General features: G+C 73.3%; 46 protein-coding genes. 23 read left to right on the top strand and 23 right to left on the bottom strand.

Going from position 1 to position 48,568, the window contains the following annotated elements; all coding sequences use genetic code 11:
* The first annotated feature begins 539 nt into the window (after positions 1 to 539).
* From AC07DU_RS01715 to AC07DU_RS01695, 5 genes are all read left to right on the top strand, one after another.
* Positions 540 to 1,766 carry a glycosyltransferase gene (locus tag AC07DU_RS01715; RefSeq protein ID WP_479109039.1) on the top strand — a complete coding sequence of 409 codons (1,227 nt, stop codon included), beginning with the start codon at positions 540 to 542 and terminating at the stop codon, positions 1,764 to 1,766.
* Between the two features lie 246 nt (positions 1,767 to 2,012).
* On the top strand, positions 2,013 to 2,519 hold the full coding sequence (locus tag AC07DU_RS01710) for a DUF6643 family protein (RefSeq protein ID WP_479034730.1): 507 nt from the start codon (positions 2,013 to 2,015) through the stop codon (positions 2,517 to 2,519).
* Positions 2,520 to 2,568: 49 nt separating this feature from the next.
* On the top strand, positions 2,569 to 3,393 hold the full coding sequence (locus AC07DU_RS01705; RefSeq protein WP_360899340.1) for an MOSC domain-containing protein: 825 nt from the start codon (positions 2,569 to 2,571) through the stop codon (positions 3,391 to 3,393).
* A 169-nt stretch (positions 3,394 to 3,562) separates the two neighbouring features.
* The gene (locus tag AC07DU_RS01700; RefSeq protein ID WP_479109036.1) at positions 3,563 to 4,162 is read left to right on the top strand and encodes an Rv1733c family protein; all 600 of its coding nucleotides are present in this window, start codon (positions 3,563 to 3,565) and stop codon (positions 4,160 to 4,162) included.
* Positions 4,163 to 4,325: 163 nt separating this feature from the next.
* Entirely contained in the window at positions 4,326 to 6,770 is a 2,445-nt protein-coding gene (locus tag AC07DU_RS01695) for a right-handed parallel beta-helix repeat-containing protein (RefSeq protein ID WP_479109034.1), read from the top strand.
* On the opposite strand, the gene AC07DU_RS01690 is transcribed toward AC07DU_RS01695, so the two are convergent.
* On the bottom strand, positions 6,721 to 9,111 hold the full coding sequence (locus AC07DU_RS01690) for a hypothetical protein (protein WP_479109032.1): 2,391 nt from the start codon (positions 9,109 to 9,111) through the stop codon (positions 6,721 to 6,723). The two genes, AC07DU_RS01695 and AC07DU_RS01690, sit on opposite strands and share 50 nt — an antisense overlap.
* 308 nt (positions 9,112 to 9,419) lie before the next feature.
* Here AC07DU_RS01690 and AC07DU_RS01685 point away from each other — a divergent pair, with 308 nt between their 5' ends.
* A complete protein-coding gene (locus tag AC07DU_RS01685) occupies positions 9,420 to 9,908 on the top strand; it encodes an SRPBCC family protein (protein WP_479109030.1) in 489 nt (162 codons plus the stop codon).
* A 53-nt stretch (positions 9,909 to 9,961) separates the two neighbouring features.
* Here the strand turns inward: AC07DU_RS01685 and AC07DU_RS01680 are convergent, their stop codons facing one another.
* Positions 9,962 to 11,128 carry a PLP-dependent cysteine synthase family protein gene (locus AC07DU_RS01680; RefSeq protein ID WP_479109028.1) on the bottom strand — a complete coding sequence of 389 codons (1,167 nt, stop codon included), beginning with the start codon at positions 11,126 to 11,128 and terminating at the stop codon, positions 9,962 to 9,964.
* 199 nt (positions 11,129 to 11,327) lie between these two features.
* Between AC07DU_RS01680 and AC07DU_RS01675 the strand changes: the two genes are divergently transcribed.
* Positions 11,328 to 11,876 (top strand): ATP-binding protein, encoded by a 549-nt coding sequence (locus AC07DU_RS01675; protein ID WP_479109026.1) that lies wholly within the window; start codon positions 11,328 to 11,330, stop codon positions 11,874 to 11,876.
* 72 nt (positions 11,877 to 11,948) lie between these two features.
* Here the strand turns inward: AC07DU_RS01675 and AC07DU_RS01670 are convergent, their stop codons facing one another.
* Both AC07DU_RS01670 and AC07DU_RS01665 read right to left on the bottom strand, forming a co-directional pair.
* Positions 11,949 to 13,214: an ROK family protein gene (locus AC07DU_RS01670; protein WP_453285056.1), complete on the bottom strand. Its 1,266-nt coding sequence runs from the start codon at positions 13,212 to 13,214 to the stop codon at positions 11,949 to 11,951.
* 43 nt (positions 13,215 to 13,257) lie between these two features.
* Positions 13,258 to 13,935: an alpha-ketoglutarate-dependent dioxygenase AlkB family protein gene (locus AC07DU_RS01665; protein WP_479109024.1), complete on the bottom strand. Its 678-nt coding sequence runs from the start codon at positions 13,933 to 13,935 to the stop codon at positions 13,258 to 13,260.
* A gap of 124 nt (positions 13,936 to 14,059) precedes the next feature.
* Here AC07DU_RS01665 and AC07DU_RS01660 point away from each other — a divergent pair, with 124 nt between their 5' ends.
* Positions 14,060 to 14,803, top strand: a complete 744-nt coding sequence (locus tag AC07DU_RS01660; protein WP_479109022.1) for a maleylpyruvate isomerase family mycothiol-dependent enzyme — start codon at positions 14,060 to 14,062, stop codon at positions 14,801 to 14,803.
* 41 nt (positions 14,804 to 14,844) lie between these two features.
* Here the strand turns inward: AC07DU_RS01660 and AC07DU_RS01655 are convergent, their stop codons facing one another.
* Positions 14,845 to 15,816 (bottom strand): spherulation-specific family 4 protein, encoded by a 972-nt coding sequence (locus AC07DU_RS01655; protein WP_479109020.1) that lies wholly within the window; start codon positions 15,814 to 15,816, stop codon positions 14,845 to 14,847.
* A 192-nt stretch (positions 15,817 to 16,008) separates the two neighbouring features.
* Positions 16,009 to 16,707 carry a TetR/AcrR family transcriptional regulator gene (locus tag AC07DU_RS01650; RefSeq protein ID WP_479034761.1) on the bottom strand — a complete coding sequence of 233 codons (699 nt, stop codon included), beginning with the start codon at positions 16,705 to 16,707 and terminating at the stop codon, positions 16,009 to 16,011.
* Positions 16,708 to 16,863: 156 nt separating this feature from the next.
* Here AC07DU_RS01650 and AC07DU_RS01645 point away from each other — a divergent pair, with 156 nt between their 5' ends.
* Positions 16,864 to 17,322: a nitroreductase/quinone reductase family protein gene (locus AC07DU_RS01645; protein WP_479034764.1), complete on the top strand. Its 459-nt coding sequence runs from the start codon at positions 16,864 to 16,866 to the stop codon at positions 17,320 to 17,322.
* A gap of 123 nt (positions 17,323 to 17,445) precedes the next feature.
* On the opposite strand, the gene AC07DU_RS01640 is transcribed toward AC07DU_RS01645, so the two are convergent.
* Positions 17,446 to 18,642 carry a geranylgeranyl reductase family protein gene (locus tag AC07DU_RS01640; RefSeq protein ID WP_479109361.1) on the bottom strand — a complete coding sequence of 399 codons (1,197 nt, stop codon included), beginning with the start codon at positions 18,640 to 18,642 and terminating at the stop codon, positions 17,446 to 17,448.
* A gap of 376 nt (positions 18,643 to 19,018) precedes the next feature.
* On the opposite strand from AC07DU_RS01640, the gene AC07DU_RS01635 reads away from it, so the two are divergent.
* Entirely contained in the window at positions 19,019 to 20,383 is a 1,365-nt protein-coding gene (locus tag AC07DU_RS01635; RefSeq protein WP_360899376.1) for a dipeptidase, read from the top strand.
* A gap of 126 nt (positions 20,384 to 20,509) precedes the next feature.
* Entirely contained in the window at positions 20,510 to 21,208 is a 699-nt protein-coding gene (locus tag AC07DU_RS01630) for an MBL fold metallo-hydrolase (protein WP_360899379.1), read from the top strand.
* Positions 21,209 to 21,214: 6 nt separating this feature from the next.
* Here AC07DU_RS01630 and AC07DU_RS01625 read toward each other — a convergent pair whose 3' ends face one another.
* Positions 21,215 to 22,252, bottom strand: coding sequence for an NUDIX hydrolase (locus AC07DU_RS01625; protein ID WP_479109017.1), 1,038 nt, complete (start codon positions 22,250 to 22,252; stop codon positions 21,215 to 21,217).
* A gap of 186 nt (positions 22,253 to 22,438) precedes the next feature.
* On the opposite strand from AC07DU_RS01625, the gene AC07DU_RS01620 reads away from it, so the two are divergent.
* Positions 22,439 to 23,428, top strand: a complete 990-nt coding sequence (locus AC07DU_RS01620) for a LacI family DNA-binding transcriptional regulator (RefSeq protein WP_479109359.1) — start codon at positions 22,439 to 22,441, stop codon at positions 23,426 to 23,428.
* A gap of 81 nt (positions 23,429 to 23,509) precedes the next feature.
* Here the strand turns inward: AC07DU_RS01620 and AC07DU_RS01615 are convergent, their stop codons facing one another.
* The 5 genes from AC07DU_RS01615 to AC07DU_RS01595 all read right to left on the bottom strand — a co-directional run bounded on the left by AC07DU_RS01615 (position 23,510) and on the right by AC07DU_RS01595 (position 28,245).
* Positions 23,510 to 24,808 carry a DUF6986 family protein gene (locus tag AC07DU_RS01615; protein ID WP_479109015.1) on the bottom strand — a complete coding sequence of 433 codons (1,299 nt, stop codon included), beginning with the start codon at positions 24,806 to 24,808 and terminating at the stop codon, positions 23,510 to 23,512.
* A gap of 176 nt (positions 24,809 to 24,984) precedes the next feature.
* Complete coding sequence (locus AC07DU_RS01610; protein ID WP_360899388.1) at positions 24,985 to 25,959, bottom strand: electron transfer flavoprotein subunit alpha/FixB family protein; 975 nt, start codon at positions 25,957 to 25,959, stop codon at positions 24,985 to 24,987.
* 59 nt (positions 25,960 to 26,018) lie between these two features.
* Entirely contained in the window at positions 26,019 to 26,804 is a 786-nt protein-coding gene (locus AC07DU_RS01605; RefSeq protein WP_360899391.1) for an electron transfer flavoprotein subunit beta/FixA family protein, read from the bottom strand.
* 200 nt (positions 26,805 to 27,004) lie between these two features.
* The gene (locus AC07DU_RS01600) at positions 27,005 to 27,544 is read right to left on the bottom strand and encodes a flavin reductase family protein (RefSeq protein ID WP_453371174.1); all 540 of its coding nucleotides are present in this window, start codon (positions 27,542 to 27,544) and stop codon (positions 27,005 to 27,007) included.
* 335 nt (positions 27,545 to 27,879) lie between these two features.
* The gene (locus tag AC07DU_RS01595) at positions 27,880 to 28,245 is read right to left on the bottom strand and encodes a TlpA family protein disulfide reductase (RefSeq protein ID WP_360899397.1); all 366 of its coding nucleotides are present in this window, start codon (positions 28,243 to 28,245) and stop codon (positions 27,880 to 27,882) included.
* A gap of 233 nt (positions 28,246 to 28,478) precedes the next feature.
* Between AC07DU_RS01595 and AC07DU_RS01590 the strand changes: the two genes are divergently transcribed.
* On the top strand, positions 28,479 to 29,201 hold the full coding sequence (locus tag AC07DU_RS01590; protein ID WP_479034778.1) for a lysophospholipid acyltransferase family protein: 723 nt from the start codon (positions 28,479 to 28,481) through the stop codon (positions 29,199 to 29,201).
* Positions 29,202 to 29,228: 27 nt separating this feature from the next.
* Here the strand turns inward: AC07DU_RS01590 and AC07DU_RS01585 are convergent, their stop codons facing one another.
* A complete protein-coding gene (locus tag AC07DU_RS01585) occupies positions 29,229 to 30,452 on the bottom strand; it encodes an alginate lyase family protein (protein ID WP_479109012.1) in 1,224 nt (407 codons plus the stop codon).
* Positions 30,453 to 30,557: 105 nt separating this feature from the next.
* Entirely contained in the window at positions 30,558 to 31,109 is a 552-nt protein-coding gene (locus AC07DU_RS01580) for a CGNR zinc finger domain-containing protein (protein WP_479109010.1), read from the bottom strand.
* A gap of 77 nt (positions 31,110 to 31,186) precedes the next feature.
* Here AC07DU_RS01580 and AC07DU_RS01575 point away from each other — a divergent pair, with 77 nt between their 5' ends.
* Positions 31,187 to 32,425, top strand: coding sequence for an MFS transporter (locus AC07DU_RS01575; protein ID WP_479109008.1), 1,239 nt, complete (start codon positions 31,187 to 31,189; stop codon positions 32,423 to 32,425).
* On the opposite strand, the gene AC07DU_RS01570 is transcribed toward AC07DU_RS01575, so the two are convergent.
* The 4 genes from AC07DU_RS01570 to AC07DU_RS01555 form a co-directional block, all read right to left on the bottom strand.
* Positions 32,361 to 32,960: a transglutaminase-like domain-containing protein gene (locus tag AC07DU_RS01570; RefSeq protein ID WP_479109006.1), complete on the bottom strand. Its 600-nt coding sequence runs from the start codon at positions 32,958 to 32,960 to the stop codon at positions 32,361 to 32,363. The genes AC07DU_RS01575 and AC07DU_RS01570 overlap by 65 nt on opposite strands.
* A 76-nt stretch (positions 32,961 to 33,036) precedes the next feature.
* Entirely contained in the window at positions 33,037 to 34,098 is a 1,062-nt protein-coding gene (locus AC07DU_RS01565) for a threonine aldolase family protein (RefSeq protein WP_360899414.1), read from the bottom strand.
* Between the two features lie 11 nt (positions 34,099 to 34,109).
* Complete coding sequence (locus tag AC07DU_RS01560) at positions 34,110 to 34,871, bottom strand: SDR family oxidoreductase (RefSeq protein ID WP_360899417.1); 762 nt, start codon at positions 34,869 to 34,871, stop codon at positions 34,110 to 34,112.
* A gap of 26 nt (positions 34,872 to 34,897) precedes the next feature.
* The gene (locus AC07DU_RS01555) at positions 34,898 to 36,304 is read right to left on the bottom strand and encodes a DUF6421 family protein (protein WP_360899420.1); all 1,407 of its coding nucleotides are present in this window, start codon (positions 36,302 to 36,304) and stop codon (positions 34,898 to 34,900) included.
* 512 nt (positions 36,305 to 36,816) lie between these two features.
* Here AC07DU_RS01555 and AC07DU_RS01550 point away from each other — a divergent pair.
* Positions 36,817 to 37,509 (top strand): glycerophosphodiester phosphodiesterase, encoded by a 693-nt coding sequence (locus AC07DU_RS01550; protein WP_479109004.1) that lies wholly within the window; start codon positions 36,817 to 36,819, stop codon positions 37,507 to 37,509.
* A gap of 13 nt (positions 37,510 to 37,522) precedes the next feature.
* Here AC07DU_RS01550 and AC07DU_RS01545 read toward each other — a convergent pair whose 3' ends face one another.
* Positions 37,523 to 38,062 carry a GNAT family N-acetyltransferase gene (locus tag AC07DU_RS01545; RefSeq protein WP_479034794.1) on the bottom strand — a complete coding sequence of 180 codons (540 nt, stop codon included), beginning with the start codon at positions 38,060 to 38,062 and terminating at the stop codon, positions 37,523 to 37,525.
* A gap of 130 nt (positions 38,063 to 38,192) precedes the next feature.
* On the opposite strand from AC07DU_RS01545, the gene AC07DU_RS01540 reads away from it, so the two are divergent.
* From AC07DU_RS01540 to AC07DU_RS01525, 4 genes are all read left to right on the top strand, one after another.
* Positions 38,193 to 38,750 carry a DUF5134 domain-containing protein gene (locus AC07DU_RS01540; RefSeq protein WP_360899429.1) on the top strand — a complete coding sequence of 186 codons (558 nt, stop codon included), beginning with the start codon at positions 38,193 to 38,195 and terminating at the stop codon, positions 38,748 to 38,750.
* An 81-nt stretch (positions 38,751 to 38,831) separates the two neighbouring features.
* A complete protein-coding gene (locus AC07DU_RS01535; RefSeq protein WP_360899432.1) occupies positions 38,832 to 39,770 on the top strand; it encodes a M56 family metallopeptidase in 939 nt (312 codons plus the stop codon).
* Positions 39,771 to 39,839: 69 nt separating this feature from the next.
* The gene (locus AC07DU_RS01530; protein ID WP_479109002.1) at positions 39,840 to 40,481 is read left to right on the top strand and encodes a phosphatase PAP2 family protein; all 642 of its coding nucleotides are present in this window, start codon (positions 39,840 to 39,842) and stop codon (positions 40,479 to 40,481) included.
* A 100-nt stretch (positions 40,482 to 40,581) separates the two neighbouring features.
* Positions 40,582 to 41,211, top strand: a complete 630-nt coding sequence (locus AC07DU_RS01525) for a TetR/AcrR family transcriptional regulator (RefSeq protein ID WP_360899438.1) — start codon at positions 40,582 to 40,584, stop codon at positions 41,209 to 41,211.
* An 11-nt stretch (positions 41,212 to 41,222) separates the two neighbouring features.
* On the opposite strand, the gene AC07DU_RS01520 is transcribed toward AC07DU_RS01525, so the two are convergent.
* A complete protein-coding gene (locus AC07DU_RS01520; RefSeq protein WP_360899441.1) occupies positions 41,223 to 42,710 on the bottom strand; it encodes an LVIVD repeat-containing protein in 1,488 nt (495 codons plus the stop codon).
* Positions 42,711 to 42,787: 77 nt separating this feature from the next.
* Here AC07DU_RS01520 and AC07DU_RS01515 point away from each other — a divergent pair, with 77 nt between their 5' ends.
* Positions 42,788 to 43,474: a DUF305 domain-containing protein gene (locus AC07DU_RS01515; protein WP_479108999.1), complete on the top strand. Its 687-nt coding sequence runs from the start codon at positions 42,788 to 42,790 to the stop codon at positions 43,472 to 43,474.
* 52 nt (positions 43,475 to 43,526) lie between these two features.
* Positions 43,527 to 44,903, top strand: a complete 1,377-nt coding sequence (locus AC07DU_RS01510) for an FAD-dependent oxidoreductase (RefSeq protein ID WP_479108997.1) — start codon at positions 43,527 to 43,529, stop codon at positions 44,901 to 44,903.
* Between the two features lie 41 nt (positions 44,904 to 44,944).
* Here AC07DU_RS01510 and AC07DU_RS01505 read toward each other — a convergent pair whose 3' ends face one another.
* A complete protein-coding gene (locus tag AC07DU_RS01505; RefSeq protein ID WP_360895629.1) occupies positions 44,945 to 45,289 on the bottom strand; it encodes an ArsR/SmtB family transcription factor in 345 nt (114 codons plus the stop codon).
* 76 nt (positions 45,290 to 45,365) lie between these two features.
* Entirely contained in the window at positions 45,366 to 46,475 is a 1,110-nt protein-coding gene (locus tag AC07DU_RS01500; RefSeq protein ID WP_479108995.1) for an NADH:flavin oxidoreductase/NADH oxidase, read from the bottom strand.
* Positions 46,476 to 46,687: 212 nt separating this feature from the next.
* Here AC07DU_RS01500 and AC07DU_RS01495 point away from each other — a divergent pair, with 212 nt between their 5' ends.
* Positions 46,688 to 47,779, top strand: coding sequence for a WD40/YVTN/BNR-like repeat-containing protein (locus tag AC07DU_RS01495; RefSeq protein ID WP_479034811.1), 1,092 nt, complete (start codon positions 46,688 to 46,690; stop codon positions 47,777 to 47,779).
* Positions 47,780 to 47,790: 11 nt separating this feature from the next.
* Complete coding sequence (locus tag AC07DU_RS01490) at positions 47,791 to 48,477, top strand: uracil-DNA glycosylase (protein WP_360895638.1); 687 nt, start codon at positions 47,791 to 47,793, stop codon at positions 48,475 to 48,477.
* Positions 48,478 to 48,568 lie beyond the last annotated feature (91 nt).

The raw sequence follows: 48,568 nt of genomic DNA, 5'->3' as shown, positions 1-48,568 counted from the left end.
GTCAGAGCCGCGCGCCAGGAACCCTGCGGGACTCCCCCCGGGCACCTCCCACCAGGCCGCAGGCCGGGAACCCTGCCGAGCTCCCCAAAGGCACCTCCGACCAGAGCCGCGCGCCAGGAACCCTGCGGGACTCCCCCCGGGCACCTCCCACCAGGCCGCAGGCCGGGAACCCTGCCGAGCTCCCCAAAGGCACCTCGGACCAGAGCCGCGCGCCAGGAACCCTGCGGGGCTCCCCGCAGGCGCCTCCCACCAGGGCCGTGGGGTGGGGACACTGTGGGGGCTCCCCGCAGGCGCGGCGAACCAGCCACCGCCGCAGTCTCCGACCCCGCCAGGGTTCGCAAGCCGAGGAGAGCCCCCACAGGGGCACCGCCCCACCCGAAGCCACGCCCAGCCCCGCCGGCGTTTGAGGCGCGGCCACCGGGCCGCACCCGACCACCACGGGACGGGTCCGCCCCGCACACACCGCCACCCCGCCACCCCGCCACCCCGCCGGGAGGCAGATGCGCGACACACCCCACCCACCCCGGCACACTGCCGCCATGGGCCCCCTCACCGCCGCCTGCGCGGCCTACGCCTCCCTCGCCGCCTGGCTCTGGCTCACCTTCGCCCAGGGCATGTTCTGGCGGACCGACGTCCGCCTCCCCCCGCGCACCGCCCCCACCCACTGGCCGTCCGTGGCGATCGTCGTCCCGGCCCGGGACGAGGCCGAGGTACTGCCGCGCAGCCTGCCCTCGCTCCTCGCCCAGGACTACCCCGGCGAGGCCGCGATCGTCCTCGTCGACGACGGCAGCACGGACGGCACCGGAGAGCTCGCGCTCCGCCTCGCCCGGGAACACCCCGGGCTGCCCCTCACCGTGACCTCCCCCGGCGAGCCCCCCGCAGGCTGGACCGGCAAGCTCTGGGCACTCCGGCACGGAATCGCACTCGCCCGCGGCGCGCAGCCCACCCAGCCCGACCACCTCAGCCAAGCCCACCCCCACCCCCACCTCCACCCCCGACCCGACTACCTCCTCCTCACCGACGCCGACATCGCGCACGAACCCGACAGCCTGCGCGAGCTGGTCGCCGCCGCCACCTCCGCCGACCTCGACCTCGTCTCCCAGATGGCCCGCCTGCGCGTAGCCGGCCTCTGGGAGCGGCTCGTCGTACCGGCCTTCGTCTACTTCTTCGCCCAGCTCTACCCCTTCCGCCGGATCAACCGCCCCGGCGGCCGTACCGCGGCGGCGGCCGGCGGCTGCGTCCTGCTGCGCACCGAGGCGGCGGTGCGGGCCGGGGTGCCCGACTCCATCCGCCAGGCCGTCATCGACGACGTCTCCCTCGCCCGCGCGGTCCGCCGCTCGGGCGGGCGGATCTGGCTAGGGCTGGCCGAGCGGGTGGACAGCGTCCGCCCGTACCCCGCCCTCACCGACCTGTGGCGGATGGTCTCGCGCAGCGCCTACGCGCAACTGCGCCACCAGCCCCTCCTGCTGGCCGGGACGGTCGCCGGGCTGGTGCTCGTCTACCTCGTGCCCCCGTCCGCCCTCCTGGCGGGCCTCGTGACCGGGCACCCCGCCGTCGCGTGGGCCGGCGGCCTCGCCTGGCTGCTGATGTCCGGCACGTACGCGCCGATGCTGCGCTACTACCGGCTGCCGATCGCGCTCGCGCCGCTGCTTCCGTTCACGGCGCTGCTGTACCTCCTGATGACCGTCGACTCGGCCGTCCAGCACTACCGGGGCCGGGGCGCGGCCTGGAAGGGCCGTACCTATGCCCGGCCGAGCGACGCCTGAAACGGCGAACTGCTGCCCGAAACAAGGTCATCCGAGGTCACGGCGTTGTGACGCTCCGTCAACACCAAATCGGTGCACCACGCAACCGGTGAGCACGAGTCGGGCCAAGGTGGGGTGGAAGTGGCGAATCGTGCACGTGAACGTCAAGTGAAAGCTGTGGCCCTGACCTGCGAATATGCAGGTCAGGGCGGTGTTGACGGAACCTCGCTATGGACCCGGTGAAGTCGTGGGCTTAACTTAGGTCCCATGACCTCCCCCCGCTCCACTTATGGCGGCGGTTACTACTCCGCGCCCTCCTTCCCGGACACCCCCATCTACGACTCCCTCGTCGCCGAACGCGGCACTCCGCAGATCGCCCCGATCCGCGTCCCGGCCGCCTACGACTCCCCGAGCGCCGGATATTCGAGCGGTGGGTACCTGCCGGCCCTCGCCTCGGCGCTGCCCGCGCTGCCGCCGGCGATGCCGCAGCAGCAGGCCCCGGCGTACGGGTACCCGTACCAGCAGCAGGCCGCTCCGCAGCCGATGCCGCTCCAGCACGCCCCCGCGCCGTACATCCCGCAGCAGCAGCCGCTCGCCGCCCGCGGGGGATACGTACCGCAGCCCCAGCCGCAGCAGCCCCGCCCGGTCGCGACGGCCACCGGGTACGAGGCCATGCGCCCGGCCGCCCCGCGTCCGATGGCGGTGCCCGCGCCGGTGCAGGGCGCCTCGTACGAGGACCCGTACGGCCGCCCCTACCAGGGGCGTGGTTACTGACCGGCCCACCCACGCACGGCGCACCGGGGCGGGCTGGCAGGATGCTCCCATGTCGAACTTGCGCGTGCAGGCCCTCCACGTCCATCCCGTCAAATCGGTAGCGGGGACCGCTCCCGACGAGGTGGCCGTGGAGCCCTGGGGGCTGTCCGGAGACCGGCGCTGGGCGCTCGTCGACGCCGAGGGCGCGGTCATGACCCAGCGCCGCCACGCACGGCTCGCCCTGGCGGCGGCCCGTCCGCTGGACGGCGGCCGGATCGCGGTGTCGGCGCCGGGCATGGCGGAGCTGGTGGTGGAGGTGCCCGAACCGGGTCCGCTGGAGCCGGTCACCCTGTTCGGGAAGAAGGTGGAGACCGTCGTCGCGGCGAGCGCCGCGGCCGACTGGTTCAGCGCGTACCTCGGGGTGGAGGCGCGACTGGTGCACCTCGACGATCCGGCCGTACGCCGTCCTGTGGATCCGGATTACGCGCTGCCGGGCGAGACGGTGAGCCTGGCCGACGGCTATCCGGTACTGCTGAGCACCCTCGCCTCTCTGGACGCGCTCAACTCGCTGATCGCGCGGGGGGACCACCCCGAGGAGGGGCCGCTGCCCATGAACCGGTTCCGCCCCAACGTGGTGGTCTCCGGGGCCGAGGCGTGGGCCGAGGACGGCTGGCGGCGCATAGCGATCGGCGACGCCGTCTTCCGCGGGGCGCGGGAGTGCGGCCGGTGCATCGTCACCACCACCGACCAGGAGACGGCGGAGCGGGGCAAGGAGCCGCTGAAGACCCTGGCCCTGCACCGGCGGATCGGCAAGTCGCTCACCTTCGGACGGCTCTTGGTGCCGGTGCGGCTGGGCACGGTGCGCGTGGGCGACGAGGTGCACATTCTCGACTGACTGCCCGGGCTGAGGCCCGGGCAGGCGAGCAGCCCCCCGGAATGACACCTTCGGGGGGCTACACGTCCAGGTTGGAACCAACCGGCACGACCAAGCCGTTGGATCAGTCAGGACGGGTGGACAGGCGGAGACTGGCCGAGGCAGGGGGAGCCGGACTGTGCGGACAGCAATGGGTTTGTGGCGTTGGCGGCGCAATCCGCTGCGCCGGCCGACCGATCTCTTCGAGGCGTGGGTGGCGTTCGCCGCGCTGGTGTGCGTGGTGGTGGTGGCCCCGACGGTGGGGTGGGTCGCCGGGCTGCGGGTGGACGGCACGCTCCAGCGGGCCGCGCAGGCGCAGCGGCAGGAGCGCCACCTCGTTCCGGCCGTGGTGGTCCGGCCGGCGCCGGAGTCGGCCGCGGGCGTGTCCGCCGACGCCTCGGCGCAGCGCACGGCCCCGCACCGTACGCAGATCGTGGCCGTGTGGACCGCGCCCGACGGCACGAGCCACGAGGGCACGGTGCCGGCCGCGGAGGAACCGCCGCACCCAGGCGACCGGTTCCGGATGTGGACCGATGCCCACGGCCGGGTGGTGGGGCAGCCGCTGGACCCCTCCGCCGCCGTCTTACACGCGGGGACCGCGGGCCTGGCCGCCGCGATCGGTGTGGCCGCGCTGGTCGAGACGGTCCGGCGGCTGGTCGTACGAAGGCTCATGCACAGGCGGTACATACGTCTGGACCGGGCGTGGGCGGCCGCGGGCCCCGACTGGGGCCGGGCGGGCGCGGGCAGTTGACCTGGCACCCCGTGGGCTCCGCGCGCGCTACGGTGGGGCCGCCGGACCGGTCACTCCCGCGGCGCCAGTGGCTTCATCGCCTCAGGGCTTCGGGGGCTGAGGTCTTCGGCGGCCGGTGGTCGCATCGGCAGCGCGAGTACGAGAGTGGGGGCACGACAGCACCATGGTTCAGGGCACGGTCCAGGTGACGCACAGCGGCTCTTCGCGGTGGCGGCGCCGCTCCGGTGACTATCCGACGCTGACCGCCGCGCTCGCCGTGGCGGGCGACGGAGACGTGCTGTCCATCGCTCCCGGCACCTACCGGGAGAATCTGGTGCTGCACCACGCCGTCACCCTGCGCGGGCCGGAGGGCGGCCTGGGATCGGTGCGCATCGCTCCGCTCGACGGGATCGCGCTGACAGTGCGCGCCTCGGCCGTGGTCCAGGACCTGTATCTGGAGGGCCAGGACCGGGCGGCGCCCGCGCTGCTGGTGGAGGACGGCTCCCCCGAGCTGACCGACCTGCGGGTGAGCACCCGCTCGGCGGCCGGCATCGAGGTGCGCGGCTCCGGGGCCCGGCCGCTCGTGCGTCGGTGCACCGTGGAGAATCCGACGGGCGTGGGCATCGCCGTACTGGACGGTGGCGGCGGGGTGTTCGAGGAGTGCGAGGTCGTCGCCGCCGGGCAGACCGGCGTCTCGGTGCGCGGCGGCGCCCGCCCCCGGCTGGAGCGCTGCCGGATCCATCACGCCACGGGTGCGGGCATCGGGGTCACCGGTGAGGGTTCGGGACTGGAGGCCCTCGGCTGCGAGGTGTACGAGGTCCAGGGCACCGGGGTGCAGATCGCCGCCCGCGCCGCGGCCCGGCTCACCGACTGCGCGGTGCACCGCACTTCCGCCGACGGGGTCACCCTCGACACCGACGCCGTGCTCACCCTGGCCGGGTGCGACATCCACGACATCCCGGAGAACGCGATCGATCTGCGGTCCCGTTCGGTGCTCACCCTCAGCCGCACCACGGTGCGCCGGTTCGGCCGCAACGGCCTGTCCGTGTGGGATCCGGGCACCCGGGTCGACGCCGAGTCCTGCGAGATCCACGACAGTACGGGGGACTATCCGGCGGTGTGGATCAGTGACGGGGCCACCGCCTCCCTGGACTCCTGCCGCGTGCACGACGTCCCGGACGCGCTGTTCGTGCTGGACCGGGGATCGCGGGTCGACGTGGTCGACAGCGACCTGTCCCAGGTACGCAACACCGCCGTCTCGGTGAGCGACGGCGCCACCGCGCAGCTCGACGACTGCCGGATCCGCGAGGCGGCCACCGGCGCCTGGTTCCGCGACCACGGCAGCGGCGGCACCCTGGCGAACTGCACCATCGACGCCGTCCAGACCGGCGTGATCGTCACCAAGGGAGCCGACCCGTCCCTGGAGCGGTGCACGGTCACCTCCCCCGCCGAGGCCGGTTTCTACGTGTCGGCGGGCGGGCGCGGCACCTTCACGGCCTGCCGGGTGACGGGCAGTTCCGGTTTCGGTTTCCACGTGATGGACGGCTGCCGCACCACCCTGACGCGCTGCCACACCGAGCGCTGCGCCCGCGGCGGGTACGAGTTCCCGGAGGACGGGCCGGTCGCCGAGGAGTGCACCAGCGACGAGTCCGGTCCGCGCCTGGCGGCCCAGTCGCCCCCGGGCGGCGCGGGCGCGGGGGCGCAGGCCGGGATCCGTACGGCCACCGCCGCCCAGAGTGCCGTCGCGGCGGCCCCTGTTTCCGTACCGCGGCCCGCGGACCGGTCCGGGGAAGCCCCGCCGGCGCCCGTTCGCGATTCCGGTGAGATGCTGGAGCAGCTCGACGCGCTGGTCGGACTGGAGAGCGTCAAGCGCGAGGTGCGCGCTCTGACCGACATGATCGAGGTGGGCCGGCGCCGCCAGCAGGCCGGCCTCAAGGCGGCCTCCGTGCGCCGGCACCTGGTGTTCACCGGCTCCCCCGGCACGGGCAAGACCACGGTCGCCCGGCTGTACGGGGAGATCCTCGCCTCCCTCGGGGTGCTGGAGCGCGGGCACCTCGTCGAAGTGTCCCGGGTGGACCTGGTCGGGGAGCACATCGGCTCCACGGCGATCCGTACGCAGGAGGCCTTCGAACGGGCGCGCGGCGGGGTGCTGTTCATCGACGAGGCGTACGCGCTGGCCCCGGAGGACTCGGGCCGGGACTTCGGGCGCGAGGCGATCGACACGCTGGTGAAGCTGATGGAGGACCACCGGGACGCGGTGGTGGTGATCGTCGCCGGCTACACGGCCGAGATGCACCGCTTCCTGACCGTCAATCCGGGCGTGGCCTCCCGGTTCTCGCGGACCATCACCTTCGGCGACTACGGGCCGGAGGAACTGCTGCGGATCGTGGAGCAGCAGGCGGAGGAGCACGAGTACCGGCTCGGGGAGGGCACGCCGCAAGCGTTGCTGACGTACTTCACCGAGCTGCCCAAGGGGCCGGCCTTCGGCAACGGCCGCACCGCGCGCCAGACCTTCGAGTCGATGGTGGAGCGGCACGCGGGGCGCGTGGCCCAGCTGTCGGAGCCGAGTACGGACGAGCTCACCCTGCTGTTCCCGGCGGATCTGCCGGCGCTGCCCGCGCCGTGCTGACCGACTGACCGGGCACGCTTCCGGTTCCCGCGGGGCGGGGCACCCGGGCCGGGGCGGGCGTGGCCAACCGGGCGAGCAGGGCGTCGCGTTCCGCGGCGAAGGCCGGATCGGCCTGGTAGTCGCCGTGGCCGAGGATCGGGGCGGGCAGCGGGTGGCGGGCGCTGCGCCCGTAGGCGATCGGGTCGGGGAGCGGGCCGCGGTCCACGCCAGCCACCGCGCCGGGCAGCGCCGGCCCGCCGATGGGGTCGGTGGCCCGCCACAGGTTGCGCCAGCAGTCGAGCTCGCCGTGCAGGGCGGTGAGCGGCCCGGGTCCGAAGTAGGCGGGGAACCAGCGGCCGTAGAGGCGGCCGAGCGGGGAGCCGTAGGTGAGCAGGGCGACCCGGCCGCGGACGGGCGGCGGCAGCTGCCAGACGGCCGCGGCGGCGAGCACGCTGCCCTGGGAGTGCCCGGAGATCACCAGGCGGCCGCCGGTGCGGCCGGTCCAGCCGGCCATCCGCCAGGTCAGGTCGGGGACGGCGCGCTCGGCGTAGCAGGGCGGCGCGAAGGGGTGGGCGGCGCGCGGCCAGAACGTGCCGACGTCCCACAGGATGCCGATGGTCCGCCGGGCGGCCGGGTCCCGGTAGGCGCGCCGGCCCCAGGTGACGAAGACGGCGACCCCTAGGCCTATGAGCCAGGAGCCGGCGTCCTCGGCGGCGCGGGCGGCGCTCTCCAGCAGCGGCTGGGTGCCGCGGGCCGCCTCCGCGGGGACCTGCCCGGTGAGCCAGGCTCCGGCGAGCGCGCCCGCGCCGAGCAGCAGGGTGATCCCCGAGACGGCCGCCACGAACCAGGGCGCGGAGTCGGTGAGCGCGGCCGCGGTCCGCGCCCCGGCGATCCGGCGGCTGCGTGCCGGGTCGGGGGTCTCCCCCGGGTATTCGCCGGCCACGGCCTCGGCGAGACGGCGCCGGGCCCGGGCTCCGCGCACCGCGAACCATGCGGCGAGCAGGGCCAGTACGAGGAGCAGCGGGGGCAGCACAGCGGCCTGCCAGGACAGCAGCACGGGCGGCCCGGGCAGCGGGGCGCCGGCCATGCCCGGTGTGGCCCCGCCGTCCAGCCAGTCGGCGACGCGCTGGGCCAGCCCGCCGGACATCACCCCGCCGAGCGCGCAGCCCAGCATGGCGACGGCGGGCCCGCCGAGGCCGTACAGGGCGGCCGAGGGGTCGGGGGCCCTGCGGTACAGGGACGAGGCGACGACGGCGAGGGCGAGGACGCACACGCCCTGGCCGAGCATGAGCACGCCGAAGGCGAAGTCCCCGGGCAGGCGCCCGGCGGAGCTCCACGCGGGGCGTGACCAGCAGGCGTACAGGAGCACGGCGGTGAGCAGGGCTAGGGCGGTGCCGGGCAGCAGGCTGACGGCGGCCCGGTCGAGCCGGTGGTCGGGCCGGGCCTCGGTGCGGCCGCGCCGGCAGACGACCCAGGCCACGCTCAGCGCCCCGGCGGCGAGCAGGACGTGCACGGCCCAGCCGAGGGCTTCCAGGACGGGGGCTCCTGCCCGGCGGTCCTCGCGCAGGGTGGGCACGGCGACGGCCACGGCGACCGTGAGCAGCCCGGCGGCGGTGTGGGCGGCGCGGAGCCGGGCCACGAGCCGGCGTCCGTACCAGAACCCGGGTCGGCCGAGTGCGGGCGCGGTGTCCGATGCGGTGTCCGGGTCGGGGGCGCCTGCGGGCGGCGGCTGGGACTCGTAGGCGCTCCACGTCCGGTTCGACAGGAACCAGAGCAGCCCGGTCAGGCCGGCGGGGACCAGCGCCCCGAGGGCCAGGCGGCGCCCTGGCTGGGCCCACCAGCCGGCGCCGGGCGCGAGGAAGTCCAGCCAGGAGCGGGAGCGGGTGCAGGGGGCGTGGCCCGCGCACTGCCAGGCGACGAGGTCGAGCGCGACCTCGCAGGCGGCCGCGATCAGCAGCACGGTCAGGCTGAGGGAGAGGACCCGTACGAGGACGCCGTACGTGCGCACCGCGCGCGGGGCGGGCCGGGCGGCGGACGGGGCCGGCCGGGCCCAGTGCGCGAGGTTGGCCACCATGAAGGGCAGGAGCAGCAGCCACAGGGCGCGGGCGCCGTTGCCGGAGGTGAGGCGCGACCAGCAGTAGGCCTCGGGGACGGGCCGCCCGGCGTACCGCTCCGGGTGGGCTTCGGCGTCGGCGTCGTCGGTGCGGCGGAAGACGGCCGCGGTGGAGTCTCCGGTGACGCGCACGGTGCGCGGGTCTCCGAGCAGTTCGGCGGGGGCGGCGCCGGCGACTCCGTGGACGAGGAGTTCGAGGGCCAGGGGCGGCGGTGGCGCCGGCTGCTGCGGCGCGGGCGTGTCCGGCACTGGCGGCTCCGTTCTGGGGGACTCCGGTCTCGCGGAACTCCCGTCTCGGGGCTCTGCGTTCTCGCGGAACTCCGGTGCCGGGGCTCTGCGTTCTCGCGGAACTCCGATCGCGGGGAACTCCGGGACTCCAGCATCCCGCCCGGCGGGGCGCCTGCCCAGCGTCGTGTCCGGATCGGTCCCCGGTCCGTACGGACTTCTGCCGAAGGTGCGGCTATGGTGTCGCGCGCACGTTCGGAATCCCGCCTTCGGGGCGCGTTTTCGGAACTCGCTTTCGATTGCTCGGACTTCTTCGACCAGGGGGTACCGCCATGGTTCGCCGACTCCGGCCGGTGGGGCTGGACTTCATCGAGGCCGCGCCGGTCCGGCTGGTCTTCACCGCCGAGGCCGCGGCGCCGCCCGAGGCCGTGTACCGGGCACTGGCCGATGAAGTCGCGGGCTGGGCGCAGTGGTTCAAGGCCGTCACCCTGGCCCGCCCCACGCAGGGCGGCGCGGGCCGGGAGATCAGGCTGCTGGGCGGGGTGCGCTTCCAGGAGACGATCATGGCGGCGGAACCCGGTCGGCGTTACGCGTACCGGGTCGACACGACCAACGCCCCCGCCGTCCACGCCCTGCTGGAGGAGTGGCGGCTGACCCCGCAGGGGCCCGGCACGCAGGTCCGCTGGACCTTCGCGGCGGACGGCCCGGCTCCCTTCCGCCTCGGCCTCCCCCTCGCCCGCCCGGCCCTGGACCGGTCGTTCCGCCAGGCGGTGCGCACGCTGGACGCGCGGCTGGGGACCCGGCGCGCGGCGGGGCAGTAGCCGGCGACGGTCACGCCCTAGCCGTGGCGGCGGTCAAGCGGCCGTAGCGACGGTCAGGCCGTGGGCTCGCGCCAGATCCCGGTCGTCAGCAGGGTGTCGAGGGTCTTCGCGTACGGGGCGATGTCGAGCCGCTGCGCCGCCAGCCACTCGTCGGAGTAGTACTTGTCCAGGTAGCGGTCGCCCGGGTCGCACAGCAGGGTGACGACACTGCCCGTGCGGCCCTCCGCCACCATCTCCGAGATGATCTTCAGGGCGCTCCACAGGCCCGTGCCGGTGGAACCGCCCGCCTTGCGCCCTATCGCCGTCTCCAGAGCGCGGCAGGCGGCGACGCTCGCCGCGTCGGGGACCCGCATCATCCGGTCGATGGCCCCCGGCACGAAGCTCGGCTCCATCCGCGGCCGGCCGATGCCCTCGATGCGTGAGCCGCAGTCGCTGCTCGCGTGCGGGTCGCCCTGGGTCCAGCCGTCGAAGAAACAGGAGTTCTCCGGGTCCGGGACGCAGATGCGGGTGTCGTGCTGCATGTAGTGGACGTAGCGCGCGATGGTGGCCGAGGTGCCGCCGGTGCCGGCGGTCGCGACGATCCACGCGGGCTCGGGGAAACGTTCCAGCCGCAGCTGCTGGTACATCGATTCCGCGATGTTGTTGTTGCCGCGCCAGTCGGTGGCCCGCTCCGCGTACGTGAACTGGTCCATGTAGTGCCCGCCCGTACGGGCGGCGAGGGCGGCCGACTCCTCGTACATCTTCATCGGGTCGTCCACGAAGTGGCATTCGCCGCCGTGGAATTCGATGAGGCGGCACTTCTCCGGGCTGGTCGTGCGCGGCATGACCGCGATGAAGGGGACCCCGATCAGCTTCGCGAAGTACGCCTCGGAGACGGCGGTCGATCCGGACGACGCCTCGATGACCGGGCGGCCGGGGCGGACCCAGCCGTTGCAGAGCGCGTACAGGAACAGCGAGCGCGCGAGGCGGTGCTTGAGGGAGCCCGTCGGGTGCGTGGACTCGTCCTTGAGGTAGAGGTCGATGCCCCACGCCTCCGGGAGCGGGAAGTGCAGCAGGTGGGTGTCGGCGGAGCGGTTGGCGTCCGCCTGGACCTTGCGGACGGCTTCCTTCAGCCAGGCGCGGTAGTCCGCGTCGCTCCGGTCGACGTCGAGGGTCGTGACCGTGGTGGCACCGGTGGCAGTGGTGGTGCCGCTGGTACCGGTAGTGCCGGTGGTGCTCATGCGCCGCGCTCCTTCGTGGGTGTATTTCGCCCCCTGCTTTCGCAATGTACCTCCGCCACCTGCGCAAACAGTCACTTTGGGTATCCATGCGGATCGCTTTCGATCGCGTTCGGTTGCACTACGGCGCACCGTGGGTGACCCTGGTGGAGGATTACCGAGGGTGCAGCACCCGTAACACTCATGTCGGGGAGTCGCAGCCGTGATCAGTCATTCCCGCAGGCACTGCGTCGTCGAACTGCAGGCCTTGCCGTCGCGGATCGGCCAAATCCGCCGGATCGTCTCCGCCCAGCTGCGCCATTGGCAGCTCGATCCGCTCATCGACCGGGCTGCGCTGGGCGTGACGGAGCTGCTCAGCAACGTCCACCGCCACGCCCAGCCGGACAAGACCTGCATCGTCGAGATCGAACTGCGGCTCGGGCGTCTGACGGTCTCCGTCATCGACAGTGATCCGCGGCTTCCGGTGCTGCACGAGACCGCGGCGGACCTGATGGAGACCTGTGGACGCGGGCTCGCCCTCGTGGAGGCCGTCAGTGAGGCCTGGGGCGCGCGGCCGCAGGTCGACGGGCCGGGAAAGGTCGTGTGGTTCACGCTCTCCACGGCCCCCGCCCCGGCGGCCCCGCTGCGTCCGGTACGGATCGCGGCCAAGCCCGTACGGGAGCCCGCGCGAGCGGTGGTCGTATCCGTGGACCCGAGCTCCGCCGCGCCGGCCCTGCCGGTGGCCTCGCGGGTCGCCGCCAGTCCCGGGTGACCCCACCGCGGGCCCCGGCCGGGCCGTGCCCGTCGGAGCACGCCCCGGGCCGGGGGGCGCCCTCGGGGCGGGTCAGACCTGGGCCAAGGCCGCGAGCGGGTCGTCCAGCACCGGCTGCCAGGCCAGCTCCGCGGCGCCCACCAGGCTGTTGTGGTCCAGGGTGCACGGCAGGATCGGCACGCCGCCGCTGCGGCCCCACAGGCTGCGGTCCGCGACCACCGCGCGCAGGCGTTCGGGGTCGGCGTGCAGCAGTTCCCGGTGCAGGCCGCCCAGGATGATCCGGTCCGGGTTCAGGATGTTCACCAGGCCCGCGAGGCCCAGCCCGAGCCGGTCGATCAGCTCCTGCGTGGCCGCCCGTACCGCCGGCTCCGCGGGCTCGTCGTGCAGCAGGTCGCGGGCCTGCTGGAGCAGCGACACCTCCGGGCCGGGGGTGCGCCCCGCCGCGGTGAGGAAGGCCAGCGGGTCCGCCTCCACGTCCAGGCAGCCGCGGCCGCCGCAGTGGCAGGCCCGCCCCTCGGGGTTCACGGTGAGGTGGCCGACCTCCAGCGCCAGGCCCGAACTCCCGCTGTGGAGGCGGCCGTCCAGTACCAGCGCCCCGCCCACCCCGCGGTGCCCGGTGGCCACGCACAGGAGGTGCTGGGCGCTGCGCCCCGCGCCGTGCCGGTGCTCGGCCAGGGCCGCGAGGTTGACGTCGTTCCCGGTCAGGGCCGGGCCGTCGATCCCGGCGGCCTTCACGCACTGCGCGAAGATGGCCCGTACGGGAGAGCCGGCCGGCCAGGCCAGGTGCAGGGGGTTCAGCGCCGTACCGTCCGGCTCCGCCACCGCCGACGGGACCGCGAGCCCCGCGCCGACACAGCGCCGGCCGCTCTCGGCGAGCAGCTGCGCGCCCGCCTCCACGACCGCGCCGAGCACCTGCGCCGGGTCGGCGGAGACGGTGACCTTGCCGGGGGCGGTGGCCACGATCCGGCCGCCGAGGCCCACGAGGGCGGCCCTGAAACCGTCCGAGTGCACTTGTGCGGCGAGCGCCACCGGGCCGTTCTCGTCCACCGAGAGGCGGTGCGAGGGACGGCCCTGGGTGCCGCCCGCGCCGCCGGGGCGCGAGTCGACGCGGATCAGCCCGAGCGCCTCCAGCTCGGCGGCGACGGCTCCGGCGGTGGCGCGGGTGACGCCGAGCTCTGCCGTCAGGACGGCGCGGGTCGGGGCCCGGCCGGTGTGGACGAGCTCCAGCGCCGGCCCGAGCGCGCCGCGACCCCGTTCCAGTTTCGTCCGCGTGGCCGTCATGGACGCGGAGGGCGTGGTCACGTCCCCCACCCGCGGCGGGACCCCGTTGCCGTTCATGGCATCGATCCTCGCATGATCGGAGGGGGCCGGGCGCCGCCCCTCAGCCCAGGCCGCCGACCCGGAGTGTGATGTTCAGCCTCCCGGTCAGACCGAGGGCCCGCGGGCCCGTGCCCGGCAGGATCTTCGGCACTCCGTGATAGGCCGACCGGCTGGGACCGCCGAAGACGAAGAGATCGCCGCTGCGCAGCTCGACGTCCCGGTACGGGCGCCCGCGCGAGGTGGTGTTCCCGAAGCGGAAGACGCAGGTGTCGCCGAGGCTGAGGGAGACCACCGGCGCCGGGGACTTCTCCTCCGCGTCGCGGTGCATGCCCATGCGGGAGTCGTCGCCGTAGAAGTTGATCAGGGCGATGTCGTACGCCACCTCGGGCTCCGGCGGGGTTCCGTACGCGGCGGCCACTGCCTCCCGTCCCAGCTCGGCGAGCCAGGCGGGCATCGGCTTGACCGGCGCCCCGTCCCCGTCGACGGCGGTGCGGGCGTATCCGTACGGGTACCAGTGCAGCCCGAGGCACACCTGCCGGGCGGACATCTCCCCGCCCCCGGGGGTGCGTACGGTGCGCAGGCCGGCCGACGGGCGGGCCCAGGCGCGGCAGGCCGCCAGCAGCTCGGCCTGCCGCCCGGGCCCGAGCCAGTCGGGCACGTGGACGGCGCCGGGGGCGATCACGGTCCGCTCGCGGGGGAAGAGCTCCGCGACCGGCTCCGGGTGCTCGGGGTGGTTCACCCTTCCATGGTGGCCCGGGCGGGCGGGATCCGGAGCGGCGGGGGCCGGGGGGCCTGCGGGGGCCTGGGGGGCATGGGGGCCTGCGGGGGCCTCCCGTCGCCGGGTGCGTGGCAGACTGCCGGGCATGGAGATCACCGATTACGTCAAGTCCCTTGCGCGGGACGGCGAACTGCTCGCCGATCTGGCCGAACGGGCCGGTACGGACGCCCTGGTGCCCACGTGTCCGGGATGGCACGTCACCGATCTGCTGCGGCACACCGGGTCGGTGCACCGCTGGGCGGCCGGCTTCATCGGGGAGGCACGGCTGGAGCCGGTGGAGTTCCCCGCCGCGCCGGAACTGGCCGGCGCCGAGCTGATCGGCTGGTTCCGCGAGGGCCACGCGGCGCTGGTCCGCACGCTGGCCGAGGCCCCGGCCGACCTGGAGTGCTGGACCTTCCTTCCGACGGCCCCGCCGTCGCCGCTGGCGTTCTGGGCGCGGCGCCAGGCCCATGAGACCGCCGTGCACCGCATGGACGCCGAGGCGGCCCTCGGTGTCGCGTATTCGCCGGTGACGCCGGAGTTCGCACAGGACGGGGTGGACGAACTGCTCACCGGCTTCCACGCCCGGCCGCGCAGCCGGGTGCGCACCCCGGAGCCCTGGGTGCTCAGGGTGCGGGCCGCCGACACGGGCGCGACGTGGACCGTGCACCTCTCGCCGGAGCCGCCCCGCACGGTAGGGGGCGATACGGGCGAGGCCGCCGACTGCGAGCTGACGGGCGAGGCGGCGTGGCTGTACGCGGCCCTCTGGAACCGGCTCCCGCTCACCGGCCCCGGGGTGACGGGCGACGGGTCGCTGGCCGTGCTGTGGAGCGAGACGGCCGGAATCTGACGGCGGGGGCGGGGCGGGGGGGGCCGCCCGGCTCTGAGTCGTCACCCGATGGTTGCGGCGTACCCGGTCTCGGCGCGGTACTCCCATGTCGGGGCAGCGTTCCAGGGGTTGGGCATGCCGGCGCTCGTGGCGTACGCGTAGCCCGCGCCGCGGTCGAAGGCGGTGCGCAGGGTGACGCGCATCGCCGCTTCGTCCGGGACCTCGTGGACCAGGTGCCAGAACGCCGTGCCGCGCGGGTCGAGCTCGGCGCCGGCGCGGTAGCCGGAGAGCGGGTCGAAGACGTTGCCGCCGAGCCAGCCGCCGCCCGTGTACGCGGCGTACGTGTCCTCGTACGTGACGAAGACGTCCGCGGTCCGGCGGTCCGGCTCCAGGTAGCAGTCGGCTATGGCGGTGCCCGGATTGTTGACGACGAGACCGGGGCCGCCCGGGGCGGCGGCCCCCATGGTGTCCTGGACGTAGCGGCGCAGCTCCGCGTAGTGGTCGCGGGTGGCGTTGGCGGGGCCGCAGTCGCGGCTGACGACGTCGAAGAAGATGCCGTCGACGTGGAGGCGGCCGTCGGGGGTCTTGAGGTAGTTGTCGACGGAGGCCTTGACGGCGGCGATGTCGCGGTTGCCGTGGTCGGTGTGGACGTAGCCGAGCACCCTGGTCTTCTCGCCGGTGGCGGTGGTGCGGCCGCGCAGCGCGTCGGCGCGGGACCGCCAGGGTGCGTCGAAGGGGGAGTCGCCGTTGCCCGGGTTCAGGACGACCACCGAGGGGGCGGGAGCGGTGGCGGTCAGGCCGCTCAGCACGCGGTCGTTCGCCCACACGTAGGCGGGGACGCCGATCTCCAGGCCGCGTACGCCCGGTGTCCGGGGTGTCGGGGGCGGTCCGGGGTCCGGTTCGGTGTGCTGGGGGGCGGATGCGGCCGGTGCGACGGGCGGCGCGTCGCGCGCCGACGCGGTGACGGCCGGCGCCGGCGCGGCGAGTAAGAAGACGGCCAGGGATGCGTACAGGGCCTTCACGGCGCGGGGCATGAACGTTCCTCCGGCGGCGGCACAGGGGGGCGACCCGAGGAACACTAGACGGGCGACCCTTCGTTCAAGCCTGAACCGCCCGCATTGGTGCGAGGAACAGAAGAGCGAACCATCGCCTCATCACGTGAACGGCCGCAGCGGAGCCGGCCCCCGCTGCGGCCCGGACCGCCGGGTCCGCCCAGGGCCCTGCCCTCATACGGCGGGCAGTCCGACCCCGTGCGCCAACTGGCCGGCGGCGTGCGCGAAGAAGCCGGTCCGGTCCTCGACGACCCGGTTGAACTGACCGAACACCTCGAAGGACACGAGCCCGACGAGCTGCGCCCAGGCGGCGACCAGCGCGGCGGTGACCTGCGGGGGCAGACCCTCGGCGAACTCCGCGGTCATCCGGTCGGCCTCGGGACGCAGGGTCGACGGCAGGGGCGGCAGGGCGAGACCGCGGCCCTGGTGGGCGGCGCGGAGGATGCCGATGAGGACGTTAGCGAGCCGGGACGCGGGGCCGACGGTGTCCATGGGCGCGCTGTAACCGGGCACCGGGGAGCCGTAGATGAGGGCGTATTCGTGCGGGTGCTCCAGCGCCCAGGCGCGCACGGCCTCGCAGACCGCGATCCAGCGGGCGTGGGGTGCGGCACCGGCGCCGAGGGCCCGGGCGTCGGCCGCCTCGGCGGCGGCGCCGAGGCTGTCGTACGCGTCGATGATGAGCGCGGTGAGCAGCTCGTCGCGGCTGGGGAAGTAGCGGTAGAGGGCGGAGGAGACCATGCCCAGCTCGCGGGCGACGGCGCGCAGGGAGAGTTTGGCGGCGCCCTCGGCCGCGAGTCTGCGGCGCGCCTCGTCCTTGATGGCGGCGGTGACCTCGATGCGGGCCCGTTCCCTTGCCCCTTGCACGGTGCTCATGCAGTCAGTGTGCCATGCACGTGGAGCACTGCCCAGAAATCGGATCACCGATCTACTGAGAGAGCACTGCTCTTGTTTCGGAGCAGCGTTCCGTGCAGACTGTCCTCAAGCGAGAGCAGTGCTCTCCCCCATGCGGAATCAGCCCCGGAGGTCCCCGTGAACGCGCCCACCCCGTACTACGTCCAGGCCGGCCCGTTCGCCACCCGCTTCAACGCGCTCCTGGGCAAGCTGGCACGCTTCGGCATCAGCCTGGCCGGCAGCGCCGAGCTGTCGGTCCGCGGCCGCAAGTCCGGCCAGATGCAGCGGATCCCGGTCAACCCGCACACGCACGGGGGCGCCCAGTACCTGGTCTCGGCCCGCGGCCACTCCCAGTGGGTGCGCAACATGCGGGTCGCGAATGGCGGCGAGCTGCGGGTGGGGCGCAAGGTGCGCGCCTTCACCGCCACCGAGTTGACCGACCCGGTCCTGCACGCCGCCGTCCTGCGCACCTACCTGGAGCGGTGGGGCTGGGAGGTCAACCAGTTCTTCCAGGGGGTCGACGCGAAGTCGTCCGACGCGGAGCTCCAGGCGGCCGCCGCCGACCACCCGGTCTTCCGCATCACGGTGTCGAACTGACCTGACGCGCGCCTGGCCGGCCCCGTTCCCGGGGGGGGCGGAAGGGAGGTGCGCGGCAGGTCCCGACAGGACCGGCCACGCCTCCTTCCCCGCCCCGGCGAACCTCTCCCCTGTCCCTGGCCCCTATCCCTGGCCGCCGCCACGGGCCGCCTGCCGGGCGTCCAGGGCGTGCAGCGCCTTGCGGGCCAGCGGGGAGGTACGGACCAGGTCGGCCAGGGTCGTCGCGCCGCGCGTGATGCGGGCGAAGGCCCGCCACGCCGGACGGAGCCCGGTGATCGCCGCGTGCAACAGGCCCGGCTTGGCCTCGAAGAGGGTCAGCATCCGCCGGCCGATCCCCATCTCCACGCCCAGTCCCGCCTTCACCGCGAAGGCGTAGTTCAGGGCCTGGCGGCGCGCGTCCACCGCGTCCTGAGCCTCGGAGATCTTCACCGCCCACTCCCCCGCGAGCCGCCCCGAGCGCAGCGCGAACGAGATGCCCTCCCGGGTCCACGGCTCCAGGAGGCCGGCCGCGTCGCCCGCCACCAGGACCCGGCCCCGCGAGAGCGGGGACTCGGGCTTGCGGCAGCGGGTCAGGTGCCCCGAGGAGACGGCCGGTTCGAAGCCGGCGAGACCGAGCCGGGCGATGAAGTCGTCCAGGTAGCGCTTGGTCGCGGCGCCTTCGCCCTTGGCCGAGATGACACCGACGGTGAGGGTGTCCCCCTTGGGGAAGACCCATCCGTAACTGCCGGGCAGCGGACCCCAGTCGATCAGCACCCGCCCCTTCCAGTCCTCCGCGACCGTCTCCGGCACGGGGATCTCCGCTTCCAGGCCGAGGTCCACCTGGTCCATCTCGACCCCGACGTGCGCGCCGATCCGGCTCGCGCTGCCGTCCGCGCCGACCACCGCGCGGGCCAGGACGGTCTCCCCGTCGGCGAGCACCACGGCGATCGTGCGCCGGTCGGGCACGGCCGCCCCGTGCTGCTCGACGCGGGCCACGGCCGTACCCGTACGGACGGTGGCGCCGGCCTTCTCGGCCTCGGCGACCAGGCCGGCGTCGAACTCGGCGCGGTTGACGAGCCCGAACAGCATCTGCTTCGAGCGCCGGGTGCGGGTCAGTCTCCCGTTCATGGAGAAGGTGACCGCATGGATGCGGTCCCTGAGGGGCAGCACGAAGCCGGGGGGCAGCGCGTCGCGCGAGGGGCCGATGATCCCTCCACCACAGGTCTTGTACCGGGGCAGTTCGGACTTCTCCAGCAGCAGGACGCGCCGTCCGGCCGTCGCCGCCGCGTACGCCGCCGAGGCCCCGGCCGGTCCCGCTCCGACCACGACCACGTCCCACACCTCGCCGGTCTCCCCGGCCGCCCCGTCGCCCGCGTCCCGCGCGGCCCGCCCCTCGCCCTCGCCTGCCGCCGCGCCTGTGCCTGCGTCTGCGCCCTCGCCCGCGGCGCCTGCGCCCCCGCCCGCGGCGTCTGCACCTGCCGCGTCTGCGCCTGCGTCGTCTGCACCTGCGTCGCGTACGTCGTCGTCGCTGCTCACGATGTGTTGCCGCTCCTGATCACCCGGTTGCTCCGATGCCGGGGAAATCCTACGGCGAGACGCCGCCCCGCCCTGCTGTGCGAGGATCGGGACTGTCTTTCGTCGTACCCGGCATACGCACACCCCGCGGATGCGGGCGGCGTACGCAACGAACAACGTCGCACCCAAAAGGAGCGTGCCCATGTCCCAGAATCCGATCGCCGAGACCATCGCCTCGCTGATGCCCCGCGCCAAGCAGGAGCTGACGGAGCTGGTGGCCTTCCAGTCGGTGGCGGACTGGGCGCAGTTCCCCAAGAGCGAGAGCGAGGCGGCCGCGAACTGGGTGCTCGACGCCCTGCGCGCCGAGGGCTTCCAGGACCTGGCGCTGCTCGACACCCCCGACGGCACCCAGTCCGTGTACGGCTTCCTGCCCGGCCCGGAGGGCGCGCCGACCGTCCTGCTCTACGCGCACTACGACGTCCAGCCGCCGCTGGACGACGCCGCCTGGATCTCCCCGGCCTTCGAGCTGACCGAGCGCGACGGCCGCTGGTACGGGCGCGGCGCGGCCGACTGCAAGGGCGGGTTCATCATGCACCTGCTGGCGCTGCGCGCGCTGAAGGCCAACGGCGGTGTGCCGGTGAGCGTGAAGATGATCCTCGAAGGGTCGGAGGAGCAGGGAACCGGCGGCCTCCAGCAGTACGCCGAGGCCCACCCGGAGCTGCTGAGCGCCGACACCATCGTCATCGGCGACGCGGGCAACTTCCGCCTCGGTCTGCCGACGGTGACGGCCACCCTGCGCGGCATGTGCCTGCTCAAGGTGAAGATCGACACGCTGGGCGGCAACCTGCACTCCGGCATGTTCGGCGGCGCCGCCCCCGACGCGCTGGCCGCGCTGATCCGGGTGCTCGACTCGCTGCGCGCCGCGGACGGTTCGACGACCGTGGACGGGCTCGCCTCGGACGCAGTGTGGGAGGGCCTGCAGTACCCGGAGGCCGACTTCCGCGCCGACGCGAAGGTCCTGGACGGGGTCGAGCTGATCGGTGACGGCACGATCGCGGACCGGCTGTGGGCCCGCCCGGCCGTGACGGTGCTCGGCATCGACTGCCCGCCGGTGGTCGGGGCGACGCCGTCGGTGCACGCGAGCGCGGGCGCGCTGATCAGTCTGCGGGTACCGCCGGGCACGGACACGACCGAGGCCATCAAGCTGCTGCAGGCCCACTTGGAGGCCCACACGCCGTGGCAGGCGCGCCTCGAACTCGAAGTGGTGGGCCAGGGCCAGCCGTTCCAGGCCGACACCGACAGCCCGGCGTACGCGTCGATGCGGGCCGCGCTGGAGACCGCGTACCCCGGCCAGGAGATGCAGATCAGCGGCATGGGCGGTTCGATCCCGCTGTGCAACACGCTGACGTCGCTGTACCCGGAGGCGGAGATGCTGCTGATCGGGCTGAGCGAGCCGGAGGCGCAGATCCACGCGGTGAACGAGAGCGTGTCGCCGCAGGAGCTGGAGCGGCTGTCGGTGGCCGAGGCGCTCTTCCTGGTCAACTACGCGGAGTCCAAGCGCGGCTGAGCCCCGCGGCAGGTGCGGGTGCAGGTGCAGGTACGCCCGGGGCGCGCTCGTCAGTGCGCCCTGGGCGTACTTCGCTCCGGGTGAAGTCGCCTGCCGCGAGCGGGCGGGGGCGCATACGTTCGAGGTATGGATCTTGTCGAAGTACTGCCGAACCGGCTGCACATGCTCCGCTTCCCGATCGGCCAGGCCTACCTCTGGCAGGACGGCGAGGCGCTCACCCTGATCGACGCGGGGAACGTCGAGTCCGCGGCCGAGATCGAGGGGGCCGTCCGCCGTCTCGGGCTGCTGCCCGAACGGCTGGAGCGGATCGTCCTCACGCACTGCCACCGCGACCACGTCGGCGCGGCCGGTGAGCTCCGCGCCCGCTGGGGCGCGCGGGTGCTGGCGCACCGTCTGGACGCGCCCGTGATCCGCGGCGAGCGGCCCGTTCCCGAACCGGCGCTGCTGGACTGGGAGATCCCGTTGTACGCGCACGGCCTGACCGTCCCCGAGGCCCCGCCGACCCCGGTCGACGGCGAGTTGGAGGACGGGGACGCGCTGGGCTTCGGTGACGGGGCGTACGTGGTCCACGCTCCGGGCCACACGGACGGCAGCATCGCCGTCCATCTGCCGCGCCACGGCGTGCTGTTCACGGGCGACTGCGTCGCCGCGGTCGGCCCGCTGATGCTGGGCGTCTTCAACGTGGACCGCGGCCGGGCGATCGACACCTTCCACCGCCTGGCCGCGCTCGCCCCTTCGGTCGCCTGCTTCGGCCACGGCGATCCCCTGACGGTGGACACGGCGGCCGCGCTGGCGGAGGCCGCGGCCCAGACCCCGCCGGCCTGAGGCCGGTCAGCCGACCGGGACGCCCGCCTCCAGGTACAGGGGGCGGCCGCGTTCGCGGGCGCGCAGGGCCCGGCGCAGGCGTTCGTGGCGGTGCGGCGGGAGGAGGCCGGCGGCCTCGGCCTCCGTGACGAAGCACCAGGCCCGCAGTTCCGGGCCCGGCAGCCGGAGCCGGGCGGTCGCCTCCGGCGTGAGGCGGCCGCCGTCGAAGAGCAGGCGCAGGCCCCCGTAGCCGGGGGGCTGCGGGGGCTCCCAGTCGACCACCAACAGGCCGGGGGCGCCGTCGAGTACGAGACCGAGCTCCTCGGCGACCTCGCGTACGCCCGCGCGCGCCGGCGCCTCGCCCGCCTCGACGACCCCGCCGGGGAACTCCCAGCCCGCCTTGTACGTCGGATCCACCAGGAGCACCCGGTCCCGCTCGTCGAAGAGCAGGACCCCGGCCGCCACCGTCTCGCCCGTGGGCTCCGGGGTCTGCACGATGTCGCAGACCGCGGCCGTCTCCGAGCGGACGGCTTCGGCGATCTTTTGGGCCGTCTCCCGGGGGGTCAGGCTCCCGTTGTCGATGACGTGCGCGTCGCCGGTCAGCCAGCCGAGGGCCTGCTGGTAGACGGGGATGTGGTCGTACGCCCATTGCCGCACCCGCAGGTCCACGGCCGACGGCTCCCCCGGCTCCTCCCGCGTGGCGATCCGCTCGCGAAGGATCGTTTCCTCCGGGGCCAGCAGCACGTGCCGCACCGGTATCCGGCGCGCCGCCAGCCCGCCGAAGATCTCGTCCCGGTAGTCCTGGCGCAGCAGGGTCATCGGTACGACGAGCACCCCGCCGACCTCCGCGAGCATCGCCGCCGCGGTGTCCACCACCAGGCGGCGCCAGCTCGGCAGGTCCTGGTAGTCGCTCACCTCCGCCAGCCGTTTGGGCGGCAGCAGTACGCGCAGCGCGTCGCCGATGAACTCGGGGTCGAACAGGGTGCTGTCCGGCAGGATTCCGGTCAGTTCGCGGGCCGTGCTGGTCTTTCCGGCGCTGAATGTGCCGTTGATCCAGACAATCACGTCTACCCCTCTCCCCATGGCTCGTCCGGAGCCCCCAGTGGCTTGCCCGCCCCACCCTGCCACGGAAACCTCACTCTCGGCCGAGTGCTTATCCTCAAGGTCACAGCCCCGCCCGAGACCTCCGGAGGATTCACGACCGTGCCCCACCACCGCCCGTCCGAGCCCCGCTACGGCAACCGGCCGACCATGAAGGACGTGGCGGCCCAGGCGGGCGTCGGCCTGAAGACGGTGTCGCGGGTGGTCAACGGCGAACCGGGCGTCACCCCCGAGACGGAGAAACGGGTCCACGAGGCCATCGAGGCGCTGGGCTTTCGCCGCAACGACAGCGCCCGCGTCCTGCGCAAGGGCCGTACCGCCACCGTGGGCCTGATCCTGGAGGACCTCGCAGACCCCTTCTACGGTCCGCTGAGCCGGGCGGTGGAGGAGGTGGCCCGCGCGCACGGGGCGCTGCTCATCAACGGTTCCAGTGCCGAGGACCCGGACCGCGAGCGGGAGTTGGCGCTCGCGCTGTGCGCCCGCCGGGTGGACGGGCTGATCGTGATCCCCGCCGGGGACGACCACCGCTACCTGGAGCCGGAGATCCGGGCCGGTGTGGCGACCGTGTTCGTGGACCGTCCGGCCGGACGGATCGACGCGGACGTGGTGCTGTCGGACAATTTCGGCGGCGCCCGGACGGGCGTCGCCCATCTCATCGCGGGCGGCCACCGCCGGATCGGCTTCATCGGCGACCACCCCCGTATCCACACGGCGACGGAGCGTCTGCGCGGCTTCCGGGCGGCGATGACGCACGCGGGCCTCGCGGTGGCCGATTCCTGGGTCTCGCTCGGTTCGACGAGCCCCGGGCGGGTCACGGCGGCGGCCCGGGACATGGTCACGGGTCCGGAGCCGGTGACCGCCCTGTTCGCGGCCAACAACCGCGTGACGGTCACGGTGGTACGGGTCCTGGCCGCCCTGGACCGCCCGGTGGCCCTGGTCGGCTTCGACGACTTCGAACTGGCCGACCTGCTCCGCCCGGGCGTCACGGTGGTCGCCCAGGACCCCGCGGCCCTGGGCCGGGTGGCGACGGACCGCCTCTTCCAACGCCTGGCGGGGGCCGCCGCGCCCCCGACCCGCATCGAACTCCCGACCCGCCTGGTCCCCCGCGGCTCGGGCGAGCTCCCGCCCGTCAGCCGATGAGGTGCGCGGCACGGGCACGGCCGAGCCGCTGCGGCGCGCCGGGGGCGCCCGGCCGGGCCCCGGGGGTACCGCGCGTCAGGCTCAGGCGGACGCCGTCAGCGTCGCCGAGCGCCGCGGGATGGCGAAGGCGTCCAGTTCCGCGCGGGTCAGGCCGGTCAGGGCCGTGACCTCCTCCGGCCCCACCGCGCCGCAGTCGAGGCCGCGGACCAGGTAGCCGGCCAGCGCCTTGGCGGTGGCGGGCTCGTCCATCACGTCGCCCTCGATCTTGGCGACGTACGCCTTCAGGCGCGCGGCGGCGGTCTCAAGACCCTCGCGGTAGAAGGTGAAGACGGCCGCGTAGCGGGTCGGCAGGTGCGCCGGGTGCATGTCCCAGCCCTGGTAGTAGGCGCGGGCCAGGGCGCGGCGGGTGAGGCCGTAGTGCAGCTTCCAGCCCTCGTGGACCTTCGCGGTGGTGCCGATGGGCAGCACGTTCGTCGAGCCGTCGGAGACGCGCACGCCGGTGCCGGCGGCGGCGACCTGCATGATCGCCTTCGCATGGTCGGCGGCGGGGTGGTCGCTGGCCTGGTAGGCGGCGGAGACGCCGACGCAGGCGCTGTAGTCGAAGGTGCCGTAGTGCAGGCCGGTGGCGCGGCCCTTGGAGGCCTCGATCATGCGGGCGACGGTGGCGGTGCCGTCGGAGGCCAGGATGGACTGGCTGGTCTCGATCTGGATCTCGAAGCCGATCCGGCCCGGGCGCAGGCCGCGGGCCGTCTCGAAGGCCTCCAGGAGCTTGACGAAGGCGCTGACCTGCTCGGCGTAGGTGACCTTGGGGAGGGTCAGGACCAGCCCCTCCGGCAGGCCGCCGTGCTCCAGCAGCCCGGAGAGGAAGATGTCCGTGGTGCGGATGCCGCGGTCGCGGACGTTGGACTCCATGCACTTCATGCGGATGCCCATGTACGGGGCGTTGGTGCCGTTGGAGAACGCCTCCGAGACGAGGCGGGCGGCGCGGGCCGCGGCCTGGTCCTCCTCCTCGTCGGAGCGGACGCCGAAGCCGTCCTCGAAGTCGACGCGCAGGTCCTCGACGGGCTCGGAGGCGAGCTTGGCGCGGACGCGGTCGTAGACGGGTACGGCCAGCTCGTCGGAGATGCCGAGTACGCGGGCGAAGGTGGCGGCGTCCGGGGCGTGCTCGTCGAGCGCGGCGAGGGCCTGGTCGCCCCAGGAGCGGATGGTGTCGGCCGCGAAGACGTCACCGGGCACGTAGACGGTGTGGATCGGCTGCCGGGTGCCGGGGTCGCCCGGGTAGTGGCGCGCGAGTTCCGCGTCCACCGGCGCGAGGGAGGCGCTGATGCCCTCGCTGACCGCGCCTGCGAGGCTCGTCGCCACCTTCTCCTGCTGACCCATCGTGCACTCTCCTCTTTTCCGCTTCACGGAAGCTTAGATCCGCATAGCAGAATTTAGTCACGGGGTTCCGCTCCGTCAATGGTCCCCCTCCCGTCCTGGACAAACGACTCGGGGCCGTGCGGTGACAATCACCACACGGCCCCGGAGAAGAACCAAGCTGAGAAGAGAAGCGCAGGTCAGCCCTTGCGGACCTTGATCTGCTCGGTCAGCTGCGGGACGACCGCGAAGAGGTCGCCGACCACGCCGTAGTCGACGAGGTCGAAGATCGGGGCCTCGGCGTCCTTGTTGATGGCCACGATGGTCTTCGAGGTCTGCATGCCCGCGCGGTGCTGGATCGCGCCCGAGATGCCGGAGGCGATGTATAGCTGCGGGGAGACCGACTTGCCGGTCTGGCCGACCTGGTTGGAGTGCGGGTACCAGCCGGCGTCGACGGCGGCACGCGAGGCGCCGACGGCCGCGCCGAGGGAGTCCGCGAGCTCCTCGATGATGTGGAAGTTCTCGGCGCCGTTGACGCCGCGGCCGCCGGAGACCACGATCGCGGCCTCGGTCAGCTCGGGGCGGCCGGTCGACTCGCGCGGGGTGCGGCCGGTGACCTTGGTGCCGGTGGCCAGGGCGCCGAAGGTGACGGCGAGCGCCTCGACGGTGCCGGCGGCCGGAGCGGCCTCGACCGGGGCCGAGTTCGGCTTCACGGTGATGACCGGGGTGCCCTTGGAGACACGGGACTTGGTGGTGAACGACGCGGCGAAGGCGGCCTGCGTCGCGACCGGACCCTCGTCACCCGCCTCCAGGTCGACGGCGTCGGTGATGATGCCGGAGCCGATGCGGACCGCGAGGCGGGCCGCGATCTCCTTGCCCTCGGCGGAGGACGGGACGAGCACCGCGGCGAGGGAGCCTGCGGCGGACACGGAGTCGTACGCGGCCTGGAGCGCGTCCACCTTCGGTACGACGAGGTACTCGGTGAACTCGGGGGCGTCGGCGGTGAGGACCTTGACCGCGCCGTGCTCGGCGAGCACCGCGGCGGTGGCGTCGGCACCGGCGCCCAGGGCGACGGCGACGGGCTCGCCGATGCGGCGGGCCAGCGTCAGCAGCTCGAGGGTGGGCTTGCGGACGGCGCCGTCCACGTGGTCGACGTAGACGAGAACTTCAGCCATGGGACTGCTCTCCTGCGATTGCGAAGTGTCTGGGGGCTAAGGAAGGGCGGCGGAAGCTCTTAGATGAACTTCTGGCCGGCCAGGAACTCGGCCAGCTGCTTGCCGCCCTCGCCCTCGTCCTTGACGATCGTGCCGGCGGTACGGGCCGGGCGCTGCGCCGCGGCGTCGACCACGGTCCAGGAGCCTTCCAGACCGACCTCGTCGGCCTCGATCTCCAGGTCCTCCAGGTCCCAGGACTCCACCGGCTTCTTCTTGGCGGCCATGATGCCCTTGAAGGAGGGGTAGCGGGCCTCGCCCGACTGGTCCGTCACCGAGACGAGCGCGGGGAGGGAGGCCTCCAGCTGCTCGCTCGCGGTGTCGCCGTCGCGGCGGCCGGTCACGGTGCCGTCCTCGACCTTGACCTCGGAGAGCAGGGTGACCTGCGGGACGCCCAGGCGCTCGGCCAGGATCGCCGGGAGGACGCCCATGGTGCCGTCGGTCGACGCCATACCCGTGATGACCAGGTCGTATCCGGCCTTCTCGATCGCCTTGGCGAGCACCAGCGAGGTGGCCATGACGTCGGAGCCGTGCAGGTCGTCGTCCTCGACGTGGATGGCCTTGTCGGCGCCCATCGACAGCGCCTTGCGCAGCGCGTCCTTGGCGTCCTCGGGACCCACCGTCAGGACGGTGATCTCGGCGTCGTCGGCCTCGTCGGCGATCTGCAGCGCCTGCTCGACGGCGTACTCGTCGAGCTCCGACAGCAGGCCGTCGACGTCGTCACGGTTGACGGTCAGGTCCTCGCTGAACTGCCGGTCGCCAGTGGCGTCGGGGACGTACTTCACACAGACAACGATCCTCAGGCTCACGCCGGCTCTCCTACCGCATCGTCTTTTCTGGTACCGCCTTATGCAGGCAGCATAGGCGCCTTGTCGGGCGGATCCCGGTCGGGGCGGCCCGCGCTCCGAAGGGAATGTTACTCGTCAGTACACAGCGGGTGCGGCCACATCGCAAGGCCGGTCAACTGTGATCTGCCCAACGCCGCCCGAGACGCCCGAGCAGGGACGATTCAGTCACGCAACGCGTTGAAGCGTCCCTGGTGGTACAGCAGGGGGCGGCCTTCCCCCGCAGGGTCCCCCACGACCGCCTCCGCGATGATCACACGGTGCTCGCCCGCGGGCACCCGGGCCACGACGCGGCAGACCAGCCACGCCAGTACGCCGTCCAGCACCGGGACCCCGTGCGGCCCCTCGCTCCAGCCGGTGGCCGGGCCGAAGCGGTCGGCCCCGCTGCGCGCGAACAGGCCGGCCAGCTCGCGCTGGTGCTCGCCGAGTATGTGGACCCCGAGGTACTCGCCGTCGCGCACCGCGGGCCAGCTGGAGGCCCCGGTGGCGATCGTGAAGGACAGCAGCGGAGGGTCGGCGGAGACGGAGTTGAGCGAGGTGGCGGTGAAGCCCACCGGCCGCCCGTCGTCCTGGCCGGTGATCACGGCGACGCCGGCGGCGTGCTGCCGGAAGACGGAACGCAGGAGGTCGGGCGAGCCGGGGCGGCCGGCGCCGGAGCGGGGGAACGGGGCCGTCGCCACCGTGGGGACCGTCGGAGCAGTCATCAGGGTTCTGCTTTCTACCGCGAAACGCGCGGGCACTGTCGAGGATCGGGGGGCGGGGACGTCAGCGATCCCGACAGCGCGCGCTCGCGTGGCGGGCGAGGTCCACGTGGACCCGTCCGTAGAGCAGGAGTTCATACCGCATGCCGCCAGCCTGGCGATCTCCCGTGGACACAGTCAAGCGAGAACGGCCAGATGTCAGGCGCGTCACGCTGCGTGCGGGCGCGCCCACCGGCGCGCGCACCGGCGCGTCCGGTGTGCCGCACCGGCGCCGGCGCCGCGCCCCGCGGCGTCCGCCGGAGCCCCCGCACCGCCCGGCCCGCCCCCGCCGTCGCCCGTCAGACGGCGGCCCCCAGGGCGGCGATCACATCCACCTTGCGCGGCATCCCGGCCGCGCGCCGGACGATCCGGCCCGTCGCGTCCAGCACGAGCACGGTCGGGGTCTTCTCGATGCCGAGGGCCCGTACGAGGTCGAGCCGGTCCTCCGCGTCGATCTCGATGTGCGCGACCCCCTCGACCATGGCCGCGACCTCGGCGAGGATCCTGCGGGTGGCCCGGCAGGGCTGGCAGAAGGCGCTGGAGAACTGCACCAGGCTGGCCCGCTCGCCCGGTTCGGCGCCCAGGTCCGCGGCGCCCAGCCGGGTCCCCGGGCCGTCCCCGCGGCCTTCCGGCCGGACCGCCCGGCCGTCTTCGTCCCCGAGCATCCGTTCTCCCGTCGTCGCCTGCGTGTGCGTACGCCGTCCCCGTACGCTGGTACGTGGATCGGAGCACTCCGCGGTCCCCCGGCATTCCCCGGCGTGACGAGAATCTCCCCGGGCAAAGGCTTACGGACTGGCCAGCGGGCCCCGTATGGGGCACGATCCCCATGGTCGCGTACCTACGCTTCCGTAACTTCCGGCCGGGAGCACCTCCCCAGGCAGAAAGCGGGGTCTCCCCAATGGCTGAGCTCGTCTACCCTCCCGTGATCGGTGCCGCGCACGGACTCTTCCGTGCGCTCGACATCCGTATCGACATGCAGGGCACCGACAACATCCCCCGCAAGGGCGGCGCGGTCCTGGTGTCGAACCACATCGGATACCTCGACTTCATCTTCGCCGGTCTGACCGCGCGGCCGCAGAAGCGCCTGGTGCGCTTCATGGCCAAGGACTCGGTGTTCCGGCACAAGGTGTCCGGTCCGCTGATGCGCGCGATGAAGCACATCCCCGTCGACCGCAAGCAGGGTGAGGCCGCCTACCAGCACGCCCTGGACTCGCTGCGGTCGGGCGAGATCATCGGGGTCTTCCCCGAGGCGACGATCTCCCAGTCGTTCACGCTCAAGAGCTTCAAGTCGGGTGCGGCGCGCATGGCGCAGGATGCCGGGGTCCCGCTGATCCCGGTGGCGCTGTGGGGCACGCAGCGGCTGTGGACCAAGGGGCGCCCGAAGGACCTCAAGCGCAGCCACATCCCCGTGACCATGCGCGTGGGCGAGCCCATGGAGGCCCCGGCCGACCAGTTCGCCGGCGCCATCACGCGGCGGCTGCGCGAGCGCGTGCAGGAGCTGCTGGACGCGGCCCAGCGCGCCTATCCGGCCAAGCCCAGCGGCCCCGAGGACTCCTGGTGGCTGCCGGCCCACCTGGGCGGCACCGCGCCGACGGCGGCCCAGGTCCGCGAAGCGGGCTGACCGCCGCGACGCCCCCGCCCGCCGGGCTCAGTTGGGGTTCTCGGCGTGGGTCAGGGTCTCCCAGGCCTCGAAGTGGTTCTCCGTGCCCGCCGGGCGCCTGCCCTCGGTGAGCCTGCGGGTGTTCTCCATGGTGACGCCGAGCCGGGTGTGCAGGGCGTTGTAGCCGACCTCGGTCGCCGGGCCGAGGCCCTTGGTCAGGCTTCCGCCGCACAGCCAGGAGGGCACGGGCGCGCCGAGTTCGTACGTGGCGTGGAAGCCGAGCGCGTGCCGCAGCCGGTCGTTGAACTGCGGGTAGAGGTCGCGGCCTTGGATCCGCGAGGTCTCGGCGACGTGCAGGGCCGCGGCGATCCCCATGCCGGTGTGGCCGAAGTCCCGGCAGGTCTCCTGGGCGAGGCCGTCCACGAAGGTGCTCTGGCCGTGCCAGTAGTCGATCAGCTCGCCGCGGGTGTCGATGGACGAGCGCGGCGGGTACGCGGGCTGCGCACCGTCGGAGGCCAGGTAGAAGTAGGCGGGGACGCGACCGAGGTAGATGCCCATCGCCTTGTCGTATCCGGCCCGGTCGTCGAGGTGGACCGTGATCCCGACCGCGGCGTCCATCATGATCAGTTCCCAGTTGCCGTTGCTGTTCGGCCTGCCGTTGATCACTTCGGGCAGGTAGACGTCGCGCAGCATGGTCGCGAAGCGGCCCTGGTTCGGCCAGCCGCCGGTGTACGTGTGCTTGATGATCTCGGCGGCGCGCGGCCAGGTGGAGCCCGCCCAGCCACTCTGCAGCGGCGCGTTGCTGTTGGTGTGGTCCTTGATCTTCGCGGACCAGGCGTCCATCAGCTCGATCGACTTCTTCGCATGGCGGCTGTCGCGGGTGATGTACCAGGCGAGCGCCTGGCTGTACGCGGCGATGGCGTCCTCACGCTCGTCCGAACAGCCGATGTTCGGGTTCGAGTAGGAGCCGCACTCGACGACCTCGCGCGGCTTGGGGGTGCGCGACAGCGAACCGTACTTGCTCGCCAGCATCTGGTCGTACGCGGCCTTCCACGGCTGCCGGCCGGCCTGCACCTGCGTACGGACGAAGTCCAGCTGGGCACGGCTGTTGAGCACTCCGGGATGGGCGAACGCGGCAGGGGCCGCGGCCTGCGTCGCGGGTGTGGCTGGCGTGGACGGCATGGCGGGCGTGGCGCTGGTGGGGGCGGGGACCAGGGTCACCGCGAGGCCGAGGGCGAGGGCGCCGAGGCCTGCGGGTAATCCGAAACGCATGGGGGGCCTTCCGGTGGGAGAGTTCCGGCGGGAGGGGTTCCGGTAGGCCGAAGATACTCATGCTCATGCCAAGCTGACAACGAGGTCTGACAAGAAAGTTTCCTATCAGGTCTGCAGCTTCCGGCGCCGGTGGGCGGTGACACGGACCCGCGTCGCACAGGTGGTGGTGCAGTAGCGGCGCGCACTGCCCGGCCCGGTGGCGAGGAAGAACCGCCCGCAGCCCTCGGCCGCGCAGGCCCCCCAGGCGATCCGCCCGTACTCGGTGAGCAGCTGGGCGAGCGCGAGGGCGCCCGAGGCCAGGAACCAGTCCCCCCAGCCGGCCCCCTCACCCCGGTCGGCGTGCAGGTGCCAGGGGTGGCCGTCGTGCCGGGTGAGCCGGGGCCGGGTGCCGCACTCCTCGAACAGCGCGTTGAGCGCCTGCGCGGCACGGTCCTCGTCGCGCTCGGCGAGCACCGCCCCCATCCGCCGGGCGGCGGCGCGCAGTTCGGCCGCGCTCGCCTCGGGGAACGCCCGCTCGGTGAGGTCGGCGGGGCGCTCCCCGTGCGCGGCGAGGAGCTCCGCCAGGTCGGCGCGCGGCAGTTCGGGGGTCGCGCGGACCGCCTCGGCGAGGTCGATCAGCCGTCGCGCCGCCGAGAAGCCTCCTCGGGGCTGCGCCATGCCCGGATCCTTTCCCACTACACCAACATGACGTAACGTCTTTTCCAGCTATCACGTTACATCACGCGGGGGGCGGAATGGGCGGGTTCGGGCGGTATCTGGCGGCGGCACTGGCGGCCAGGTTCGCGAACGAGGGCATGGGCATGGCCGTGGTGCTCCTCGCCCTGGAACGCACCGGGAGCGCGGCGCACGGGGCGTTCGTGCTGACGGCCTGGCTGGTTCCGAACGTGCTGGCGGCTCCGCTCGCGGGCGTCGCAGCGGGCCGCACCCGCAGGCCCCGGCTGTTCCACGTCGGCGCGCTCGCCACGTTCACGGCCGCCGTGGCGGCGCTGTCGGTGCTGCTGGGCCGGGCGCCGGGGGCGCTGGTGCTCGCCGTGGCGGTGCTCGGCGGGACCTGTGGGCCGATGGTCACGGGCGGGCTCTCCAGCCTGGTCACCGGGCTGGTCCCGGCCGGCCCCGGGCGGGACCGCGCGTACGGCTGGGACGCCTCCACCTACAACGCCGCGGCGGTCACCGCCCCGGCGGTGGTGAGCCTGATCGCGGCGACGGTCTCGGCCGGGCCGGCGATGGGGGCCCTGGCGGTGTCCGGGGCGCTGGCTGCGGCGCTGGCCGCGACCCTGGCGTACGAGGACCGGGGCGCCGCGGGGACCCGGAGCGGGCCCCGGGCCGGGGTGGGTGCGGGGCTGGCGGCGCTGTGGCGGGTCCGGGAACTGCGGGCGATCACCTCGGCCACGACGCTCGCGTTCGTCGGCATCGGCTCCCTCACCACCACCTCGGTGCTGCTGGCCACCGGGCTCGGCAGCCCCGGCGCCGGCGGCGTGCTGATGACGGCCTTCGCGGTGGGCGCCTTGGCGGGCTCGCTCACGCTGGGCCGCATGACGTCGGTGGAGCCGGGCCGGCTGGTGCGGTGGGCGCTGACCGGGACGGGGGTGGCGCTGACGGCGGCCGCGTTCACGCCGTCCGTCGCCCTCACGGCGGCGCTCTTCGCGGTGGCCGGGGTGTGCGACGGGCCGCTGCTCACGGCCACCCTGCGGATCCGCGCGGAGTACGCCCCGGCGGGGGTGCGGACCCAGGTGTTCACCCTGGGGGCGGGCTTGAAGATGACGGCCGCGTCGGCCGGCGCGGCCCTGGTGGGGCTCGCGGCCGCCGCGCCCGCGGGGCTGCTGCTGACCGGGATCGCCGGGCTTCAGTTCGCCGCCGCCCTGCTGCACGTCCTGGCGTCGGGGCGGGGACCCGCACCGGGGAAGGCGGTCACAGGGCCGTCGGCAGGTTTCGCCACAACTCCGCCCGGTCGGCGGAGCCCTGGAGCGCCGTGAGGGTGGCCGGGTGCGGGGCGGCGTACAGCTCGGGGTAGTCGACCTCGCCGCAGTCCGGGCGTACGGGGAAGGCCAGTCGCTCCTCGTCCAGGCTGAACCGCGCGTCCACGCCGGGCTTGTTGCCGCGCGGGTCCAGGCGGACCCACCGCTCCGCGCCGGGCAGCCGCAGGGCGACCAGCCCGTGGACCATGGGGTTCGCGCCGTCGTCGTCCACCAGGCGCTGGTAGCACAGGCCCGCCGGGATGCCCTGGGCGCGCAGCAGGGCGACGAGGGCGTGGGACTTGGCGTAGCAGATGCCGTTGCGCGTGGCGAGGACGTCGGAGGCCCGCCAGGAGACCCGGAGGTCACCGGAGTCCGCCGAGTGCGGGATGGTGTCGCGGACGAACTCGAAGGCCGCTTCGGCGTATGAATATGCGTCCGGGGCGGTGCGCCAGAGCGTGTCGGCGGTTTCCTGCACCAGCGGATGCCAGTGGTCGATCGCCTGGTCGGAGGCCAGATAGGCGTGGATATCAGGGTCCTGAGGGATCAGCTGCATGCCCCGGAGCATAGCTACGCCCCCACCGTAGATCAATAGATTTACGGCGGGGGGCATATCTATGCAGCAATGGGGGCTAGCGTGCGAGCTCTTCCTTCAGGGCCTGGAGGAAGCCGTCCACGTCCTCTTCCTGGGTGTCGAAACCGCACATCCACCGGACATCGCCGGCTGCCTCGTCCCAGAAGTAGAAGCGGAAACGCTTCTGCAGCCGCCGCGACACCTCGTGCGGCAGACGCGCGAACACCGCGTTCGCCTGGACCGGGTAGAGGATCTCCACGCCGTCCGCCTCGCGCACGCCGGCGGCCAGCCGCTGCGCCATCGCGTTGGCGTGCCGGGCGTTGCGCAGCCACAGGTCCTTGGCGAGCAGCGCCTCCAGCTGGACCGACACGAAGCGCATCTTGGACGCGAGCTGCATCGACATCTTGCGGATGTGCTTCATCTGCCGGACCGCGTCCGGGTTGAGCACCACCACGGCCTCGCCGAACATCATGCCGTTCTTCGTGCCGCCGTACGACAGCACGTCGACGCCCACCGCGTTCGTGAAGGCGCGCATCGGCACGTCGAGCGAGGCGGCGGCGTTGGCTATCCGGGCCCCGTCGAGATGGACCTTCATGCCGAGCCCGTGCGCGTGCTCGCAGATCGCGCGGATCTCGTCGGGCGTGTAGACGGTCCCCAGCTCGGTGTTCTGGGTGATCGACACGACCTGCGGCATCGCCCGGTGCTCGTCCTCGAAGCCCCAGGCCTCCTGGTCGATCAGCTCGGGCGTGAGCTTGCCGTCCGGAGTCGGGACCGCGAGCAGCTTGAGGCCCGCCATCCGCTCGGGAGCGCCGCCCTCGTCCACGTTGATGTGGGCGCTCTTGGCGCAGATCACCGCTCCCCAGCGGTCCGTCATCGCCTGGAGGGCGGTGACGTTGGCGCCGGTGCCGTTGAAGACCGGGAAGGCTTCCGCGTACGGCCCGAAGTGGCTGCGGATGACCTTCTGGAGGTGTTCCGTGTAGTCGTCCTCGCCGTAGGCGACCTGGTGGCCGCCGTTGGCGAGCGCGACGGCGGCCAGGACCTCGGGATGCACCCCCGCGTAGTTGTCGCTCGCGAAACCGCGCACCGCCGGGTCGTGGTGGCGCCGGGCATCGGTCTTCACGGCATCGGTTCTCACGGTTGCGGAGTGAGCCACAGACGCTGTCCGTTCACATCGGTGGCGGGCCGCTCCCACACGCCGGCGATGGCCTCGGCCAGCTCCGTCACGTCGGTGAAGCCCGCGAACTTCGCATTGGGACGCTCCGCGCGCATCGCGTCGTGCACCAGTGCCTTGATGACCAGGATCGCAGCCGCCGCGCCGGGGCCTTCGTCGCCCCCCGCCTTGCGGAAGGAGTCCGCCATGGCCAGGGTCCAGGCCTCGGCTGCCGCCTTGCCCGCGTTGTACGCGGCGTTGTTGGCGACCGGCTTGTGCGCGCCGGACTGGCTGACGAGCACGAACCGGCCGCGTTCGCTGCGCAGCAGGCCGTCGTGGAAGGCGAGCGAGGTGTGCTGGACCGTGCGGATGAGAAGCTTCTCCAGGAAGTCCCAGTCCGCGAGGTCGACGTCGGTGAAGGTCTTGCTGCCGCGCCAGCCGCCGACGAGGTGCACCAGGCCGTCGATCCGGCCGTACTCCTTCTCGGTGGTCTCGGCCCAGGCCCGGGTGGCGCCCAGGTCGAGCAGGTCCACCGTGTCACCGGTGATCGTGGCGCCGCCGTGGGCGTAGCGTGCCGCGTCCACGGCCTCCGCGAGCCGCGCCGGGTCGGCGTCGGACGCGACGACCACCGCACCCGCCTCGGCGAGGCGGAGCAGGGTGGCGCGGCCGGCGGGCCCGCCGGCCCCGGCCACCGCCACCACCGCTCCGTTCAGCTTTCCGTTGCCGTTCCCGGAGCCGTTCATCTCTGCAGCCTCCTGTGGGCGAGTGCTCACGCGGCGACCCGCTCGGCCTGCTCTGCGTTCAGAGCGGTGATGCCCTTGGTCGAGGCGATGGTGCCCTTGAGCTTCTTGGCGAGCGCCTCAAAGAACATGCTGAGCGGAAACTCGTCCGGAAGCACGTCGTCGACGAGCTTGCGCGGCGGCTGCGTCATGTCGAGCGCGTCGGGGCCCTTGGCCCACTTTGACCCGGGGTGCGGGGCGAGGTACGTCGAGACCAGCTCGTAGGCCTTGAACCAGTGCACCAGCTTCGGGCGGTCGATGCCGGCCCGGTACAGGTCCTCGATCTCCGCGCACAGCTGGTTGGTGACCTGGGGGGCGCGCATCCAGTCGATCTTCAGCTTGTTGTCCGTCCAGCGCACGACGTCGTGCTTGTGGAGGTAGGCGAAGAGCAGCTGGCCGCCGAGACCGTCGTAGTTGCGGTTGCGGTCGCCGGAGACCGGGAAGCGGAACATCCGGTCGAAGAGGACGGCGTACTGCACGTCACGGCCGTGCTCGTTGCCCTCGGACTCCAGCTTCACGGCCTCCTTGAAGGCGGTGAGGTCGCAGCGCAGCTCCTCCAGGCCGTACATCCAGAACGGCTGGCGCTGCTTGATCATGAAGGGGTCGAAGGGCAGGTCGCCGTGGCTGTGGGTGCGGTCGTGGACCATGTCCCACAGCACGAAGGCCTTCTCGCAGCGCTCCTGGTCGGTGACCATGGCGGCGATGTCGGCCGGCAGGTCGACGCCGAGGATGTCGACGGCGGCCTGGGTGACCTTGCGGAAGCGTGCTGCCTCGCGGTCGCAGAAGATGCCGCCCCAGGTGAAGCGCTCGGGGGCCTCGCGCACGGCGATGGTCTCCGGGAAGAGCACGGCGGAGTGGGTGTCGTAGCCCGCGGTGAAGTCCTCGAAGGTGATGCCGAGGAAGAGCGGGTTGTCGTACCGGGTGCGCTCCAGCTCGGCGAGCCACTCGGGCCACACCATCTTGAGCGCGACGGCCTCCAGGTTGCGGTCCGGGTTGCCGTTCTGCGTGTACATCGGGAAGACGACGAGGTGCTGGAGCCCGTCGGCGCGCTCGGCGGCCGGCTGGAAGGCCAGCAGGGAGTCCAGGAAGTCCGGGACCCCGAAGCCGCCCGCGGCCCACTTGCGCAGGTCGCCCACCAGCGCCTCGTGGTACGCGGTCGCGTGCGGGAGCAACGGCGAGAGCGTCTCGACGGCACGGATCACGCGCCCGACGGCCGCTTCGGCCGTGTGCTGGGCGGGGGCGCCCTCGGCGTCGAAGTCGATGGAGCCGTCCTTGGCCTGCCACGGGCGGATCTCCTCCACGGCGGCCTTGAGCTCGGGCCACGCAGGGTGGTCCACCACCCGCGCCCCGGCGGTTATCGCGGCCCCGCCGATGCCCGGCACAAGAGTTTCCGTCATGTCACTTCCTCCACAGGAGAACCTCACGTCAAGGCAGCGTAAACGTGCGAGGCTGTTCCAGCCAAGTGGTAACGCGGGAAAATATCCTGCGTCACCCCCCGATTCACCGGAAGTCTTCCCGTTCGTCAGGGTGGAATCGGTGGCTCCGCCCAGTCGCGCCAAGGCTTCCCGGGCCTGGGGCACTACGGCGGGCGGCCCGGGGAAGCCGGGGAACGTCCCGGGACGACCGTCGAAAACCGCCGCGACCCAGGCTGCCCGCCGGGTCCAGGGGGGCGGGACCGCGCCCCGTCAATCCGCAGGGGACGCGCCCACGCGTGAGTGACGCGGGCAGCCGCGCACCCCGCCTCCAGGGGGCGCACAACCCCGGCGGGAAGCGGCCGGGGGCGCCCTTCCGGGCCGGTGCACGGGCGGTCCCTTCGCACCCTCGGCGCACTAGCATGCGTCCTCATCGCGCGGCCGGTCGGGACACCGCGACCGCGCGGGAAGCCGCCGTCGACGGAAGCGAGAGAACCTTGACTTTCCTCACCATCGGTCACCGCGGGGTCATGGGTGTCGAACCGGAGAACACCCTGCGGTCGTATCGCCAAGCGGAACGTTGCGGCATGGACGTCATCGCCCTCGACCTCCGCCTGAGCAAGGACGGCGCCCTCGTCGCCCTGCACGACCCCGAGGTGGACCGGACCACCGACGGCTCGGGGGCCGTCGCCGATCTGACGCTGGCCGAGCTGCGCGAGCTGGACGCCGGTCAGGGCGAGCACGTGCCGGTCTTCGAGGAGGTCCTGGAGACCGTCCGGGCGCCCCTGCACGTGTCCGTGCGGGACCTGGCCGCCGCCCGGGTGCTCGCGGAGCTGATCCTGCGCCGCGACCTCACCGCGCGGGTGGAGGTCGCCTCCTCCCGGGACGAGGTGCTCACCGAGACGGCCCGGCTGGTTCCGGGTGTGCGGACCACCCTGTACACGGCCTCGCCCGGCGACGACGCCGAGGGCGTCGTCGGCCGTGCGCTGGCCGCGGGCGCCGGGACGATCGCCCTGGACATCCGCCGGGTCACGCTGAAGACCGTGGAGTCGGCGCACGTGGCCGGACTGCGGGTGACCGGCTGGACGGTCAACACGCTGGAGCAGCTGCGGCTCGCCCGGGCGCTGGGCCTGGACGGCGCGGCCACGGACTTCCCGGAGATCCGCAGCACCGGCCGCTTCACCGCCTAGAGGAGGACGGCGCTCAGAGCGGCTTGACCAGCAGCTCGAAGGCCAGGTCGTCCCGGAGCGGCACGCCGAAGCGTTCGTCTCCGTAGGGGAAGGGGCTCAGTTCGCCGGTGCGCCGGTAGCCGCGGCGCACGTAGTAGGCGATGAGCTCCTCCCGTACGTTCACCACCGTCATGCGCATCTCCCCGGCGCCCCACGTCTCGCGGGCGCGGCGTTCGGCCTCGGCCAGGATCTCCTTGCCGAGGCCGGCGCCCTGCAGCCCGGGGCGGACGGCGAACATGCCGAAGTAGGCGTGGTCCCCCCGGTGTTCGAGCTGGCAGCAGGCGACGAGCGCACCTGCGCGCTCGACGACGAGCAGGACGGCGTCCGGGCTCGCGATGACCGCGCGGACCCCGTCCGGGTCCGTGCGCTGCCCGTCCAGGAAGTCCGCCTCCGTGGTCCAGCCGGCCCGGCTGGCGTCGCCGCGGTAGGCGGACTCGACGAGCTTCACCAGCTCCGGTACATCCGCCTCCACGGCACTGCGGAAGCTCAGGGCGGCGGGCTGGGCGGTCGGCATCGGGCGCTCCGTTCGGTGCGGTGGCATATGACATGCCTGGTGAGGCAGGGAGAGCGTAACCCGGACCGGCGTGAGGGCCCCCTGAGTGGGCATCTCTCCCCCTGACGCCGACGAACCGGGGGGTCTTGCCGTGCACGGTTCCACCCTGTCCCTCTCCGCCTCCCTCTCCTCCTGGCTGTTGGTGCTGCTGAGCGCGGTGAGCGGCGGGTACTGCCTGTGGCGGGTGCGCGGGCCGGGCGGCGGCGGGGAGGCCGTGATGGGCTTCGGCATGGCGCTGATGGCGGTGCCCCTCGGACGCGCGGACGAGTGGCGGGCGGCCGTTCTGGGGGCGGTCTTCTGCGGTGCGGCCCTGCACGCCGTGTGGCTGCTGCGGGGCGGCGGCCACCACGCGCACCACCTGGTGGGCTCGCTGACGATGGTGTACATGGCCTTGATGGCGGGGTCGGGACACGGGGAGGGTGCCGGCCACGGGGGCGGGCACGCGGAGGGCGCCGGACTGCCGCTGCTGACCGGGGCGCTCCTGCTCTACTACGCCGGGTACGTGGTGCTCGGCGGAGCCCGGCTGGTCACCGCGGGCGGCCCGGCCGCGCAGCCGGACCCGGACCGCCGCGGCGGCCCTCCTGAGGTGATCCGCGCCTGCCGACTGACCATGGCCATAGGGATGTTGGCGATGCTGCTCGCGATGTGACGGCTGCCCGGGACGTGTCCTGCGTCACCAAAGACCCGAGGTCATACCCGCAGGTAGCCCCGCGCTCATAGGCTGGCGGACATGATGGTCCCCGCCGCACTCCTGTTGCTCGGCGCCCTGACCGCGGTGCTCGCCCCCCGGCTGCTGGCCCGGGCCCGATGGCCCGAGCGCGAGCCGGTCGTCGCCCTGTGGGCGTGGCAGTGCGTGGTGGGTGCGGTGCTGCTGTGCTTCGGGCTGTCGATGCTGCTGAGCGCGGCGGCGGCCTGGCAGGCGGTGCGCGGCCGGCTCTTCGCCTCCGCCCCGCACGGGGTCGTCGACGCCTACGGCCTGGGTGCCTCGGGCGGCGCGTGGGCGACCGCCACCGCGCTCGCGCTGGCGGGCGGCGCCCTGTGGACCGGGGCGATGCTGGCCGCCGAGGTGCTGCGGGCACGGGCCCGGCGGCGCGCGCAGGGTACCGAGCTGCTGGTGCGGGCCCCGCTCCTGCCCGGGGAGGACCCCGCGGGCGTGCGGCTCGTCGTCCTGGAGGGGCCGCGTCCGGATGCCTGGTGGCTGCCGGGGGCCGCCCCTCAGCTGGTGGTGACCACGGCGGCGCTGGGCCGGCTGAAGGGGAGCCAGCTGGACGCCGTGCTGGCGCACGAGCAGGGACACGCGGCGGCCCGGCACGACTGGCTGCTGAACTGTTCGCGGGCCCTGGCCCGGGGGTTCCCGCAGGTGCCGGTCTTCGCGGCGTTCGAGGCGGAGATGCACCGGCTGGTGGAGATGGCCGCGGACGACGTGGCCTCGCGGCGGTACGGGCGGCTGACGATCGCGCTGGCGCTGGTCGGACTCAACGAGGACCGCGGGGTGTTCGGGCCCTCCGCGACCCCGCAGGCGCACGTCCAGGAGCGGGTGCGCAGGCTCTTGTCGGCCGCGCCCCGGCTGTCGGCGGGCCGCAGGGTCCGGCTGACCGCCCTGGCCACGCTGGTCCCGGCGATTCCGCTGCTGGTGGCCTTCGTACCCGGGCTGAGCGCCTTGGCGTAGGGCGCGCCGGGCCGGCGTCCGGGGCGTGCCCGGCGCCGCCGGCCGGCCCGCCGGTGCGAGGATCCGTCCATGCGGAACGATCACTTGCGGTGGGCGGGCATCGGCTGTGCGGTGCTCGGGACGGTTCTGACGGTGCTGGTGGTGGGGTGGCGCCCGCTCCTCTCCTACGACGAACAGGTCGCGCGGGACCTGCACGCCCACGCCGTCGCCCACCGCGGGGTCACCCACGCCATGCGGGTGCTCACGGACTGGGTGTGGGACCCGTGGACCATGCGGGCCCTGGCCGCCCTCGCCTGCGTGCTGTTGTGGCGGCGCGGCGACCGGGAGCGGGCCCTGCGGGTGGCGGTGGCCACGGTCGTCGCCACGGCGGTGCAGCAGGGGTTGAAGGCGCTGGTGGGACGTGAGCGTCCGGTGTGGTCGGACCCGGTGGACTCGGCGCACTACGCGGCCTACCCGTCCGGGCACGCCCTGACGGCGACGGTGGTGTGCGGGCTGCTCCTGTGGCTGCTCCCCCGCCCGGCCCCGGCGTGGGCGCCGGTGGCCTGGGCGGTGGCCGCGGTCTCGGTGCTCGGCGTCGGCTTCACCCGGATCTACCTCGGGGTGCACTGGCTGTCGGACGTGGTCGCGGGCTGGCTGCTGGGCGTGACCCTGGTGGCTCTCGCGACGTCCGGATCCGTCCGGCGACGGGGATCCTGCCCGGCGCGGCGGTAGGGGTGGGGGGCCTGCCCTGGGCGATCCCCCGTTTCACCCAGAGCAGGCGACCCCGTGCGCTGAGTATATTGGCTCTGAGCCAGTCAACGCAGGAGTAAGCATGTCCCCGCGCAGCGCATCGGTCAATGAAGAATTGCGCAGACGTTCCCGGGAGCGGCTGCTCCAGGCCACGGTCGAGCTCGTCGCCGAGCGCGGCTACGAGGCCACCACCCTCGGCGACATCGCCGACCGGGCGGGCGCCGCACGCGGTCTGGTCTCGTACTACTTCCCGGGCAAACGGCAGTTGCTCCAGTCGGCGGTTCACCGGCTGATGCACCTCACCCTGCACGCCGCGCTGGAGCGCGGACCGCGTAGCGACGACGGGCGCGAGCGGCTGGCGCGCGCCATCGACGCGGTCCTCGGGCTGGCCCGGGACGAGCCGCTGCTGATGAGGACGCACATGGCGGGCATCCTGACGGCCGAGGGCTTCGTGCAGTGCCCCGAGCAACAGCGGCTGGCGGAGCTGCTGCGGGACACGGTCGCGCGGTACGGCTCGGCGGACCCGGACACGGACTACCCGCTCCTGCGGGCGCTGCTGATGGGCGCGGTCGTGGCGATCCTGTTGCCGGGCGCGCCGATGCCGGCGGCGCGGCTGCGGGCCGAGCTGTTCCAGCGGTACGGGCTGGACTGGGAGCTGGGCGTTCCGCCGGACGGGGGACCGCCCGGCGGAACGTTTCCTTCACACCCTTGATCCGCAGGGCGTCAGTGGTACTCGGGCTGGCTCTGCACGTTGAGCCGCTCCAGCCACACCCACTTGGCGCTGTCGGTGCGCCAGTCGTCGAGCCTCAGCACGTCGAGGCCCTTGGCGATGTCGTTCGAGTAGATGTGCCCGTTGTAGTAGTACGCCGACCAGGACCCGCCGAGGCCCAGCTTGTCCGTCGTCAGCGGTCCGCGCTCGAAGTACGCGATCTCCTTGGGCCGGGCGGAGTCGGTGAAGTCCCACACCGAGACGCCGCCCTGGTACCAGGCCTGCACCATGAGGTCGCGGCCGCCGCCGACCGGGATCAGCGAGCCGTTGTGGGCCACGCAGTTCTCGGTGTCGGCCTGGTGGCGCGGGATCTTGAAGTAACTGCGGAAGACGAGTTTGCGCTGGTCCCCGCTGCCGGTGATGTCGTAGACCCCGTCGGCGCCCCGGTTGGGGCCGGTGGCCTCGTTGCAGGTGGCGCCGCCACCACCGCCCAGTTCGTCGGTGAACACCACCTTGTCCGCGCGCTCGTTGAAGGTGGCCGAGTGCCAGAACGCGAAGTTCACGTTGTCCTGCACCCGGTCGATGACCCGCGGCTGCTCGGGCTTGCTGATGTCGAAGAGGATGCCGTCGCCCATGCAGGCGCCGGCGGCCAGGTTCTTCGAGGGCAGCACGGTGATGTCGTGGCAGCCGGTGGTCTTGGAGACGCCCGGGTTGGTGGGCCCGCCCGGGTTGCCGCCGTCGGGGAAGAGGATCGGGAAGGCGACGACCGCGGCCTGCGTCGGGGCCTTCTTCGGGACCTTGACCACCGAGATGCCGTCGTGCGGCGGCTTGCAGTCGGGGAAGGCCTCGTTCGGGGAGTAGGAGGCGACGTAGAGGTAGATGTCCCGGCCGCCCGGCACCAGCGTGTGGGTGTGGGAACCGCAGGCGGTCTCGACGGACTTGATGTACTTGGGGTTCTTCTTGTCCTTGATGTCGAAGATCTTGATGCCCTCCCACGAGGACTTCTCCGTGGCGGGCTGCGAGACGCTGTTGCAGGAGTCGTCGCTGCGCGAGGAGTCGGTGGAGAGGAAGAGCAGGTCACCGTGGACGGAGATGTCGTTCTGACCGCCCGGGCAGAGCACCTGGGTGACGGTCTTGGGCGCCTTCGGATCGGCGATGTCGTAGATCGTGAAACCGTTGTAGTTGCCCGCGTAGGCGTACCTGCCCTGGAAGGCCAGGTCGGAATTGATCACCGTGGGGTCGGCGCTGGGAATGTTGGCCAGCGGCTTGATGTTGGCGCTGTGCACGATCTCGTCCTGGCCGGGGATGTCGCCCGGGGCGAGCTCCCTGCCCCCGACGAGGCCCGCGCCGCTCTGCTGGTTGCCGAGGCCGGGCGATAACTCGCCCGGGTCGGGGGTGGCGGCCGCCGGTCCGGCAGCCAGGAGCGTGGTGAGGAGCCCGGCCGCCGCGACGACCACTCCCACCCTCCCGTTTCGCACTCTCCTGGTGTGTAGCGAGGTCACTGTGCCCTCCCGTGAAAGCCCGATCGGTTCCGTTCGCGAGGGAACGGAACCAGGACCCCGGCAGTATCTTCCCTTTCATGGACATGGCAAAAGCCCCCCGGAGCCGCGAGGCGTTACGAACGCGGCTCGGCCGATTCACCGGAGCGGTCGCGGCCGCAGGCCTCCTGATGGCCCTCGCGGGCTGCCAGGCAGACGACGAGGGAGCCCGGGCCGACGACGGCCGGGCCGTGGTCATCGCCCCCGGCAAGCCGGGCGAGAAGGCCCGCACCCTCACCCCGGAACAGGCCCTGAAGGAAAAGCCCGACGACACTGCGAACGCCGCCGACCACGCCTACGTACGGGGCATGATCGAGCATCACCGGCAGGCGCTGACGATGAGCGCGCTGGCGCCCGAGCGGGCCGCGGCGGACGGCGTCAAACGACTGGCGGAACGGATCACGGCCGCCCAGCAGCCCGAGATCGGGGCGATGGAGAAGTGGGCGGCCCTGCATCCGGCGCCGTCGGCGGGCTCCGGCGGGCACGACCACGATCACGGCGCGATGCCCGGCATGGCGAGCGAGCAGCAGCTCAAGGAGCTGGCCGAAGCCAAGGGCGCCGACTTCGACCGGCTCTTCCTGAAGCTGATGACCGCGCACCACGAGGGGGCCCTGAAGATGGCGGGCGAGGCGCTGGCCGGCGGCAACAACGTGGCGGTCGAGGAGATGGCCACCGAGGTGGTGGCCACGCAGAGCACCGAGATCCACCGGATGCGCGCGATGGGCTGACGTCGCAGGGGCCGGGTGTCATGCTGGGACCACCTGCGGGAGGAGCTCCACCGTGCTTCGTATCGCCGTGGTCGGATCGGGCCCCAGCGGGGTCTACGCGGCCCAGACGCTGGTGCAGCAACGCGAGGTGCCCGGGGTGCGGGTCGACGTACTGGACCGGCTGCCCGCTCCGTACGGGCTCGTGCGGTACGGGGTCGCCCCCGACCACGAGAAGATCAAGTCGCTGCAGGGCAGCCTGCGCACCGTCCTGGAGGACGAGCGGATCCGTTTCCTCGGGAACGTCGAGGTCGGCGGGGAGGCTCTGCCCACGCAGCGGCTCCTGGAGCTGTACCACGCGGTGGTGTACTGCGTGGGCGCGGCGCGGGACCGGCTGCTGGGGATCCCCGGCGAGGAGCTGGCCGGAGTGCACTCCGCGACGGCCTTCGTGTCCTGGTACAGCGGGCACCCGGACGCGGTCGGCGAGGACTTCGACCTGCACGGGGTGGATGCGGCGGTGGTCGTCGGGGCGGGCAACGTCGCGGTGGACGTGACGCGGATCCTGGCCCGGGGCACGGCGGAACTTACCCCGACGGACATGCCGCAGCCCGCGCTCGGCGCGCTCGCGGACAGCGCGGTGCGCAGGGTGGCCATGGTCGCCCGACGCGGGCCCTCCCAGGGCAAGTTCACCACCAAGGAGCTACGGGAACTGGGCACGCTGCCGGGGGTGGACGCCCTGGCCGACCCCGCCGAGCTCGCGCTCGACCCCGTCTACGACGACCCGGAGGCGGCCGCCGCCCTGCCGGCGGTGGCGCGGCGGAACCTCGACGTACTGCGCGACTGGGCGCAGCGCGGGCCGGGCGACGCCGGGCGGCGCATCGACCTGCGGTTCTACCTGCGCCCGGCGGAGATCCTCGGCGGACCCGACGGCCGGGTGACCGGCATGCGCTTCGAGCGCACCGCGCCGGACGGCCACGGCGGGGTCACCGGGACGGGCGTGTACGAGGACATCGAGGCGCAGTTGGTGCTGCGCTCGGTGGGGTACAAGGGCGTCCCGCTGGCCGGGCTCCCCTTCGACCCCGCCAAGGGCACGGTCCCGCACGCCGCAGGCCGGGTGCTGCGCGCGGGCCGGGCCTCGCTCGGCGAGTACGTGGCGGGCTGGATCAAGCGCGGCCCGACCGGGGTGATCGGCACGAACCGCCCCTGCGCCAAGGAGACCGCGTCCTCGCTGCTCCAGGACGCGGGGGCGCTGGCCCGCCGCGAGCTGCCGGGGGACCCCCTGGACGCCCTGCGCGCGGCGGGCCTGCGTCCCGTGGAGTGGCCGGGCTGGCTGGCGATCGAAGCGGCCGAGGCCGACCTGGGACGTTCCCTGGGCCGCCGCTCGGTGAAGATCCCGGACTGGCAGGGACTGCTGGGCGCTGCGGCTACGGGGGCGGGCGCGGGGGCGGGCTGAAGCGATACCCCGTACGAGGCCGCAGGCCCTGTCGACACCCCCTAGGCGAGGCGCGCTTCCTCCGCGGCCGCCGCCGTGAGGACGCTGTCGAGGAGGCCGGGGAAGAGCGCCTCCAGGTCCTCCCGGCGCAGGGCGTTGAGCTTCGTGGTGCCGCGGTAGGCCTGCCGGACGACCCCGCTCTCCCGCAGGACGCGGAAGTGGTGGGTGGTCGTGGACTTGGTGACCGGCAGGTCGAAGTACGAGCAGGCCAGGTCCGAGCCCGAGGCCGCGAGGTCGCGCACGATGGAGAGCCGGACCGGGTCGGAGAGCGCGTGGAGCACGCCCTCCAGGCGGATCTCGGCCGGCTCCGGGTGTGCGCAGGTGCGGGTCGCGTCCCGTTCCGTCATGTCCCTGCTCCACTCACTCGGCTGCCCGTGCCATCGTACGAGAGTCACCGTAGGACCCGCGTCACCCCGGGCGGTCTCACCAGGAGCGGTGGTACTGCTCCGGCGTACGGATCTCCGCGCCCAGCTCGGCCGCCGCGCGGCGGGCCCAGTACGGGTCGCGGAGCAGTTCGCGGCCCAGCAGCACCGCGTCGGCCTCCCCGTTGGCGAGGATCTTCTCGGCCTGTTCCGGTTCGGTGATCAGGCCGACGGCGGCCACGGGGAGCGTGGTCTCGGCCTTGACGCGGGCGGCGAAGGGCACCTGGTACCCGGGGCCGACCGGGATCTTGACCCCGGGGGCGAGGCCGCCGGTGGAGACGTCGAGGAGGTCGACTCCGTGCTCCTGGAGCAGCCCGGCCAGCCGGACGGTCTCGTCGGCGGTCCAGCCGTCCTCCTCCAGCCAGTCGGTGGCGGAGATGCGGAAGAACAGCGGGAGCTCCTCGGGCCACACCGCCCGTACGGCGTCCACGACTTCGAGGGGGAACCGGGTCCGGTTCTCGAAGGAGCCGCCGTACGCGTCGGTGCGCTTGTTGCTGTGCGGGGAGAGGAACTCCCCGATGAGGTAGCCGTGGGCGCCGTGGATCTCGACGACTTCGTAGCCCGCGGCGAGCGCGCGCTCGGCGGCGGCCGCGAACTGGCGGGCGATCCCGGCGATCTCCTCGACCGTCAGCTCGTGCGGCACCTGGTGCCCCTCGGCGAACGGCACGGCGCTCGGGGCGAGCGGCTGCCAGCCGTGCCCCTCGGGTCCGACCGGGGCGCCGCCCTTCCAGGTGCGCTCGGTGGAGGCCTTGCGGCCGGCGTGGGCGATCTGGATGCCCGGAACGGTGCCCTGGGCCTTGAGGAAGGAGGTGATCCGGCGCAGCGCCTCGACCTGCGTGTCGTTCCAGATGCCGAGGTCGTAGGGGGAGATCCGGCCCTCCGGGGAGACCGCGGTGGCCTCCTGGATGATCAGGCCGGTGCCGCCGACGGCGCGGGCCGCGTAGTGGGCGAAGTGCCAGTCGCCCGCCACGCCCGCGTTCGGGCCGAAGGCCTCGGCGCTGTACTGGCACATCGCGGCCATCCACACGCGGTTGGGAAGGGTGACCGAGCGCAGGGTGTACGGCGTGAACAGGGCGGTGGGGGCGGCAGGGGCGGCGGAGGCGGCGTTCATCAGGGGTCTCCAGAGGTCAACCGGGTGCGCCGGGGATCGGCGGCTAAGTACGAGAACCACCGTACTACGAAATCTCTCGTACTACGAGACCTGCCGTACAAAGCTGGGTCGTGTTTCACGCGCGACGTCTGTCAGTGGGTGGGTGCAGACTGACCGGAAAGCGCTCCGCAGGGATCGCCCCGCATGGACAACGACGTCCGGAGGTGCCGGCCATGGCCGACGTACTGCTGCTCGTGGGAACCCGCAAAGGACTCTTCATCGGCCGCCGCCAGGGCGGCGGGCCGTGGGAGTTCGACGGACCCCGTTTCAACGCCCAGGCCGTCTACGCGGTCGCCGTCGACCGGCGGGGCCCGTCGCCCCGGCTGCTCGTCGGCGGGGACAGCACGCACTGGGGGCCGTCGGTCTTCAGCTCCGACGACCTCGGGGCGACCTGGCGCGAACCAGCCGCGCCCGCCGTGAAGTTCCCCCAGGACACCGGAGCCTCCCTGGAGCGGGTCTGGCAGCTGCAACCGGCCGGCCCCGAGGCCCCGGACGTGGTGTACGCGGGGACGGAACCGGCCGCGCTGTTCCGCTCCACGGACCGGGGCGAGTCCTTCGAGCTGGTGCGCCCGCTCTGGGAGCACCCGAGCCGCGGCAAGTGGCAGCCGGGCGGCGGTGGCGAGGGCCTGCACACGGTGATCACCGATCCCCGCGACCCCGACGCCGTGACCGTGGCCGTGTCCACCGCCGGGGTGTTTCGCACCACCGACGGCGGCGCCAGCTGGACACCCTCCAACAGCGGGGTGTCGGCGGTGTTCCTGCCCGATCCGAACCCCGAGTTCGGCCAGTGCGTGCACAAGATCGCCCAGGACGCCGGGGACACGGACCGGCTCTACCTGCAGAACCACTGGGGCGTCTACCGCAGCGACGACGCCGGGGCCCGGTGGACCGACATCGGCGGCGGGCTGCCCTCCGACTTCGGTTTCGCGGTGGCCGCCCACCCGCACCGGCCGGACACCGCCTACGTGTTCCCGCTCAACGCCGACTCCGACCGGGTGCCGGCCGAGCACCGCTGCCGGGTGTTCCGCACCCAGGACGCGGGCGCCACCTGGGAACCGCTGACGCGCGGGCTGCCGGCCGGGAACCACTACGGCACGGTGCTGCGCGACGCGCTGTGCACGGACGACGCGGACCCGGCGGGCATCTACTTCGGCAACCGCAACGGCGAGCTGTACGTCAGCCACGACGACGGCGACAGCTGGCAGCTGCTGGCCGAGCACCTGCCGGACGTGCTGTGCGTACGGGCGGCGACGATCGGCCAGTAGAGTGATCCACCGTGGCAGCACGACCGTTGAACGAGATCGTCGAGCCGGGCTGGGCCCGGGCTCTGGAGCCGGTGGCGGGGCAGATCGCCGCCATGGGCGACTTCCTGCGCGCCGAGATCGCGGCGGGCAGGACGTACGTCCCGGCCGGGGCCCACGTGCTGCGCGCCTTCCAGCAGCCCTTCGACGAGGTGAAGGTCCTGATCGTCGGCCAGGACCCCTACCCGACCCCGGGGCACGCGGTGGGCCTGTCCTTCTCGGTGGCCCCCGAGGTCCGGCCGGTCCCGCCGAGCCTCGACAACATCTTCCTGGAGCTGCACCGGGACCTCGGCACCGGCCGCCCGGCGAACGGCGACCTCACCCCGTGGACCCGGCAGGGCGTGCTGCTGCTCAACCGCTCGCTCACGACCGCGCCCCGCCGGCCCAACGCGCACCAGGGCAAGGGCTGGGAAGCCGTGACCGACCAGGCCATCCGGGCGCTCGCGGCGCGCGGCAAGCCACTGGTCTCCATCCTGTGGGGCCGGGCGGCGCGCAATCTGCGGCCGCTGCTCGGCGAACTGCCCGTGGTGGAGTCCTCCCACCCCTCCCCCAGGTCCGCCGATTTCGGCTTCTTCGGCTCCAGGCCGTTCAGCCGGACGAACGACTTGCTGGTGAGACAGGGGTCACAGCCTGTGGACTGGCGCTTGCCGTCCGTCAGTTGAGGGTATCTGTTCTTCAGCGGATAAATACGGACAGATGCCGCGCGAGAAGGCCCTGCCCGAACACCTGGTTCCGATAAGCCAGTAGCATGCG

It is taken from the genome of Streptomyces sp. NPDC045695 (assembly GCF_056432025.1).
This window is presented reverse-complemented; position numbering and strand designations above follow the sequence as displayed.

Coding starts and splice junctions, on each gene's coding strand:
- AC07DU_RS01715 (WP_479109039.1), top strand. CDS start 540: ATGGGCCCCCTCACCGCCGCCTGCGCGGCCTACGCCTCCCTCGCCGCC.
- AC07DU_RS01710 (WP_479034730.1), top strand. CDS start 2,013: ATGACCTCCCCCCGCTCCACTTATGGCGGCGGTTACTACTCCGCGCCC.
- AC07DU_RS01705 (WP_360899340.1), top strand. CDS start 2,569: ATGTCGAACTTGCGCGTGCAGGCCCTCCACGTCCATCCCGTCAAATCG.
- AC07DU_RS01700 (WP_479109036.1), top strand. CDS start 3,563: ATGGGTTTGTGGCGTTGGCGGCGCAATCCGCTGCGCCGGCCGACCGAT.
- AC07DU_RS01695 (WP_479109034.1), top strand. CDS start 4,326: ATGGTTCAGGGCACGGTCCAGGTGACGCACAGCGGCTCTTCGCGGTGG.
- AC07DU_RS01685 (WP_479109030.1), top strand. CDS start 9,420: ATGGTTCGCCGACTCCGGCCGGTGGGGCTGGACTTCATCGAGGCCGCG.
- AC07DU_RS01680 (WP_479109028.1), bottom strand. CDS start 11,128: ATGAGCACCACCGGCACTACCGGTACCAGCGGCACCACCACTGCCACC.
- AC07DU_RS01670 (WP_453285056.1), bottom strand. CDS start 13,214: ATGAACGGCAACGGGGTCCCGCCGCGGGTGGGGGACGTGACCACGCCC.
- AC07DU_RS01660 (WP_479109022.1), top strand. CDS start 14,060: ATGGAGATCACCGATTACGTCAAGTCCCTTGCGCGGGACGGCGAACTG.
- AC07DU_RS01655 (WP_479109020.1), bottom strand. CDS start 15,816: ATGCCCCGCGCCGTGAAGGCCCTGTACGCATCCCTGGCCGTCTTCTTA.
- AC07DU_RS01650 (WP_479034761.1), bottom strand. CDS start 16,707: ATGAGCACCGTGCAAGGGGCAAGGGAACGGGCCCGCATCGAGGTCACC.
- AC07DU_RS01635 (WP_360899376.1), top strand. CDS start 19,019: ATGTCCCAGAATCCGATCGCCGAGACCATCGCCTCGCTGATGCCCCGC.
- AC07DU_RS01630 (WP_360899379.1), top strand. CDS start 20,510: ATGGATCTTGTCGAAGTACTGCCGAACCGGCTGCACATGCTCCGCTTC.
- AC07DU_RS01620 (WP_479109359.1), top strand. CDS start 22,439: ATGAAGGACGTGGCGGCCCAGGCGGGCGTCGGCCTGAAGACGGTGTCG.
- AC07DU_RS01615 (WP_479109015.1), bottom strand. CDS start 24,808: ATGGGTCAGCAGGAGAAGGTGGCGACGAGCCTCGCAGGCGCGGTCAGC.
- AC07DU_RS01610 (WP_360899388.1), bottom strand. CDS start 25,959: ATGGCTGAAGTTCTCGTCTACGTCGACCACGTGGACGGCGCCGTCCGC.
- AC07DU_RS01600 (WP_453371174.1), bottom strand. CDS start 27,544: ATGACTGCTCCGACGGTCCCCACGGTGGCGACGGCCCCGTTCCCCCGC.
- AC07DU_RS01595 (WP_360899397.1), bottom strand. CDS start 28,245: ATGCTCGGGGACGAAGACGGCCGGGCGGTCCGGCCGGAAGGCCGCGGG.
- AC07DU_RS01590 (WP_479034778.1), top strand. CDS start 28,479: ATGGCTGAGCTCGTCTACCCTCCCGTGATCGGTGCCGCGCACGGACTC.
- AC07DU_RS01585 (WP_479109012.1), bottom strand. CDS start 30,452: ATGCGTTTCGGATTACCCGCAGGCCTCGGCGCCCTCGCCCTCGGCCTC.
- AC07DU_RS01580 (WP_479109010.1), bottom strand. CDS start 31,109: ATGGCGCAGCCCCGAGGAGGCTTCTCGGCGGCGCGACGGCTGATCGAC.
- AC07DU_RS01575 (WP_479109008.1), top strand. CDS start 31,187: ATGGGCGGGTTCGGGCGGTATCTGGCGGCGGCACTGGCGGCCAGGTTC.
- AC07DU_RS01570 (WP_479109006.1), bottom strand. CDS start 32,960: ATGCAGCTGATCCCTCAGGACCCTGATATCCACGCCTATCTGGCCTCC.
- AC07DU_RS01560 (WP_360899417.1), bottom strand. CDS start 34,871: ATGAACGGCTCCGGGAACGGCAACGGAAAGCTGAACGGAGCGGTGGTG.
- AC07DU_RS01555 (WP_360899420.1), bottom strand. CDS start 36,304: ATGACGGAAACTCTTGTGCCGGGCATCGGCGGGGCCGCGATAACCGCC.
- AC07DU_RS01545 (WP_479034794.1), bottom strand. CDS start 38,062: ATGCCGACCGCCCAGCCCGCCGCCCTGAGCTTCCGCAGTGCCGTGGAG.
- AC07DU_RS01535 (WP_360899432.1), top strand. CDS start 38,832: ATGATGGTCCCCGCCGCACTCCTGTTGCTCGGCGCCCTGACCGCGGTG.
- AC07DU_RS01530 (WP_479109002.1), top strand. CDS start 39,840: ATGCGGAACGATCACTTGCGGTGGGCGGGCATCGGCTGTGCGGTGCTC.
- AC07DU_RS01525 (WP_360899438.1), top strand. CDS start 40,582: ATGTCCCCGCGCAGCGCATCGGTCAATGAAGAATTGCGCAGACGTTCC.
- AC07DU_RS01515 (WP_479108999.1), top strand. CDS start 42,788: ATGGACATGGCAAAAGCCCCCCGGAGCCGCGAGGCGTTACGAACGCGG.
- AC07DU_RS01505 (WP_360895629.1), bottom strand. CDS start 45,289: ATGACGGAACGGGACGCGACCCGCACCTGCGCACACCCGGAGCCGGCC.
- AC07DU_RS01500 (WP_479108995.1), bottom strand. CDS start 46,475: ATGAACGCCGCCTCCGCCGCCCCTGCCGCCCCCACCGCCCTGTTCACG.
- AC07DU_RS01495 (WP_479034811.1), top strand. CDS start 46,688: ATGGCCGACGTACTGCTGCTCGTGGGAACCCGCAAAGGACTCTTCATC.